This window comes from Bacillus sp. FJAT-26390 (assembly GCF_001682865.1).
Taxonomy (GTDB): domain Bacteria; phylum Bacillota; class Bacilli; order Paenibacillales; family Paenibacillaceae; genus Pristimantibacillus.
Genome location: NZ_MAQX01000032.1, coordinates 601901 through 659571 on the forward strand (window position 1 = coordinate 601901; position 57671 = coordinate 659571).

The 57671-nt window shown below is 50.6% G+C and carries 50 protein-coding genes (2 of these 50 running past the window's edge); 16 read left to right on the forward strand and 34 right to left on the reverse strand.

Annotation, left to right across the window (positions count from 1 at the left end):
* From A7975_RS23495 to A7975_RS23535, 9 genes are all read right to left on the reverse strand, one after another.
* Nucleotides 1-336: the beginning of a FadR/GntR family transcriptional regulator gene (locus A7975_RS23495; protein ID WP_053373040.1), read on the reverse strand. Its footprint begins 342 nt before the window's first position; only the first 336 of its 678 coding nucleotides appear in the window; it begins with the start codon at nucleotides 334-336; the stop codon falls past the left edge of the window.
* Nucleotides 337-524: 188 nt separating this feature from the next.
* Nucleotides 525-2531, reverse strand: a complete 2007-nt coding sequence (locus tag A7975_RS23500; RefSeq protein WP_065386712.1) for a copper amine oxidase — start codon at nucleotides 2529-2531, stop codon at nucleotides 525-527.
* A 308-nt stretch (nucleotides 2532-2839) separates the two neighbouring features.
* Nucleotides 2840-3712, reverse strand: coding sequence for a hypothetical protein (locus tag A7975_RS23505; protein ID WP_065386713.1), 873 nt, complete (start codon nucleotides 3710-3712; stop codon nucleotides 2840-2842).
* Between the two features lie 108 nt (nucleotides 3713-3820).
* Nucleotides 3821-5047 (reverse strand): pyridoxal-phosphate-dependent aminotransferase family protein, encoded by a 1227-nt coding sequence (locus A7975_RS23510; RefSeq protein ID WP_053373043.1) that lies wholly within the window; start codon nucleotides 5045-5047, stop codon nucleotides 3821-3823.
* The gene (gene allC, locus A7975_RS23515) at nucleotides 5044-6330 is read right to left on the reverse strand and encodes an allantoate deiminase (RefSeq protein WP_065386714.1); all 1287 of its coding nucleotides are present in this window, start codon (nucleotides 6328-6330) and stop codon (nucleotides 5044-5046) included. The genes A7975_RS23510 and allC overlap by 4 nt, the downstream gene beginning before the upstream one ends.
* A 29-nt stretch (nucleotides 6331-6359) precedes the next feature.
* Nucleotides 6360-7730, reverse strand: a complete 1371-nt coding sequence (locus tag A7975_RS23520; protein ID WP_065386715.1) for an allantoinase — start codon at nucleotides 7728-7730, stop codon at nucleotides 6360-6362.
* A gap of 192 nt (nucleotides 7731-7922) precedes the next feature.
* A complete protein-coding gene (locus A7975_RS23525; protein WP_053373046.1) occupies nucleotides 7923-9020 on the reverse strand; it encodes an ABC transporter substrate-binding protein in 1098 nt (365 codons plus the stop codon).
* Between the two features lie 87 nt (nucleotides 9021-9107).
* On the reverse strand, nucleotides 9108-10004 hold the full coding sequence (locus A7975_RS23530; RefSeq protein WP_082198407.1) for an ABC transporter permease: 897 nt from the start codon (nucleotides 10002-10004) through the stop codon (nucleotides 9108-9110).
* The gene (locus A7975_RS23535) at nucleotides 10004-10765 is read right to left on the reverse strand and encodes an ABC transporter ATP-binding protein (protein ID WP_053373047.1); all 762 of its coding nucleotides are present in this window, start codon (nucleotides 10763-10765) and stop codon (nucleotides 10004-10006) included. Before A7975_RS23535 ends, A7975_RS23530 begins: the two co-directional genes overlap by 1 nt.
* A 218-nt stretch (nucleotides 10766-10983) precedes the next feature.
* On the opposite strand from A7975_RS23535, the gene A7975_RS23540 reads away from it, so the two are divergent.
* Nucleotides 10984-12654 (forward strand): PucR family transcriptional regulator, encoded by a 1671-nt coding sequence (locus tag A7975_RS23540; RefSeq protein WP_065386716.1) that lies wholly within the window; start codon nucleotides 10984-10986, stop codon nucleotides 12652-12654.
* A 318-nt stretch (nucleotides 12655-12972) separates the two neighbouring features.
* Here the strand turns inward: A7975_RS23540 and A7975_RS23545 are convergent, their stop codons facing one another.
* The gene (locus A7975_RS23545; RefSeq protein WP_255314481.1) at nucleotides 12973-13812 is read right to left on the reverse strand and encodes a YheC/YheD family protein; all 840 of its coding nucleotides are present in this window, start codon (nucleotides 13810-13812) and stop codon (nucleotides 12973-12975) included.
* A 162-nt stretch (nucleotides 13813-13974) separates the two neighbouring features.
* Between A7975_RS23545 and A7975_RS23550 the strand changes: the two genes are divergently transcribed.
* Genes A7975_RS23550 through A7975_RS23560 form a run of 3 tightly spaced genes read left to right on the forward strand, consistent with a single transcriptional unit; the run spans nucleotide 13975 to nucleotide 17216 of the window.
* On the forward strand, nucleotides 13975-15213 hold the full coding sequence (locus tag A7975_RS23550) for a phenylacetate--CoA ligase family protein (RefSeq protein ID WP_065386717.1): 1239 nt from the start codon (nucleotides 13975-13977) through the stop codon (nucleotides 15211-15213).
* Between the two features lie 14 nt (nucleotides 15214-15227).
* Nucleotides 15228-16199, forward strand: coding sequence for a 2,3-diaminopropionate biosynthesis protein SbnA (sbnA, locus tag A7975_RS23555; RefSeq protein ID WP_065386718.1), 972 nt, complete (start codon nucleotides 15228-15230; stop codon nucleotides 16197-16199).
* Between the two features lie 33 nt (nucleotides 16200-16232).
* The gene (locus A7975_RS23560; protein WP_065386719.1) at nucleotides 16233-17216 is read left to right on the forward strand and encodes a 2,3-diaminopropionate biosynthesis protein SbnB; all 984 of its coding nucleotides are present in this window, start codon (nucleotides 16233-16235) and stop codon (nucleotides 17214-17216) included.
* Between the two features lie 47 nt (nucleotides 17217-17263).
* Here A7975_RS23560 and A7975_RS23565 read toward each other — a convergent pair whose 3' ends face one another.
* The 7 genes from A7975_RS23565 to A7975_RS23595 form a co-directional block, all read right to left on the reverse strand.
* Nucleotides 17264-18433, reverse strand: coding sequence for a response regulator (locus A7975_RS23565; RefSeq protein WP_065386720.1), 1170 nt, complete (start codon nucleotides 18431-18433; stop codon nucleotides 17264-17266).
* 27 nt (nucleotides 18434-18460) lie between these two features.
* Nucleotides 18461-20284, reverse strand: coding sequence for a sensor histidine kinase (locus tag A7975_RS23570; protein WP_053373053.1), 1824 nt, complete (start codon nucleotides 20282-20284; stop codon nucleotides 18461-18463).
* Between the two features lie 72 nt (nucleotides 20285-20356).
* The gene (locus A7975_RS23575) at nucleotides 20357-21145 is read right to left on the reverse strand and encodes a carbohydrate ABC transporter permease (protein ID WP_053377508.1); all 789 of its coding nucleotides are present in this window, start codon (nucleotides 21143-21145) and stop codon (nucleotides 20357-20359) included.
* Nucleotides 21146-21265: 120 nt separating this feature from the next.
* The gene (locus tag A7975_RS23580; protein WP_231637330.1) at nucleotides 21266-22159 is read right to left on the reverse strand and encodes a carbohydrate ABC transporter permease; all 894 of its coding nucleotides are present in this window, start codon (nucleotides 22157-22159) and stop codon (nucleotides 21266-21268) included.
* Between the two features lie 72 nt (nucleotides 22160-22231).
* Nucleotides 22232-23575, reverse strand: a complete 1344-nt coding sequence (locus A7975_RS23585) for an extracellular solute-binding protein (protein WP_065386721.1) — start codon at nucleotides 23573-23575, stop codon at nucleotides 22232-22234.
* Between the two features lie 252 nt (nucleotides 23576-23827).
* Entirely contained in the window at nucleotides 23828-24193 is a 366-nt protein-coding gene (locus A7975_RS23590) for a hypothetical protein (RefSeq protein ID WP_053373055.1), read from the reverse strand.
* Between the two features lie 307 nt (nucleotides 24194-24500).
* Nucleotides 24501-24737, reverse strand: a complete 237-nt coding sequence (locus A7975_RS23595; protein ID WP_053373056.1) for a DUF6953 family protein — start codon at nucleotides 24735-24737, stop codon at nucleotides 24501-24503.
* A gap of 201 nt (nucleotides 24738-24938) precedes the next feature.
* On the opposite strand from A7975_RS23595, the gene A7975_RS23600 reads away from it, so the two are divergent.
* The 5 genes from A7975_RS23600 to A7975_RS23620 all read left to right on the forward strand — a co-directional run bounded on the left by A7975_RS23600 (nucleotide 24939) and on the right by A7975_RS23620 (nucleotide 28615).
* On the forward strand, nucleotides 24939-25388 hold the full coding sequence (locus tag A7975_RS23600) for a MarR family winged helix-turn-helix transcriptional regulator (protein ID WP_065386722.1): 450 nt from the start codon (nucleotides 24939-24941) through the stop codon (nucleotides 25386-25388).
* A gap of 47 nt (nucleotides 25389-25435) precedes the next feature.
* Entirely contained in the window at nucleotides 25436-26413 is a 978-nt protein-coding gene (locus tag A7975_RS23605; protein ID WP_053373058.1) for an aldo/keto reductase, read from the forward strand.
* A gap of 106 nt (nucleotides 26414-26519) precedes the next feature.
* Complete coding sequence (locus A7975_RS23610; protein ID WP_053373059.1) at nucleotides 26520-27008, forward strand: hypothetical protein; 489 nt, start codon at nucleotides 26520-26522, stop codon at nucleotides 27006-27008.
* A gap of 148 nt (nucleotides 27009-27156) precedes the next feature.
* Nucleotides 27157-27651 (forward strand): glutathione peroxidase, encoded by a 495-nt coding sequence (locus tag A7975_RS23615; RefSeq protein ID WP_053373060.1) that lies wholly within the window; start codon nucleotides 27157-27159, stop codon nucleotides 27649-27651.
* Between the two features lie 157 nt (nucleotides 27652-27808).
* Nucleotides 27809-28615 carry a stalk domain-containing protein gene (locus A7975_RS23620; protein WP_065386723.1) on the forward strand — a complete coding sequence of 269 codons (807 nt, stop codon included), beginning with the start codon at nucleotides 27809-27811 and terminating at the stop codon, nucleotides 28613-28615.
* Nucleotides 28616-28913: 298 nt separating this feature from the next.
* Here A7975_RS23620 and A7975_RS23625 read toward each other — a convergent pair whose 3' ends face one another.
* From A7975_RS23625 to A7975_RS23645, 5 genes are all read right to left on the reverse strand, one after another.
* Nucleotides 28914-29435 carry a tubby C-terminal domain-like protein gene (locus A7975_RS23625; protein WP_065386724.1) on the reverse strand — a complete coding sequence of 174 codons (522 nt, stop codon included), beginning with the start codon at nucleotides 29433-29435 and terminating at the stop codon, nucleotides 28914-28916.
* 340 nt (nucleotides 29436-29775) lie between these two features.
* Entirely contained in the window at nucleotides 29776-31683 is a 1908-nt protein-coding gene (locus A7975_RS23630) for an alpha/beta hydrolase family protein (RefSeq protein WP_065386725.1), read from the reverse strand.
* 248 nt (nucleotides 31684-31931) lie between these two features.
* Nucleotides 31932-33233 (reverse strand): histidine--tRNA ligase, encoded by a 1302-nt coding sequence (locus tag A7975_RS23635; RefSeq protein ID WP_065386726.1) that lies wholly within the window; start codon nucleotides 33231-33233, stop codon nucleotides 31932-31934.
* 297 nt (nucleotides 33234-33530) lie between these two features.
* Nucleotides 33531-34313 carry a CPBP family intramembrane glutamic endopeptidase gene (locus tag A7975_RS23640; RefSeq protein WP_065386727.1) on the reverse strand — a complete coding sequence of 261 codons (783 nt, stop codon included), beginning with the start codon at nucleotides 34311-34313 and terminating at the stop codon, nucleotides 33531-33533.
* Nucleotides 34314-34547: 234 nt separating this feature from the next.
* Nucleotides 34548-38705, reverse strand: coding sequence for a glycosyl hydrolase (locus A7975_RS23645; RefSeq protein ID WP_065386728.1), 4158 nt, complete (start codon nucleotides 38703-38705; stop codon nucleotides 34548-34550).
* 356 nt (nucleotides 38706-39061) lie between these two features.
* Between A7975_RS23645 and A7975_RS23650 the strand changes: the two genes are divergently transcribed.
* The 3 genes from A7975_RS23650 to A7975_RS23660 all read left to right on the forward strand — a co-directional run bounded on the left by A7975_RS23650 (nucleotide 39062) and on the right by A7975_RS23660 (nucleotide 42066).
* A complete protein-coding gene (locus tag A7975_RS23650) occupies nucleotides 39062-39781 on the forward strand; it encodes a peptidylprolyl isomerase (protein WP_065386729.1) in 720 nt (239 codons plus the stop codon).
* 160 nt (nucleotides 39782-39941) lie between these two features.
* A complete protein-coding gene (gene abnB, locus A7975_RS23655) occupies nucleotides 39942-41429 on the forward strand; it encodes an arabinan endo-1,5-alpha-L-arabinosidase AbnB (protein ID WP_082198435.1) in 1488 nt (495 codons plus the stop codon).
* Between the two features lie 64 nt (nucleotides 41430-41493).
* Nucleotides 41494-42066: a DUF6143 family protein gene (locus A7975_RS23660; RefSeq protein ID WP_053373068.1), complete on the forward strand. Its 573-nt coding sequence runs from the start codon at nucleotides 41494-41496 to the stop codon at nucleotides 42064-42066.
* Between the two features lie 49 nt (nucleotides 42067-42115).
* Here A7975_RS23660 and A7975_RS23665 read toward each other — a convergent pair whose 3' ends face one another.
* From A7975_RS23665 to A7975_RS23690, 7 genes are all read right to left on the reverse strand, one after another.
* Nucleotides 42116-43468 (reverse strand): LLM class flavin-dependent oxidoreductase, encoded by a 1353-nt coding sequence (locus A7975_RS23665; RefSeq protein ID WP_053373069.1) that lies wholly within the window; start codon nucleotides 43466-43468, stop codon nucleotides 42116-42118.
* Between the two features lie 29 nt (nucleotides 43469-43497).
* Complete coding sequence (locus A7975_RS23670; protein WP_065386730.1) at nucleotides 43498-44325, reverse strand: ABC transporter permease; 828 nt, start codon at nucleotides 44323-44325, stop codon at nucleotides 43498-43500.
* On the reverse strand, nucleotides 44322-45173 hold the full coding sequence (locus tag A7975_RS23675; protein WP_082198410.1) for an ABC transporter permease: 852 nt from the start codon (nucleotides 45171-45173) through the stop codon (nucleotides 44322-44324). Before A7975_RS23675 ends, A7975_RS23670 begins: the two co-directional genes overlap by 4 nt.
* Before the next feature lie 35 nt (nucleotides 45174-45208).
* The gene (locus A7975_RS23680; protein ID WP_255314530.1) at nucleotides 45209-46207 is read right to left on the reverse strand and encodes an aliphatic sulfonate ABC transporter substrate-binding protein; all 999 of its coding nucleotides are present in this window, start codon (nucleotides 46205-46207) and stop codon (nucleotides 45209-45211) included.
* Nucleotides 46143-46292, reverse strand: coding sequence for a hypothetical protein (locus tag A7975_RS34315; RefSeq protein ID WP_176707794.1), 150 nt, complete (start codon nucleotides 46290-46292; stop codon nucleotides 46143-46145). Before A7975_RS34315 ends, A7975_RS23680 begins: the two co-directional genes overlap by 65 nt.
* Nucleotides 46279-47055, reverse strand: coding sequence for an ABC transporter ATP-binding protein (locus A7975_RS23685; protein WP_065386732.1), 777 nt, complete (start codon nucleotides 47053-47055; stop codon nucleotides 46279-46281). The genes A7975_RS34315 and A7975_RS23685 overlap by 14 nt, the downstream gene beginning before the upstream one ends.
* A 183-nt stretch (nucleotides 47056-47238) precedes the next feature.
* Complete coding sequence (locus A7975_RS23690; protein ID WP_053373072.1) at nucleotides 47239-47877, reverse strand: TetR/AcrR family transcriptional regulator; 639 nt, start codon at nucleotides 47875-47877, stop codon at nucleotides 47239-47241.
* Between the two features lie 147 nt (nucleotides 47878-48024).
* On the opposite strand from A7975_RS23690, the gene A7975_RS23695 reads away from it, so the two are divergent.
* Together A7975_RS23695 and A7975_RS23700 are read left to right on the forward strand one after the other, a co-directional pair.
* Nucleotides 48025-48606: a TetR/AcrR family transcriptional regulator gene (locus tag A7975_RS23695; protein WP_065386733.1), complete on the forward strand. Its 582-nt coding sequence runs from the start codon at nucleotides 48025-48027 to the stop codon at nucleotides 48604-48606.
* Between the two features lie 61 nt (nucleotides 48607-48667).
* A complete protein-coding gene (locus A7975_RS23700; RefSeq protein WP_065386734.1) occupies nucleotides 48668-50497 on the forward strand; it encodes an alpha/beta fold hydrolase in 1830 nt (609 codons plus the stop codon).
* A 73-nt stretch (nucleotides 50498-50570) separates the two neighbouring features.
* On the opposite strand, the gene A7975_RS23705 is transcribed toward A7975_RS23700, so the two are convergent.
* Together A7975_RS23705 and A7975_RS23710 are read right to left on the reverse strand one after the other, a co-directional pair.
* On the reverse strand, nucleotides 50571-52763 hold the full coding sequence (locus tag A7975_RS23705) for an asparaginase domain-containing protein (protein WP_065386735.1): 2193 nt from the start codon (nucleotides 52761-52763) through the stop codon (nucleotides 50571-50573).
* Nucleotides 52764-52783: 20 nt separating this feature from the next.
* Nucleotides 52784-54172, reverse strand: a complete 1389-nt coding sequence (locus A7975_RS23710) for an asparaginase (RefSeq protein ID WP_082198411.1) — start codon at nucleotides 54170-54172, stop codon at nucleotides 52784-52786.
* A 446-nt stretch (nucleotides 54173-54618) separates the two neighbouring features.
* On the opposite strand from A7975_RS23710, the gene A7975_RS23720 reads away from it, so the two are divergent.
* Together A7975_RS23720 and A7975_RS23725 are read left to right on the forward strand one after the other, a co-directional pair.
* Nucleotides 54619-54813: a sporulation protein Cse60 gene (locus tag A7975_RS23720; RefSeq protein ID WP_065386737.1), complete on the forward strand. Its 195-nt coding sequence runs from the start codon at nucleotides 54619-54621 to the stop codon at nucleotides 54811-54813.
* Complete coding sequence (locus A7975_RS23725) at nucleotides 54813-55016, forward strand: hypothetical protein (protein ID WP_053373078.1); 204 nt, start codon at nucleotides 54813-54815, stop codon at nucleotides 55014-55016. Before A7975_RS23720 ends, A7975_RS23725 begins: the two co-directional genes overlap by 1 nt.
* A gap of 221 nt (nucleotides 55017-55237) precedes the next feature.
* On the opposite strand, the gene A7975_RS23730 is transcribed toward A7975_RS23725, so the two are convergent.
* The 3 genes in view from A7975_RS23730 to A7975_RS23740 are tightly spaced (at most 36 nt apart) and all read right to left on the reverse strand, a layout consistent with a single transcriptional unit that may run on beyond the window.
* On the reverse strand, nucleotides 55238-56059 hold the full coding sequence (locus tag A7975_RS23730) for a class I SAM-dependent methyltransferase (protein ID WP_065386738.1): 822 nt from the start codon (nucleotides 56057-56059) through the stop codon (nucleotides 55238-55240).
* A gap of 36 nt (nucleotides 56060-56095) precedes the next feature.
* Nucleotides 56096-57565 carry an NHL domain-containing protein gene (locus A7975_RS23735; RefSeq protein WP_065386739.1) on the reverse strand — a complete coding sequence of 490 codons (1470 nt, stop codon included), beginning with the start codon at nucleotides 57563-57565 and terminating at the stop codon, nucleotides 56096-56098.
* Nucleotides 57566-57598: 33 nt separating this feature from the next.
* Nucleotides 57599-57671, reverse strand: the 3' end of a protein-coding gene (locus A7975_RS23740) for a FecR family protein (RefSeq protein WP_065386740.1). Its footprint extends 2429 nt past the window's final position; only the last 73 of its 2502 coding nucleotides appear in the window; its start codon lies off the right edge, out of view; its stop codon occupies nucleotides 57599-57601.

Sequence of the window (57671 nt, forward strand, 5' to 3'; positions counted from 1 at the left end):
CGACGCCAGCTCAACCGCCTTCCCTTCCAACGCTCTGCGGATGTCGAGTGTATTTAATAGATAATTGCGTTCCCGCTCAATCTTAACCTTTCCCGAAAAACGAAACGTATGGACGTCTCTCACAAAAATGCCCTTGCCATTCTCCACGCGAACGATGTCTACCGCTTCCAAATATCGCAAAGCCTCTCGCAAGGAGGAACGGCCGACGCCGAACATTTGTGTCATTTCCTCAACGGATGGGAGCTTATCCCCCTCTTGAAGATCTTTCTCCTGAATATAGTTTTGAATTTCCTGAGATACCAATTCATGTACTAGTATTTTTTGAATTTTCCTCATAGACTGCTTCTCGCTCCTCACCTTACTACCTATCGGATAGGTAAATCTTAAGGTACAGTTCTAGGATTGTCAATGAGGGTGATACTCAAGTCAGTCATTATCGCCAGCTTCGTTTTTTCAAAAAAACACGGCGTATAAACCTGCCGGGCTTATGATCGCCCGGCAGCTTGTTTTATACAGCGAAGCTCTTACTCTGTCTTATTCAAATCCAGCGTTGGCGTTTCGTTGAAGAAGTTGAACGGCTTAATCATAGCGGTTACCCACTCAGTCGGCATGATTGGGAACTCCTCCGCCCGCATTACATGCGTCGTTCCCGTCGTCAGCCATACGACTGTATCCTTATCCTCAATGTTGCGGTTTTGCTGCGTCCATAGGCCAAGTCCCGTGTCTTTGTTATGCGTCGTATATTTGCCTTCGGAATATTGCTCATCCTTCTTGTAAGGCGTTACCCAAATATGGTTATTAATAAATTCCGCACGCTTCAGTACATAGTCCGTTTTCGTGAATAGAGGTTCTTCCATAAAGGGATGAGTGCCGCCTGCATAAGGCATAACCTGATAGCCCGTTGCATAACCAAGCTTATTTTCCTTGCTCGTGTTCGTCACGAGGACGATTTTGTCCGGATCAAACTTTTGAATCGCGTCCTGCTCGAGCTTGTAGGTCTTCTCCACCGTAATCATCTCGCTGCGCGCGAATTCCGGATTTTTGACCGTAACCGCCTTCGGCAAAATCTCGCCAACGGAGTTCGATTCCCCGTCCACATCCAAATCAAGCCTGTAGCTAAAAATATGCTGATGCGTCGGCGCGACGATGTTCGCATCAACAAGCTTGCCGTTACGCGTATCGCTCACCGCTGTCTTGTCAGCCATCGTCTTGGAATCGACCGCTTTGACCTGAGCCAGGCCGGTTGCTCCTGCCATCAGCTTGATCGAACCGTTTTGCAGGAACACCCAGTCAAGCACATAATCGTAGTTGCCGATCGTAGCAATCGCCCGCAGCACAAGCTCGCGGCGCTCTCTCGCATCGCCGTTATGCGACCATTCCGGGTCCGCGTAGCGCTCGAACAAAGCAAATGAGTTTTTAATAACTTGCGCTTTTCCTTGCGTGTCATTTACGGCTGCGTCGAACAAGGTCGCATTCTTCGGCACATCGGAACCGATGTTGAGCGTCCGAGTCGATAAGCCTACGCCGTATTCGCCTGCATCCATAAATATTTTGTACAGCCAAGCCGCGTCAGGGTCGCCATAAGGAACCATCATGCCGCCAAGACCGCCCTCGTACATGATTTTGCGCTTATTGCCATTCTCCGTATAGGATACAGTCGACACCATCGGCCCTACTCGCGGATCTAGACGGAAGTGGAACTTCCAGTTCTGCCAATCGACCGACGTCCCTTTAACGGAGAAGCTTGCGCCTTGCGGCTGGCTGATGATGAGCGGTTTAATTTCGTCCGTCCGCTTCGTCTTGATCACCTTCGTGTAATCGTTCGGATCGGTGGAGACCGGAGGGTTGCCCGACTCGTAAATTTTAATTACTTTTTTGGCGTTCAAATCAACTAGGAAGGCGAGGCCATCCATCGGATGCGCAAAGTTGTTGACGGCACCCTCGATCTTCGGACGAGGCACCGACATGGCAAGTCGCGAGCCCGGTGGTGTCAGCTCTGGACCATAGTCGCCCAGCGGACCGTCTGCGAAGGAGACTTTGCTCAGATCGGTAATGCCATGCCTTGCAAGTGCGGCAACTGCTTCCTTATCCTTTTCGACGATGGCCTCCGATTGTCCCCACTCCGTGTAGAATGGCCAGCCTTCCTTCACTTCTTTCCAGTACACGACCTTATCCGTATCTAAATTCACCGTACCTTCGTACGGCTTGTTTTCCTTAATGAGGGTGAACGTCGCCTCCCTAGGCAGCTTCGCTCCTCCGGCATCATCCCAAGCCCATACCTTTTGCTTCTCCGGCTCCTCCAGCTTAATTTCAGAGAAATACATATCCTTGCTGCCATATTGCGACTTGCGAATGATGTCGGCCGCTTCTTCAATCTCCTGCGGACTCAGCGGATTAAGCGGATGATAGACGATCTTGTCGATCTCCGCCGCACTGAGCCGACCAAGCCCAAGCGCCCCCGGAAAAATATTAATAGATGCAATAACGACGGATGCCGCAATAACGGATACGACTAGCTTCTTCTTTCTCATAGTTTCCCTCCCATTATTATTTCTCTATTAACCGGTGATGCTCTCGCTAACTGACGCTCGTTATTCACGCTTCCATCGCATTCCCCTTTTCCGTTTGTTGATGTTACATACTCTAACATGCGAAGGTAATAGAATACGGATATAAAGGTAAAGGAAACTTAATATGTTTATCCGTTTTTGGTAAAGCTTTGCCTTGCCGTGCAGCACAAAAAAAGCCTACCTGCGATAGCAACGCTCTCCCGCTCCAAATAGGAAACCGAAGTTTGCTCTCGTAGATAGGCTCATCTCATTAACACCGGCTCTAGCAGCTACACTTGTATGACAAAAGGCACAATCAAAGTCTGTCCATTACGCTGGAACTGGCCCCATATTTTATAGAGGCCGCCCGCCGGAAAGCTGACGCCGAATACCGCCTGCGGTCCAGATGATGCCCAGTTCAGCGGATGGATATGAATAAACTGCTCGGTCTTCTGGTCAATTGCGACAACATGACCCACCGCGCCAAGGTAAAGCTCCAAATCCTCAATCGGCTCGCCCGTCTGCTCGTCAGTAAACGTGTAGGTCATATTCATCGCGGTTTGCGGCACCGGCTTCTCAGCGAACGCAAGCTCAACCTTCATGCCGTCCACATGGGCAACCAAGCTCTCGCTTGGCTTCAAAATAGACGGCGCAGCCGCCGCGCCCTGGACCTCTACCTCGCCCATTCGCGTCAGCTCATTCATCCCTTTTGGCAAAAAATCCGCATACAGCTTATATCCGCCGCCCGATGGGAACGCAATCGGAAGCTCGAACAGCCCGTCACCTTTATACGCCGGATGAACATGCTGGAACTGCTGCAAATCCTTGCTTACGACGATGAGATGAAGCAGCTTCTCATTCGAAATGTCGAAGTCATTGACTGTGGCTCCGCGACCATTCACAACGGTTAATGCAAGCAGGGATGACTCACCTGCTGCCGGCTCGCCCTGCGGCCAAGACAGCTGCATTCGCACCCCCTTCTCCGCCGCCGACTCCATCGCCGGCCCTGCATGCCGATGCGCAAGGGATAAGGCATAAGGGTCGAGAAACGGATCCGACAAATCGCCCGAAGCCGTTGAGCGATCCATCCCTTGCAGCAGAAATGCCGCCGTCAAAGCGATTAGCAGCATCGTCATCATAAGCGTCCACTTGTACTTAACCATCCCCATGCCCCCATTCCGATTCATTCACCATGAGGTCATTGTATAGGTCGCGGGTAAAAGGAAGGCCGCAGCAAAGTAAATTTAAAGTAAAATTTTTATAAAATGTCGCTACATCGCATAGGCATCCATCGCAGCTTGCAGCGCTTTGCCCGCTTCCAGCGTGTGACCATGGCGGAGCAGCACCGCTTCGAGCGCCCCAAGCGTAAGCAGCACGTTCCGCTTGCTGCAGCTATAGCCCATTGTGCCGACGCGCCATATTTTGCCCTTCAGCGGACCGAAGGAGCTGGCGATTTCGATGCCATAATGGTCAAGCAGCATCGACCTGACCGATTCCCCGTCTATTCCTGCGGGGATTTCGATGCAGGTAACGACGGTCATTTTGCAGGACGGGTCCCCGTAAAGCCGCAGCCCCATCGCCTCCAAGCCGGCAATCAGCGCGCCTTCATGCTCGCGGTGCCGGGCGAAGCGCGCTTCGAGCCCTTCCTCCAACACTAGGCGCAATCCCTCGCGCAGCGCATAAAGCATCGAGGTTGCCTCCGTGTGATGGTTAAGCCGCGCCGGACTCCAGTAGTCCTGAAGCTGGCTCAAATCCAAATAGTTGCTCTGAATCGGGCGCAGCAGCGGATCATCCTCGCCATCGGCGAGCAGCAGCCCCCTTTCAATTCTTTTGCGGCTTTGCAGCTTTGCTTCCGCCCGTTTGTTGTAGGTGATAGGCGCCATTCCGGCCGGTACGGATAAGCATTTCTGCGTACCGCCGATAACGGCATCAATAAGCAGCCGATCCGTCGCCACCTCGATACCGCCGATCGTCGCAACGGCATCCACTACGAATAGCGCATCAGCTTCCCTGCACGCTTGCCCTATTCCTTCGAGCGATTGCATTCTCCCTGTCGACGTCTCGCCATGGACAATGGCTACGAGCTTAGGCTGATGCTCCCGAATCGCGCTAACGATTTCCTCCGTGCCGAAGGTATAGCCCCATTCCTTCTCCAGCGTCACAACCTCAGCGCCGCAGCGCCTTGCAATCTCCGTAAGCAGATGGCCAAATCGCCCATAGATAGGCACAAGCACCTTATCTCCCGGCTCAATCAAACCAACGAGCACCGCTTCTATGCCCGACCTTGATGTCCCGTCCACCGGAAACGCCCACTCGTTATCGGTCTTGAACAGCTGCCGCAGCATCTCCATCGTCTCGTTCATAAGCGCCGTAAATTCGGGATCAAACTGCCCCAGTATCGGAAAGGACATCGCCCGCAGCACCCGCGGGTCAACCTCAACCGGACCAGGCGTCATAATGGTGCGCGGCGACGGCGATAAATCCCTATAAGCCTTCATAGCTCTTCCCCCTCATAGCCTAATCGGTAAAGCAGCTCCGTTAATACGAGTACGCCAACCGCAAGATCGCGCGGCTCCGTATACTCCTCGGGCGAATGCGAAATGCCGCGCCTGCTCGGAACGAACAGCATTGCAGTCGGGCAAATATGCTCAAACATTTGGGCATCATGCCCCGCTCCGCTAACCATTCGTTTCGAGGAAATCGCCATTTTGCCGCATACGTCATCCATATGCGCTTTGAGCTTGTCATTCATAGGCACCGGCTCTTCCCGAAACCATTCCGTCCCATGAATAGCAAGCCCGCGCTCGTCAGCAAGGGAAGCAAATTCCCGCATTACCCACTGGCAAAAGCTGTCCAGCGCCGGCTCATCGGCATGGCGGGCATCAACCGTAAAGATAACCTTGCCCGGCACGACATTCGGCACATTCGGCTGCACCTGAAGCCTGCCAACGGTCGCTACGAGCGGCTCGCCCAGCCGAATCGCCTCTTGGCGGAGCGTCTGAATCATCATGCTCACACCTTCAAGCGCATCCCTTCGCATATGCATCGGCGTCGTTCCCGCATGATTCGATTCGCCGACGACCTCGAATTTCATTCTGCGCTGGCCCGCAATCGTCTCGACCACTCCGATTGCAATGCCCTCCTTCTCCAGTACCGCGCCCTGCTCAATATGAACTTCAATAAAGGCGCCAATATCGCTGCGGCGGCTATCCCTGCCCATTCCCTCGCCAAAGCCGCATCGCAGCATCGCATCCGCAAAAAACACCTCTTGCGTATCCTGCAAATGTACGATTTGCTCAAAATTCCGTTTCCCCACGATGCTGCCCGAGCCCCAGTAAGCCATCGGAAACCGACTGCCTTCCTCCTCGCAGAGGGACACGATCTCAAGCGTACGCTTCGGCTTGCCGAACTGCCGCTGCAAATAATCCAGCGCCAGCAGCCCTGCCGCAATGCCATAGGCTCCGTCATACATACCGCCTTGAACTACCGTATCAATATGGGAGCCCGTTATAATCGAAGGCGCATCCAAATCCTCGCCTAGTAATTTTCCAAATAAGTTGCCTACACTATCATATTCCGTCTTAAGTCCGTATCCTGCCATTTTCTCCGCTAGCGCCTGCTGTGTTTCTAGCCAGCCGTCGGTGTAAAGCAGCCGCGTAATGCCGCCTTCTTCATCCGGGCTGAATGCGGCCAGCCAGTTCAATATCTGCATAACCTGCGTCTCGAAATACGATAATAGCCGGTCCTTCTCCTGCGGGGAGACACGTGCACTTCGCTCCATAACTGCTCCTCCTATCCCGTTAGCCAAATCTATTTAACCCACTTGCCATGCTTACTCTCGCTAAGTCCCGCAGCTTCCTCATATACTAAGCGTCCCCGTAAATAGGTGGACTTTATTTGGCAATGAAGCTGTCTGCCGATATACGGGCTGTGCTTATGCTTTTGATACAAATGCTCCTCTTTCAATTGGTAGGATTTGTTCAAGTCAAGCAGAACCAGATCGGCGTCCGCGCCGATTCGTATTTCGCCCTTGGCAGCCTGCAAGCCAAAGCGCCGAGCCGGGCCGCCTGCAAGCAAATCGCTGAGCAGCGTGAGCGGCAAGCCCCGCTTGATATGACCCTCCCCGACTATAAGCTCCACCGAGCTTTGCGCGCCTGCAATGCCGCCCCATGCATCAAAGAAGTTATCCGCCTCCTTCATAGAGGCCGGACAAGGCGAGTGGTCCGATGAGATCATATCGACACGCCCATCGGCAATGGCGCTCCACAGCTTTTCTTGTTCTTCTGCATCTCTCAGCGGCGGCGAGCATTTGGCAACCGCGCCGCTCACATTTAGATCCGCTGCCGTTAAAGCCAAATAGTGCGGACAGGTTTCCACCGTCACATTCATCCCGCGCTCGCGCGCCGCCGTAATCGATTGAACGCCTGCCTCGCTGCTAATATGGACAAAATGAAGCGCACAGCCCGTCTGCTCCGCATAAAAGAGCGCCCGGTTAATCGCCTCAAGCTCCGCGATGATAGGCCGCGAGGCAACATAATCAGCTGGCGTTAACCGCCCTTCCGCCCGCATAGCTTGGCCGAGCTTAGCGACAATCGGCTCACTCTCGGCATGCAGCGCAAGCACCTTATTCACGCTCGCAATGATTTTCATTCCTTCAAGCAGCGTATAATCGTCCACCTCGCGGAACGCATCCTCGCTCGGATCGCCCGGCGAGGACATAAACGCCTTAAAGCCCACCACGCCTGCCTCGTGCAGCGGAATCAGCTCATGCAGCTTGCCCGGCACTAATCCGCCCCATAAGGCATAATCCACATAGGACCGATCGTTTGCGGCAGCCAGCTTCTGCTGCATCGCGCTCACGGTAACGGTAGGCGGAATCCCGTTCAGTGGCATATCGACATAAGTCGTGCAGCCGCCAGCTGCAAGTGCTGCCGACCCCGTCTCAAAGCCCTCCCAGTCGCCAAGGCCAGGCTCGTTCAAATGCACGTGTACATCAATCATGCCGGGCATGACCGTCAGTCCGGACGCATCCACAATCTCGGCCGCTTGCTCTTCGCCCAATCCCTCGCCAAGCTGAACGATTTTCCCCGCTTTAATGCCTATATCAAGCACACGAACCTCATTTTTTAATACGACGGTACCATTTTTTATAATGACATCCAGCTTATCTCGTCCGACCATCTAATTCCCCGCCTTTCTCGGCTTAAACGCTCTGCTTGCAGTTTATGAGGCCATACAGCCAAATAGTTAAGCTTCATTTATGAAATTTTTGTCCTTTGCAGCAGCTTTGTAAAAAAATCAGGCCGCGGACTATGAGGTCAGCGGCCCAATTTTTTTTCTTAATTGGCGTGTAGCGCCATGCTCTTCCGTTTGCTATTTCAGCTCGGTTACGATCAAGCTTGCATCTACTTCTTTCAACAGGCTTAGGTCATGGTAGGAAGCTGCCGCCGGAATCGACTTGATGTTGCCAACCGACTTCAGGTATTCGCCAACAGCGGGGCCGTTGCTTCCGTTCACGTAGGTGTCGCCAACCTCCATCGCGTACACGTTGCGGCTCATAATTTGCGTAAGCTCTTCTACGCTTAAGTGCAGCTCAGGAGCCAGCGTCTTGATCGCTTCCTCACGGTTGTCGTTGATGTAGTCTGTCGCTTTCTTCAAAGCGCGCAGCACTGCTTTCAGCGTGTTCGGGTTCTTCGCAAGGAAATCATCCGTTACTTGAATCGTCGTATGCACGCTCATCCAGTTCACGTCTCCTTGCTTGTCAGGCAGCTCGCTCTTCGTTCCGCTGAACAGGAATTTGCCGCCGCCTTGAATCGCCTTCGTAATGAACGGCTCCCATGCAGCCAGCGCATCGATATCGCCCTTCTCGAGTGCGACAACCGCATCGCTTGGCGCAAGGTTTACGTATTTGATTTTGCTGGCGTCTACGCCAAGCTCTTTGGCCATGTTGTTAATCGCGATCGTAACGTCGGCGCCGCTCGGGATACCGATCGTTTTGCCTTCCAGATCCTTCGCGCTCTTCAGCTCAAGCTTGCTTGAACCAACTACCGCTTGCGTGCCGGCGATTTGAGCGAGCGGCGCAATGATTTTGACCGGAATATCCGTTGATTTCAAAATAATATCCATAAAGTTCGTTTGAATGCTCACCGGTGCGCTTCCTCCGGCAACCATCGGACCGATATCCGGGCCGCTCTCAATCAGTTGGCTAGTTACGTTAAGCCCTTCTTCCTTGAAATAACCAAGCTTGTCGGCAATAATTTGCTGCGAGGAGATTTGAGCGTCACGAACGCCAACGAGCGTTAGATCCACTGTCTCAAGCGCCGTGGAAGCCTCCGTAGAAGCTGGCGTATTCGATGCTGCTCCTCCATTCGTTGCCGCTGGCGCATTATTGTTGCCGCCGCAGGCAGCAAGCACAAATGTTAACGACGTAAGTACAATTGCAGATTTGAACCAATTTCCCGATTTCTTCATAGGTAATCCCTCCACTTTTCTCTTTGTAGTTACTTGGTTTTGCGCCTTGCGGGTTTCGCTTGTTACTCCAAGGCTTGATAGGCGGCTCTACTTCTCGATGGCATCTCGAAGCCCGCCTTTACGCCAAACCATGACCCTCTTCTCAACCAGCTTCAGCAGATAAGAGAACAAGCTATATTCCAAGCCAATCAAAATGATGGCAATGAACATATTAGAGATTTTGAAATAATTTCTTGCGTCAACGATGATGTAGCCGAGCCCCGATTTTGCGCCCATCATCTCAGAGACAATGAGAGCGGAGAAGGAGAGTCCGAGACTTACCTGCGCGCCAACGAGGAAATTCGGTATAGCCGAAGGCAGCATCACTCTTGTGAAAATTTGCCGCTCCGACGCCCCCAGGCTGAGCGCCGAACGAATCAGCGTCGAAGGAACGGATTTGAAGCCGTCAAGCGTATACACCAGCACCGGAATAAAGGTAGTCCACGCAATCAGCAGCACCTTCGGAAACTCGCCGATTCCGAACCAGATAATGAACAAGGGCAGAAGCGCCAGCGTCGGAATCGGCCCGACTAGATTTAGAATCGGCGAGAACCAGCGCTCCACCGTTTTGAACTTGCTCATAATGACGCCGAGCCCCACGGCTGCCGCGCTGCCGATGACAAACCCGAGTGCGATGCGGATCGTGCTGGAGATCAGACTGTCCGTAATAATGCCGGTCTTGGCAAGATCCCAGCCTTCCGACAGCAGCACCGTCGGCGCCGGAAGGAAGTTTGGATTAAAGAACTTGGCGGTTTCATTCACTCTAGAGAACAGCTCCCAGAACACAAAGAACAAGATCGAAGGGAGAATGTTATATTTTTGAAAAAACGTATTGATTGCGGACGGGTGTTTGCTGCGGGCTTGCTTCTTAATGGACGTCGCTCCGCCCAGTGCGGTCGAACCCGCTCCCGCTTCCTTCATCGCAGATAATTTGGCTCCATTCATTACGACCCCACCTTTGCAGGAGCAAGCTCCAAATGCTCCTCATCCATTAGGACCCGTTCAATCCGGCTCATCATCTCCCCAAAGCCTGCGGAATGCGACGAACGCGGATGCTTGATGCCTACCTCGAAAATTTCCGCAATCTCGCCATGCTTCATGACGACCACGCGATCCGCCAAGTACACCGCTTCACTGATGCTGTGCGTTACGAATAGGATCGTTGGCTTCAATTGGCTGCATATCTTTTGCAGCTCGACGCGCATCGTCTCCCTCGTCAATACGTCCAGTGCGCCAAAGGGCTCATCCATGAGCAAAATATCCGGCTTGCTCGCAAGCGCCCTCGCTATGCCAACGCGCTGCTTCATGCCGCCAGAGAGCTCGCCAGGATAGTGCGAAGCGTATTGCTCCAGTCCCACCAGCTTCAGAAACTCCATCGCCGTTTCCTTCGCTTGCGCTTTCGGCATCCTCTGTACCTCCGGGCCAAAAGCGATGTTGTCCCTGATCGTCATCCACGGAAAAAGCGCATGGTCTTGAAACACCATTCCCCTTGATTTCGAGGGTCCCTTAATTTCTTCTCCGTCTACCGTTATGGCGCCGTCGTCAGGCAGTAGATAACCTGCAATCATATTTAAGAGCGTCGATTTGCCGCATCCGCTATGGCCAAGTATGCATATAAACTCGTGTGAGTTAACTGTGAGATCTACATTTTTCAAAATCGTCCTGCTTCCGAAGCTCTTCCCAACTTGGCTGACTACTAATTTCATTTCTCCAACCCCAATCCATTTTGTTGTCAGTTTACATTACATGTATCGGTGATGTATAGCTACATCATAATCGGAATCGAGTGCATTGTCATTGTGCACATTAGCTAAAAATAACCGTAATCCATTGAATATCTTATACAAACATACATTTACACCCACAAGCATAAGTGATATATTTATGTCATAAAATATAACATTAACTCACTGGTGGTGCTGTCATGCTGCTCAAAGAGCTCATATCTCTCCCTATTTACGCGAACGCAAAAGTGGTTGCCGGACACGACGGCATGACAAATAGCGTCCAATCGGTCAACATCATGGACGCACCGGATATAATTCATTATTTAAAGCCGCAGGAGCTGCTCCTGACGACCGGATATGCGATGAAGGATAACCCGGAGGCGCTGCTTTCACTGGTAACTAACATGGCTAAGGTCGGATGCGCGGGTCTAGCGATTAAGACAAAACGTTTTCTGCTCGAGGTGCCTAAGGATGTTATCGAGCGTGCAGAACAGCTGCAATTCCCGATTATCGAGCTTTCCCTAGAGCAATCGCTTGGCGACATTTCCAACTACTCGCTTAGCCACATTTTGGAGAAGCGGACGGATGAGCTGCATTATGCGTTAACGACGCACAAACAATTTTCTCAAATGATCATGCAGGGCAAAAGCACGGAGGATGTCATCGAAGCGCTGGCGATTCTGATTGATTCGCCGGTCATGCTCATGAACCAGCAAGCCGATCTGCTCTTTCGATCCAGCTCTATGACTGAGGAGCTGTATCAGAAGCTGATGAATGAGCTTCATGCAGAGCTTGTCACGCCTACGCTGCAAAGCTCCATGACGATCCCTCTTCCCTCGCAACCGTTCGCTGGCACGCCATATTCGGCAGCCGAGCTGCATCCTATCGTAACCTTTCAGCTGGAAGGCTGCTTAATCGCTTTAACGAGTGATATAAGCAAGCAGTACGGCAACCTCACGAAACATGCGATGGAGCAAGCCGCCAACGTAATCGGGCTGGAGCTGATGAAGAAGCAGGCCGTCAAGGAACGGTCGCGGCGATACAAAAACGAGTTTTTTTCCGACTTTGTCGACGGCTTGATTACCTCCGAGCAAGAGCTTCTGCACCGCAGCAAAAACTATGATCTGCTCAACCATCCCGTCTATATCAGCGTTGTTGCCAAGCGGGATACTTCCTTTGACTTGCTTCGCCCGTCCAGCGCGCTGGAGTCGGATGGCCGGTTCATATCCGAGCGCGACCGCCATTATAATTTGCTGAAGAGCGAGTTCTCGAAGCTGGATCTTCGTTTTGTCTTATTTACGAAGAACGAATATTTCTGCTTTCTCATCGCCATGCAAACAAGCCAAGACTTGACGGAAGGCAAAGGGAGCAGGTTTCTTGAGCAGCTGAAGCAGATGGTCAGCGGCTTAAGCGAGGCTCACGGCATTCCTATCTCCGTCGGTATCGGCAATCCGGTATCCAAGCTGCCCGATATCCCCTTGTCCTACAAGGAAGCGGTCGAAGCGCTGCAAACCGGCTATGATGCGCGCAAGAAGCAGTTCGTTCAGCCATACCGCGCCAAAAACTTCAACAATCTGCTGCGGATGATTCCGAAGGAGGAGCTGCGGGAGTATTACGAGGAAACGTTCAAGGATATGCTCAGCATTGAAGGGAAAGAGCGAAGCGACCTGCTCAAGACGCTCAGCACCTTCTATGAGACACATTGCCAGCTGGCGGAGACTGCCAAGCAGCTGTTTGTCCACCGCAACACCGTCACCTATCGCCTTGAAAAATGCGAGCGGCTCACCGGCCGCGATCTCCGTGATCCCGTCGAAAGCCTTCGCTTCCGCACCGCATTTTCTATGGAATCGCTGTTTCTGGCCGATTAACTGCTGCCGCTCCCATCCCGGCAGCAGTTCCGCGATTCATCTTACGCCAATATCGCTTCGCAAACATTCATGTGTGTTTACGGACATTTTTTGAACCGAATCATAATCTGAATAGACTCGATAATTACGTATTATTGCTTAAAAACAAGTAAATCCGTTTGCTTTTCCGCTGAAGGAGCACATGTGTGCTTACGTACATTTTTCAGACGCCTCACATACGCCGTTTTCGCTCAATAAGCACGTATACGTGCTTACACACCAATAACTCAGATTACCTTGCTGCTATAAGAGCACATATGCGTCATTGCAGAGCTGCTTTCACAGCCCGCGCTTCGCTTTTTTGCAGCGAAGCCGGTAGGTTTTACCGTATGCTTTGCCGTAGCGCACGATTTTGCGGAGCATCGATTGATCCTCCAGCAGCGCAAACGGACAAGGGTCGGGAACGGTGTTTACCTCAAGAATCCATGGCTTCAACTGGCGATCCAGCGCTAAATCCAGCCCAATCTCGACGATGCCGGGATAGCTGCGATGCAGCCGCTTGGCCGTGCGGACGCCGAGCTGATCCATTTGCTTCAGCATACCGTTTAGCTTCACCCTATCCGCATAGCTCTTCAGCAAGTATGCCGTAGGGTATATCGTCCCTCCTTCGCTGCCGTTCGTTACGATTTTGCGCGGATGCGCTACTCTGCCCACAGTGGCGGTTGCTTCCCATCCACCGCGAGGCGCCTGCTGCACGACAAGCCGAATGTCAAAGGGGCGCCCTTTATGCTTAAGCAGCTGAATCCCCTTTTGCACCAAGTAGGCATTTCCCTTAACCTGGCTTAGAATAGACCGGTACATCGCCTTATAAGTACCGAAGGTTAACCTCATCTCGCCCAGCTGATAGGCATAGCTTCGCGCCGAACGGCCTGCTTCCTTCCCCTCGATTGCCTCTACCTTCATGACACCACGTCCACGCGATCCTCTTGTTGGTTTCACGTAAACCATGCGCCATTTTCCCAGCATCTCCCGCAAACCGCTCTCCGACAAAATTTGCGTCAGCGGCAAATGTTTCTTTATCTCCGCATCATTTTTCAATACTTCCGTCTTCGCCCACTTATCCGGTATATAGCGGCTCAATTTTTTCGCTGACAACATCGTCTCTCGCTTGCCCCTCACCAAATCCCTCCGTTCTTCACTCTATTCCCTATTAGCATACGAACCTTTTGCAAAATGGATGTAGGCCGCTGTCGGCATGCGCAGAACCTGCAAATAAAAGTGACATATGCTTAATTAACGCATTCATCCGAGATGCTCGTCCCATAAGGAGGCTCAACCCGAATGTCGCCATTAACACGAATAGAGCAGCATATTGAACGGATAAGCCAGCTGCACCCGTGGTACACGGATCTTCTTGCGAAGCAGGGGCTTGATCCCCAAACGTGCCAACTCGCCGAGCTGCCGCTCATCACATCAGACATTTTGGAGAAACATTATTTCACCAACAAGGCTAGAACAGAAGCCGATTTGTCCGTTTACCGAACCTCCGGCACATCAACAGGCATCCGCAAGGCCATTTATTATTCGCCAGAAGACGATGAGTGCTATATCGAAGCGAAAACCGCTTGCTTTCGGGAATGGCTGGCAGCCACCCGCACGACGGAGCAGCAGCCAGCTGCAATACACAAAGCATTAGCGGACATGGGTACCGGACATGCGGCCAATACGGCTATGTTGATCTTTGATCGGCTTGGCTTGCAGGCGGATTCGATCTCCTTTGCCCTGCCCATTGAAGAGCACATCGCTAAGCTTGCATCCACCCGCCCAGAGCTGCTTTATACGATGCCGTCGATTTTGGATGCGATCGCCGCACATTCACGCAACCCCCGGGATTACGGCATCAAAAGAATTATTCTCGTCGGCGAAATCGCGCCGCCGCACTGGCAGTCCAATATGGCGGATCGCTTCGGAATCGAGCCGCATCACATCCTCGATACGTACGGCTCGATTGAGATTGGCGCCATCGCCTCCTATTCACACTCGCACGACTTATATATCATTGCGGACGGCATACATGCCGAGGCGTTGCCTGCGGAGCAGATCGATGAGCGATTTGAGCCTCTTCAGCAAAACGAAGCCGTGCTCGTATTGACCTCCTATGTGCGCACGCTCTTCCCAGCTATTCGCTACGTCACCTACGACGTCGTCCGGGATTTCCAAAGTATCGCCATTGACGGTCGCGAGAGGCAAGGCTTCAGCTGTATTTCGAAGCGAATCGGCACGGATTTGAAGCATGGAGAAAAAATTAGCTTATACGACATCGAAAGCGTTGTTCACGAGTTCGTGAGCGATGCTGCGCTTCGCGTAAGCCTTCGCCACAACAAGCTGGCCATTCATATTCAAAGTAAATCATTGAGCGATGAGATGCTTGTTCATATTCAGCATGCCATCGAGCATAAGGTTGGTGAGATCGGACAAATGATTCAAAATCGGATGCTGGATAGCATTACGGTAACGCGCGCAGCTGATGACGAACAGCTAGAGCGCGGGGCGGTGAAAGCAAAAAAATTGTATTTTTGAGGGGTGCATAGCCTATGGGGAAAAATCTGTTGTCCATTATCGGGAATACGCCGCTCATTCATCTGTCGAAGCTGTTTGCGAATGACCGCGGCATTCAAGTATATGGCAAGCTCGAATTGCTCAACCCGGGAGGCAGCTCAAAGGATCGATCCGCCGCGCGCATCATTAACGAAGCATGGGACGAAGGCTTGATCGGACCCGGCTCCGTCATCATCGAATCCAGCTCCGGCAATATGGCCATTAGCCTCGCTGCCATCTGTTCCTATCTGGGCATGAAGTTCATTAGCGTCATTGATCCGAAAACAACGCAGCAGAACATTCGTATTATGCGCGCCTACGGCGCCCATATTGAGCTGGTTGACAAGGCGGACCCCGAAACGGGAGAATTTTTGCCTGCTAGGCTTAACCGGGTGCAGCAGCTTGTCGCAAGCACGCCGAGCAGCTTTTGGCCGAATCAGTATGCGAATAAAAACAACCATTTGTCCCATTCCGAGGGAACGATGCGCGAAGTGATGGAGGAGCTGGGTCATGTCGATTACATAGTTGGCGGTGTCAGCACCTGCGGCACGATGCTCGGCTGTGCTAATTATGCGCGTGATCGTAAGCTTCCTACCAAAATCGTCGCGGTTGATGCAAAGGGGAGCGTTATTTTCGGAGGAGCGAACGGCACTCGGCGTTTTCCGGGCCTTGGCGCAGGCATTGTCCCTCCTTTTGGCCAAACGAAATTTATGGATCAAGCCCTATTGGTAGCCGATCTCGATATGGTCGCCGGCTGCAGGCTGCTCGCTGCGAAGGAATCGATTTTAGCCGGCCCCTCCTCTGGCGCGGTTATCCATGCCTTGAAGTCGATCGAGAGCGAGCTGCCGAATGACGCGGTCTGTGTCGTTATTTTGCATGATCGCGGAGAGCGTTATATGGATACTGTATTTAGCGATGAATGGGTAGCGCAGCAGTTCGGAGGGTTTAGCTTTACAACAGACGCATAGCTTCAACATTCGATAACCGAAAGGATGATGTCCGTGTTATATCTCGGAGATCGGCATATTCGCACGATCGGCTTGCACTGGGGAGAGCTTGTGGACAGCATAGAGGCTGCGGTGCGAATTATGGATTCCGGCGACTATGCGCAGCCGATCAAGCCTTATTTGCGTTACCGGAATGCCGCGAATCGAATCATTGCCATGCCCGCTTACATCGGCGGCGCCGTGCAGACAGCCGGCATCAAATGGATTGCCAGCTTCCCTGGCAATATCGACGCCGGTTTGCCTCGCGCGCACAGCGTTACGCTGCTGAACGATGCGAATACGGGCATTCCATATGCCATGCTTGGCACACCTCTGCCAAGCGCCGCCCGAACCGCGGCGGTCAGCGGCTTGCTTATCCGCCATTATCTTAAGGCGCATGGAGCAGAGAGACGCTTTAAGCTTGGCATTATCGGCTTCGGACCCGTAGGCAGGCTTCATTACGACATGTGCTGCCAGCTGTTTGGGGAGCACTTGGAGAATGTGCAAATTTACGATATAAGGGGATGTGAGCCGGACAGCCCTGAGCTCGCGAATATAGACGAAGATATGCGCAGCCGCACACGGATCGCGAGCAGCTGGGACACATTATATAACGAGTGTGATCTCATTATTACTTGTACGGTGAGCAAGCAGCGCTATATCGATCTCCCTCCGGCAGCGGGCAGCCTTCTGCTTGATGTATCCCTGAGGGATTATACAACGGCGGCCATAAGCGGTATCCATACGATTGTTGTCGATGATTGGGACGAAGTTTGCCGCGAAAATACCGACATCGAGCTGCTGCATCTTGAACGCGGACTTAGCAAAGCACAGACCATCTCATTAGCCGATGCCGTATGCCGCGGAGCATTGGCGGATTTCGCCGATGCGGAGCCCGTATTATTTTGCCCGATGGGTATGGCGGTGTTCGATATGGCGATCGCGGATTATTTTGTAGGGCGCGCAAAAGCTCTTGGCATAGGCATGCAGCTCAAATAACACGCCAACCTGCAGAAGCAGCTTCTCCGCCGCCATTCCCAACCTGCTTATAAGCTTTTTTTCACCAGCCGATACTGGCTCGGGGTACTTTCGTGATATTTCCGAAACACCTGCGTGAAATGCCGGACATCGGGGTAACCAACAAGCTCGCCAACCCGCGTCACGCTCATATCCGGAGCGGCAAGCAGCTCCTTCGCCCGCTCCATCCGAAGCTGGGTCACATATTCCTTGTAGCCGTTGCCCGTCTTTTGCTTAAACAGCTTGCTAAAATAGACCGGGTTTAAAAACACGACGGAAGCAACGATTTCAAGCGATAAGTTTTCTTTAAAGTTGCTGCGAATATATTGAAGGGCGATGTCGATGACATCATTTTTATTTTCGGACGGAGGGGCGGTCTCAGGCGCGTTACCCGCGGTGTGGAGCTTGCGAATCTCACTTGGAATCGCATAAAAATCCGATAGCAGCGGACTCGTATAGAACTGATAAGCGACCTTCAAATAGCGCGTCAAATGCTCGTTAGCGCCTGCCGTGAATGCGTCGGGAGTAAGGCCTTCGCGCAGCATGACGACACCCGTCAGGAAGTCGCCCTCAAGGCTTAAGATGAACCCTTTGCCGCTCAAGCCCAAATATTCCGACATGACGTTCTCGACGATAAAATTATGAAGCGTCAGCTCTACGCTGCTTGCAAGCCTGACCGTAATCAGATGAAAATGCTCGTATTCATCCTTAATGGCGGTGAGATCGAAGCGCCCAATATCAAGCCCCCAGATCCATCTCCTAAACACAGCCTCCCGCAAATATTTTAAATTCAGCTCAAATAAACCGGCATCCGGTGTCTGTCGTTTCTCGACATCATATTCAGCTTCAAGCGCCGCAATGGCTTCAATGATCTGATCCTTGCCGATCGGCTTTAATATATAATCGCGCGCTCCGAGGCGGAGCGCTTCTTGGGCGTAAGCAAATTCGGAATGGGCCGTCACGACAATCCACTTCGTATAAGCGTGCGAGCCTCGGACATGCTTAAGCAGCTCCAGTCCGTTCATGCCAGGCATCATGATATCGAGAAAAACGACTTGAACCCGGGCCTGCTGCAGCACCTGAAGCGCCTCCGATGCAGAAGCGGCCGTGCTTACTTCCATTTGCGGGAATGCATTTACGACCGTTCGTCTAATCCCTTCCCGAATCGCCCTTTCATCGTCGACCACTAATACATTCACATAAGTCCCTCCGTTTCGCACAGCCGTTTAAGGCTGCGGCTTTAATACGGGAAGCATCACGGTGACCGTCGTTCCGCTATTCTCTTCACTCTGTATTTGAATGCCATAACCAATGCCATATTCCAGCACAAGCCGCCTATGCACGTTTACAAAACCCGTGCCCGAACGCAGCGAATCCCCATAAACCTGCGGCTCGGCGCTATGCGCACGCATCTCTTCCTCCAGCTGGCTCCAGTCCAGCCGCTCCGCATGTCTCAGCGATTGCCGAAGCTCCTCCAGCTTCTCCTTGGTCATCCCTTTGCCGTTATCTCTGATATGGATATACAACACCTGACCCTCTTCGGAGGTCATGATCTGAATGAGCCCCTCCGCCTCGCGCTGCGTCAAGCCGTGAATAACGGCATTTTCAATCAGCGGCTGGAGAGTCATTTTGGGCAAAAGCGTCTGCAGCCATTGCTCGTCTTTATTGATGTCTACCCGTATCCGGCCATCGGAGCGCGCTTGTATGATCGTCAGATAATGATTGATCTGATCAAGCTCCTCCTTCAAGCTGACGAGCGAGCTCCGCCAGTCGCTGCTATATCTGAACATCCGCGATAAAGAAAGAACCAAATTCGCAGGCTTGTCATTGCCCTGTTCATCCAGCAGCCAATAGATCATATCAAGCGTATTGTACAAAAAATGCGGATTCACCTGCGATTGCAGGGCATGAATTTCTGAGTTTTTCTCGCTTGCCGCCGCCAATTTCACACGCTCCACAAGCTGATTAATTTCGGTAATCATCCGGTTGAAATGCTCGTTCAAATAATTGAATTCATCATAGGATCGCATCGAAACCAGATTGGTGCTCAAATTCCCGCGCTCGACTCGCCTCATTTCCTGCACGATCGACTTGATCGGTCTCGAAATCGATCTCGATAGAAAGGCAGCCAGCATAATCGCTAGTAACACGAGCGAAGAGGTCACGATAATAAAATAACGGTTCACTTCTGCCCGCTCGACCATCGTTACAGGCTTAGGCGTAATGCTCAGAAGCTTCCAGCCGAGCTTCTGATCCCGCGCCGTTACGATCAAACGGCTGGAATCACTGCTGTCCGTCGCCTCATCAAGAAACGAATAACGCGCCAAATCCGATAATGTCGGAGCAGCTTCCTTATTGGGACCTGAGGATACGAGCAATCTGTTCGTCTCTGAATAAACGTACGAGCGGCTATCCGGTTTGATCGTCAGATTGTTCATCGAAGAAATGAACGATTTGGGATCGGCTTCAATAAGGAGAACGCCTAACTCTCGCGTTGTAGACAGATTGGTCATGACTCTGCCGAACACAAATACGGCATCATCCCTGACTGTCAGCGTCTCCTCCAGCATGCCGCCCCATACCATCGCTCCGTCCGAGCCTTCTAATTGCCGATACCACTCATTTTTCAAAAAACCACGATTTAACGCATGTGTTGTCGTCTCGTAGCTGTACACATTGCCGTTTCTCGTAATGACGTGAATCCCCTTCACATCGTTATAGCTGTACAGAATGGAGCCTAAAGCGCTCATCATCTCCAGCTCTTTGTTGAACTGCAAATTAGGATCCGTCTCTTCCTTCGACAGCAGGCGCTGAATTTCCACATTGCCGATAATCGACTTCGTGAGGCTGTCGTACCCTTTCGTAAGAAGCGTGAAATTGTCCATCGCCTGCGAGACGTTTCGCTGCGCGGCCTCGCCGACACGCATATCGATTTGCTTCGTCGTGTAATGATAGAACACGCCGGTCACTCCGCTAAGAAGAACGAGAGTAGACAGCAATATCCAGAGCAGCAGCCGCGCGCCGAACGAGTTGAGCCTTAGCCTTTTCAAAAACGTACCCCCTACAAACATTCCAATCTCTCAAACGCAAAAAGGCTGTCACCAGCCTTTCCTTGCATCCGCTTAGCCTTTAACCGCGCCAGCAACCATGCCCTTCGTAATCTTCTCCGATAGTATGAAATAAACGATGATGACGGGCAGCGCGCCCAGTACAAGGAAAGCGCCGATTGCGCCGAAATTCGCCGTATATTGGCCAACGAAGCTATTGAGTCCAAACGGCAGCGTTTTGAGCGAGTCAGAGGATAGGAATGTTGCTGCGATAATATATTCGTTCCAAATGGATATAAACGTCAGAATCGTGACCGTCATGATCGGCGGCACCATAATAGGAAGGATAATGCTAAAAAAAGTTCTATAAATCGATGCTCCATCGATCATAGAGGATTCTTCGATTTCATGCGGAATGCCTTTTAGAAATCCCGATAAAATAAATACGGCAATCGGAATCGAGAAGGCGACATAAGGAATGATGATCGACAAATGCGTGTTGAGCAGATGCATGTTTTTGAAAATAATCATTAACGGCAGCAGCGTCGACTGAATCGGAATCATGATCCCGACCATGAACAGAAGCAAAATAGTGCTTCCGTAACGCCATCTGAACCTCGTGATCGCATACGATACCATTCCGCTGAACACCAGCGTTAAGATGAGCGTCGTTCCCGTTACGATAATGCTATTTCCAACATACTTCATATAATTGCCGGAAGTAAAGGCTTCTGTGTAATTGTTCCACTGCAGCGATTTCGGGAGCGCAAAAAATTGCCCCGACATGATCTCGCTATTGGTCTTAAAGGAATATAACAGGAGCCAGATGAGCGGGTAAAGCTGCGTGACAGCTAGTATCCCCATGAACACCCATGCTCCGGCTCGTCTGAATTTGCGGGTATCGAAGCTCTCTGTTTTTGTAGACGGTGATTTCGTAACCTTTTTGCTTGCTGCTTCTGTAATCATCTCTCGTAGCTCCCTTCCCTAAGAGGCGGCCTCTTCTGCACGCTTGAACAGCAGGTTCAACACAACCGTCATCACTAAGCAGAAAATGACAAGGAACGTTGAGATGGCGCTGCCGTATCCATATTTGAATGAATTGAACGTCATATAGTACATATGCGTCGATATGACTTCTGTCGTATTGGCCGGTCCGCCGCCTGTCATGACGACGATCAGATCAAATGCCTTTAACGATCCGATGACGGCAAGCACGACGGAAATTTTGATCACCGGGGCTAGCAAGGGAAGCGTAATATAGCGATCCGCCTTGAAGCCTTCCGCGCCGTCTATGCTCGCTGCCTCGTAGAGATCCGTCGAAATATTTTGAACCCCCGTAAATTGAATCAGAACGTGATAGCCGATATACTGCCAGAAAATAACGAAGCACAGTGCAAAAATCGCGATGTCGGTATCCGCCAGCCAGGTTCTGGTCCAAGATTGCAGTCCCGCAGCATCAAGCAGTTGATTCAGCATTCCGCCAAGCGAAGCTGGATTATAGATCGCTTTCCAGAGCTGGCCGATGACCACTACCGATAAAATAACCGGCAAAAAGTAGCTGGACACTAAAAAATTCGGTTTTTTGACGTAACGGCTCAGCAGCACAGCTACCAGTATGGCAATCGGGATTTGCGCAAGCGAGAACAACGAGATATAAAGCGTTCTTAGCACAGCCGGCCAAAAAATCGTATCTTTCGTAAACAACACTTGATAGTTATCAAGCCCAACGAACGTTTTCTCTCCCATCCCGGCCCATTCCACAAAGGAATAGTAGACCGATACGAGAATGGGCGCAAAAACAAAAGCCAAATAAAATAATAAACAGGGAAGAACGAAGACGGCTAACGTTCCTTTGCCTACTCTCAACACACCGTTCACATGAATTCCCTCCTATGCTCTGCTAGAACCTGCAAAGGGAACCACCCGGCTCCCTTTGCAGCATCCATTTTTTTATTTTTTGTTCAATTCCCATGTGTTTTGGTGTTCTTTAGCCAAATCTTCCGCTTTAACATCCTTGATCAGCAAGCTTTGCAAGCCAGTCAAATGCGTTTGTGTCGTTGCAGGCTCGATCACGTTGTCAAAGTTCATGTCGCCGCCCTTCACTTCATTGAAACGGCCCATCGCATCAACCGCAAGATCGGAGTAGCCTGCCGCTTTCAGGTCACCTTCTACTTTTTGCGCCAAGCCAACAGCCGCTTTTTTGTCAAAAGCTACTTTCGGGTAGTTCAGAAGGAGGTACTTCAAGAACGCTTTGCTTTCTTCCAAATGCTCGCTGTTTGCGCCGAGCGCATATGCCGTTCCTGGCGCAATAACGTAATCGGTCGCGCTGCCTTTGCCGCCAACAGTCGGGAATGGCAGGAAGCCGATTTTCCCTTTTACCGCGTCGGATGCGTCAATTGATGCAATTTCCCAAGTTCCCATGAAGTACATGGCAGCTTTGCCGTCACGGAATTGTTGCGATGCGGTATTGTAATCATAAGTAGCTGCTCCTTCTTGGAACGCGCCAGCCTTGATCAAATCCTGCGTCTTCTGGATCGCTTCCACGAATACAGGATCCGTAAAGTTTTTCTTGCCGGCTACAACATCATCCAAAAATTTAGGTCCGCCGTTCACGCGCTGCAAAATGTTCGTGAACATGAAGGAAAGCGGCCATTTATCCTTGCCTGCGAGCATAATCGGAGGGATGCCTGCCTCTTTAAATTTTGGAACCGATGCAAGGATGTCCTCGAAAGTCGCTGGCGGCTGTACGCCGGCCTTCTCGAACAGCTCCTTGTTATAATAAATGCCTGCGATATTCATGTTGTAAGGAAGCGCATACACATTTCCGTCGAAGGAGTAGTAATCAAGCACGCCCTCGAGGAACGTTCCTTTTAGCTCATCGTCCAAAATATCATTTAACGGCGCGAGCACTTTGCCATTCGCGAATGGCTGCAGCTGCGCGCCCGGATTAACCATCGTAATGTCGGACACTTCGCCTGATGCGGCTTGCGTCTTCAGCTTAACCTTCTGCTGCTCCGTATCAAGACGATCCCATTCGATCGTTACATTCGGAAACTCTTTCATATAATTGTTGGCGATCTCTTCCTCAACCTGATAAGACGGCGTGCTTTTGTCTGTCTGCAGCGTTTGGAAGGTAAGGGTTACTTTCTTCGCTTCCGGCTTTTCCGACGCTGGAGCATTCCCTGTTGCCGCCCCGCCTTCACTATTGCTCGCTACATTGTTTCCCCCACAGGCTGCTAAAGTGAACGTTAGCGCTGTCGCCAGCACTGCGCCCATCACTCGTTTTTTTATCATACTGTTTCCCCCTATGCTTGATATCGCTTACACGTATAACTGTACAATTTATGACAATTTCCCGTAATGCAAAAAATCAACCACTCATGTTGAAATTTTCAATCACATTTGATGACTCCCTTACCCATTTTAAATTCAAATAGATGGATTTGTCCCTCTTCCCGCGCAAATAAAAAAGGATGACGCCAGCAGCTTGCTTGGCTTCACCCTTCTTATAGGCACTGCTATGGTTTAAAAGCCGAACCCGCTTATTTAAGCGGATTGGCCGAGTCGATTGACAGGGAATGAATATACTTTGGAACGGTCTCCGGATTTGGCTGCTTCCTCGCTTGCCTTCTGGGAATTCGTAAGCTCCATAAACCAAGCCTCATCCCAAGTATCCAATGCCAGGTCGATTGAATTTTGAAAAACCTGGGCATCATCTAATGCAATGTCGGATACGTTTTTGAGCCAAGATGACCGAACGGCAACGATTTTCCCTATGACTTCCTCGTTATCTGATTTCACTACATTTACGGTTACGAAACCTTGCAAAATATCGATCGTTTCGACAAATCCGTGAATAAGCTCGCCATCTTTCGTTTTACCTTGCACCCAGTCGCTTATGTTGAATTTCATCTTCCAACACCACCTATCCCTAATAGTAAGAACACCCTTTTAACTGTAACTTTTTTTAGTACATTTACTTTAAAAAAGTAGACGATACTTTGAGACTCCCGAGGCTCTAGCGCCGTCTAATTCGTGACTTCCATACTGTAAGTTTAATGATTACAGTTACCTTTGTCAAGTTGTTCATCCAAAATGGACGATATGTTAGTGAAGCTGCATCATTGCAGCTCATATTTATAAATGGATGGTACCCCGAGGCGTTGCACCATTCGTGCATCGGCATCAAGCCATGCAGCTGCAACGCCTATTTCAAAAACTAGCTCCAGCCCCAGAAGAAGCCGTCTCTCTCCCATGCCGCTTTCCCTTTGTGCAGCTTACGGAATACTTTCTTCACTTCTTTATCGATCGATTGGTTGCCATGCTCATTCACATATATAAAAGATTCGCCAAACTGGCTTTTAATATGCTCAACGGCAGCGCTTTGGTGCAAAATTCCTTTTTCCTTCAACTCGTTCAGCATCCACTCTGCAACTTCATTAGCCGTATGGGACATCCTGCTCACTCCTTCATCAAATAAACGCTGTAACTATAGCATACTTAAACGTATAACTTCAACAATAGTCGCGGCGCCGCTTTCATTGACAGTTTATTGTCATTTCCTCTATATTATATTTATCACAATTTAATTTTACGAAATAAAGTGATTGGATAGCACGATAAAAAATAAATTCACCTTCCTTTGGAGGACAACAACATGGATAGCAACGATCTGTTAAAACTCGACAACCAAATCTGCTTCGCCTTTTATGCCTGTTCCAGAGAAATAACGAAGCTGTATCGGCCGATGCTGGAGAAAATAGACCTCACTTACACGCAATATGTGACGATGCTCGCCCTATGGGAGCAGGATCACGTCACAGTAACTGCGCTCGGCAACAAGCTTTACCTCGACTCCGGCACCTTGACTCCATTGCTCAAAAAGCTGGAAGCTGCCGGCCATATTACTCGCACGCGCGATCGCAATGATGAGCGCAGCGTCTTGGTCGAGCTGACTGAGCAAGGCAGAGCCTTGAAGGAACAAGCGCTTGATTTCCCTTACCAGCTCGCATGCAAGCTTGACGGAACACCGGAAGAAGGAGCTGCGATGCTGGAGCTTATGCATCAATTCCTTCACCGCATGCAGCAAAGCTCTGCCAAAGAGTAACTGCCAATAAGCAGTGCTCCCACTACTTATCCAGGAGGCAATAAGCAATGACAAAATCCGTACTCCGGCCGTTTGGCCATACGAATTTGCAATTATCTCCACTTGGCCTCGGCTGCTGGCAGTTCAGCAACGGCAAAGGCCTCGTCGGAAAGTTTTGGCCTGTTCTGCAGGGCAGCATCATTAATGACATTGTCAAAACCAGCTATGAAGGCGGGATGAACTGGTTCGATACAGCCGAAATTTACGGCAACGGCCAATCCGAGCAGCTGCTCGCGCGTGCGCTGCGCGAAACGATACCTGCGAATGATCCTGTTTTCATTGCGACCAAATGGTGGCCGTTTATGCGCACAGCCAGCAGTATCGGCAGCACCATCGACGAACGAATAAAGCTGCTTGAAGGCCGCACGATTAACCTGTATCAGGTGCATCAGCCCTTCTCCTTATCATCCGTAAGCAGTGAGATGAAGCAAATGGCTAAGCTTGCGGCTGCCGGCAAAATTGAGCATGTAGGCGTCAGCAACTTCTCCGCCAAGCAAATGCGCGAGGCTGACCGCGTCCTGCGGGAGCATGGCCTGCGGCTCGCATCCAATCAAGTGAAGTACAGCCTGCTTGACCGCCGAATCGAGCAGAACGGCATACTGGAAACCGCACAGGAGCTTGGCGCTGCTATTATCGCATACTCTCCGCTTGAGCAAGGCATATTAAGCGGAAAGTTTCATCATAACCCCGAGTTGGTTAAATCGATAAGCGGTCCGCGCAAATGGAGCCCTGCTTTCCGCAAAGAGGGACTGAGCCGCTCGAAGCCGCTCATAGATTCGCTGGAGCAAATGGCTGTCCATTACGATGCGACCGCAACGCAGGTGGCGCTGAACTGGCTTATCCACGCTCATGGAGAGACGGTGTTCGCCATTCCCGGCGCATCAAAAATCCATCACGCCGAACAAAACGTGAAGGCGATGCGCTTCAAACTGACGGCTGATGAAATTAACGAAATCAGCGAGGTGTCACGGTTCGTCTGTCGCTGAGCTGAGCTTATTCGAATCTTCAATCCGAATCTCGATTCAAAGCTGTGAGGGAAGGGTATTAGTAGCTGTACCTCATTATAGCTATAAGGCGAGAGGAGGGCTCACCATGACGGTGACCATCGGCATTTTCAAGAAAGAAGAAAGCGTATTGGACGCAATCAAAAGGTTTCAAGCAAATGCATGGAATGACTACAACCTTCGAATTGTCGTAAAAAACAAGGAGTCGGCCCCCATACTAGCATCTCAATCAGATGTCCCTGTAGAAGAAGTCTATGAAATACGCGAAGCTCAGGAGCCTCTAATCGAGAGGGCTGTACCTCCGGTAGGAGCCGTACCGCTCGCTGCTGGCGGCTACACGGCCGGATCGATTGGCGCAAGCGGCAGTCCGACTGGCTTTGTTCCAATCGTGAACGATCCAGACCAATACCCGAGTACCCATGATGTGCTGCATGACATCGGCATTCCAGCGGAGCATGCCAAGGAATGCGGCGATGCCGTGGAGCTCGGACGTTATTTACTCATTATCGAAACAGAATCGGCGGCTGAAGCGGAAACTCTGCTTCGTCAAGCCGGGGCTGCGAATGTCGTTATCTAATAATAAAATGGAACGGAGAGGCTGCCGAGCATCGATGCGGGCAGCCTCTCTTTTGCTTTCAGCCTTTAAATATAAATTGACATCGCATGATAAATTGTTTACAATTTAATTATACAAAATATAAAATCGGTTATTGGAGGTTATCCCTATGTCCATTTACAATATTGACGTGAAGACGATTAGAGGTGAATCACAAACGCTTGCCCCCTACAGAGGGAAAGTTATGCTCATCGTAAATACAGCAACCAAATGCGGCTTCGCCACGCAGTTCAAGGGTCTCCAAAAGCTTCACGATACGTACAATAAACAAGGCTTCGCCGTGCTTGGCTTTCCCTCCTCACAGTTCGCCAATCAAGAGCTAAGCGATGACAGCCAAGTGGCTGAAGCTTGCGAAATCAACTTCGGAGTATCTTTCCCGCTATTTGCGAAAATCGATGTGAACGGCAGCACTGCTCATCCGTTGTTCCAGCTCCTAACCAATGAAGCACGCGGCTTCCTAGGTTCCAAATCGATCAAATGGAACTTCACGAAGTTTCTAGTCGATCAGAACGGCAAAATACTGAAGCGCTTCGGATCAAAGGATACGCCTGAGCAAATCGAAAAGCATATCCAGAAGCTGCTGAAAGTGCCTACCCACGCTTAAAGCTGCGAAAAGCTTCTCCTATACGAACGTCTAACAGGCGGTCAAAATTAGCAAAGTTTACTTTGGTGATTTTGACCGCCTGTAACTTTCTGATCAGATTTACGTCTACTTAATATAAGAAAGGACTATATAATCTTTATATTTTCAGGAGGAAAAAATGTTTAAAAAGTTGACGTTAACGTTATTGGCGTCTGCCCTGCTTGCTGTCCCTGCTTTTTCAACTTGCAGCTTTGCAGATAGCCGGCCCGTAGAGATTTATAACGGCCAATTGAAGAACAATCGGGTGCTTATCCCTTTGCGCGACGTATCTCAAAATTTAGACGCTGCCGTGGAGTGGAATCAGAAGCTCAAAACCATCAAAATCAACAAAGACGACACCGAATTGCTGCTAACCGTTAACTCCAAAAAAGTGCTCGTCAACCAGTCTGAAATTGAGCTGGACGTTCCAGCCGTCTTAATCCAGAACACGACCTATGTTCCGCTGCGATTTGTCAGCCAAACGTTAGGAGCGGGTGTAGACTGGAATCCGTACGGCCAACAAGCAACGATTACGTTGAATGGAAAACAGATTATCGTAAATATCGAACGAACTCAGCCTGCTTCCTCTCAAAAAGCAACGGCTGCCCATTTGAAACGGTTATCCGATAAATTGAACGAAGCAACCGATTTGTCTTCCATCAAGCAGATTCGGACTTATTTTAAGCCTTACTTCACAGATCGTCTCATTAATGCGATTATTCAAACTAAAGGGTTTGAATACAAGAATCAGTTTGGCGCTCCTCTAATCTCCCCCAATTATTTGAGCCGGACAACTGCAAGGCTTTCGCAATCATTGGACACCGGGCATGATGGTTATGAAATCTTTTCCGTTATTCGACAAATGAATCTGGTTTATGTGGATAAGACGTGGAAGGTAGATCGTGTGAGCTTCACAAAGATCTCCACACCTATTTCGGGAGCATAGTCCAAAAAAAGAGCAGCTTGCGCCTCTGGTTGAGGCGCTCCCCTCCCCATAGCGCACTGAAAGCAGCAAGATTAGCGGGAAAAATTCCTGTTATTCGAAGCGATTACCGGTGAAAATTAATGTTAGCAGGATTTTCTCCCGTTAATTTTCAAATATATGCCCATTTGGAGTAAGAGTGCTGCTTTTAACGGGAGATTTTCCAGCTAAATGCTCTATTTGCCGCCCCCGCCAGAAAATTAGATGGGTATTTTCCTGTTAATCCTGTAAAGCTGCAATGGATCTAACACACAGGAATCGGCTAGTTTTTCAAGTTAAACACATAGTATAATGACGCAATTTCGTAAATATCAAATCGAGCATCCCATATTTTAAATGTAAGATGGTTGGATTTTGGCGGCAGCAACCCTTCTGGATAAACCTCGGCAACGACGACTTGATCCACGGTAAATCGGATGGTTCTATCTGTGAAATCTTTTTTTATCCATACCTTAACCGTGCCCTTCTCATAATAAAACTGCGGATGCGTTCTAATCTTCGTCCGATTCTCGCATATGAAATGTTGTTCCCGCAAGCGGACATGCCATTTTTCCATAAGCAATGTTTTTATTGTGTTTATCTCTTTAATATCTGCCTGAACTTCACCCTCTAGGTTAAAAGCCTGAACATTATTCACTACATTATCAAAAAGAGTATTCATCAGCCTTTGTATTTTGCTAGAGTGATACCTGTTCATTGTTCCTACGGCTTGGCCTATTTCGTCGTTGATCAATACCGGAGAGGTGCTCATCCGCAGAAGAGGAATTATGGCTTTATAGATCATATTGACTCCTTTTAAAAAGAAATACTCGCGTACGGGATAACACGAACAAGCGCCCATACTCTAGATAGCGCTTCGCTTATTTAAGGAAATAATTTCAATAATACCCTATAGTTTTTATTTTTTATCCACGCAAAGTCAACTCGTCTTTTCCGAAAGAGCATTTGCGCGGTGATTCTCTTTGAATTGGAATAAAAAAAAACGCACAGGACTCAAAGCTCCTTTCAAAAAAACATACGGTCTTTCACCTGCCCAATATCGGGAGGAGAACATAACATAAACAAAGGGCTGCTCCAAAAGGTCTCAGACCTTTTGGAGCAGCCCTTATATGCAGAAATGCTCGTTAAGCAGACGTGCTCTTCCCTTTGCTCACAGCTTTGCCGCCTCTCAAGAACAGCACAGCAGCAACAATAACAGCTGAGATGGCGAATATGACAATCGCTGTCGTGTTGGAGGCTGGCTGGCCTGCGAATTGAATCGCTTGCCCTGCGACGATGTACCAGGTGATCAAGAGCGTATTGGCAAATGCGCCTGCATAGATGGTGCCTGTTTTGCGGAAGAAATAAGTCGACACGAGCGCCATTACGATGTTTACCGGAACGAATTGGAAAGCTACGATGCCAAGCAGCGCCTGCGATTTCCAAAAGAGCTGCTCTGTTGCGAACATCGTCACGTATTGGATGAGAATGAGGACAAGGATGCCGGTCGTATTGATCATCGCGTTAGAGAGAAACCATTTCCATGCTGTTTTTGTTTCAGAGTCGCTCTCTTTAAGCCTGAATTGACCATGCAGCAGCAGACCGTTCACTAAGAAGAAAATAAGGAAAGGAAGCGCATATTTGAGCATCAGGGACAGCTGGTCGACACTCATCACCTTCAGGCCCATCACCCATATCCTAAAATCGATGTGGAAAAGCGCAGCTGCGGCAACCGTCGTTGCATACACGCTTCCAACAGATAGGAGAGCAAGCGCAAGAGCTCTGCCCATTGCTCCAATGTCTAGTCCGAAGAAACCGGCTTGACCGGATACCCCGTAGTGCCGCAAGGAAGCTCCCTGCTTCTGATTAACGAACCTATGCCATAATCCGAACAAGACAACAGCAATAACCGCGTTAAAAAGAATCCAAATGACGAAGCCATTCGTGAGCGATTGCGACCAGAAGCTGCCTGCCGGCATCCATTTGCTTCCCCACTCTTGGAATTTGAAGAAGGTAATCGCCGGAATTGCCGTTGCAACCAAAGCGCCAAGCACCCAGCCTGCTCCCGGACGGACGCCGCGCGGCTCAGGCAATGGCTGGATGACTCTGCGGAAATAGCTCGTTCCAAGCAAATTTCCTGCTACGGAGAACATGAGCATAAAAGCTCCGACTAACGCGAGCAATGTGCCATATTCCTTCAAGCGCCATGTTTGATCGTTATGATCAACGGCGTTTGGAGCAGGCATCGCTTGTTGAAGGAAATCAATTGCATTGCCGACCGCTGCAGTTGACCAATGGTCTGCAGGATGAATGACATTCGGGATATAGAGCAAACGCGCCGATTTATTTTCAAAAGAGCCGTACAGCTTGCCTGGAACTACCGCTTCAGCCGTGCCGAACACTTTCTTGAGCTTATCGGTGCCCACAATTTGGGATGCCTTCGGCACCTCCCACATGAGCGGGGCGAATTCGTCATATTTGCTGAATACAATCGCGTAATTGAAAGGCGTCTCCGCAGTCACTTCACCGGAGCCAAACGTCTCGGTTGAAGAGCCCTCTTGAATTACGGTATGGACCCACTCCGGCTTCGCCGTTGCTGCTGCCAGCACCGACCAGCCGCCCATCGAATGGCCTTCTAACGCGATTTTCTCTTTATCGACGAAGGCTAAATTTCTAAGGTAGCTAAGGCTAGCCAGCGATCCTCTCATTGTAGGATCAAGCGGTGATTGCTCGGAATAACCGTGACCCTCCATATCCATGGAAAGCACCACGTAACCTCTGCGCGCGAATTCGATATTGAATGGGTCTTGCACCTCACGGGAGTTGATGTAGCCGTGCATCGTCAGCACGGCAGGATGCGTCTTGCTCGGGTCCATGTCTGCCGGTGTATAGAGCAGGCCGCTAAGCATATTGCCCCCGTCGCCGGCAAACCTTACGTCCGATACTTTCACGCTGCCGCCGCTTGTTTGCACATTGCTCGCGATCAAACAGCCAGCCAGCACAACCACAAGCGCGACAATAATCGAGATACGCCTAGAGAAGAAAAGTTTCATCCTAATAACGACCTCCCTTTGGTTTGTGAGGAACAAAAAAAGATTCCCATCAAAAGCAAACCCAAAATAGGATAAGCAATTGTTGTGAATCTCCATGTCTCCGTCACATTATTAACTTGTTCCCAGTATATGCTAGTTTGAAAACGCTGTCAATCACTGTTTGGCCGCCTGCTTGTCCTATTTTTCGGAAAGCAGAAACAGCCATTTCAAACAGAAAGCATCTGTTCGAAATGGCCGCTCTCCTTTCATTAATTAGCGAATAATAGGGGACAGCTTTCGTTCTCCAGCACGTATATCGCTTCGTCCAAGCTCACTTCACGCTCGGTCCGCTCAGCCATATCCTTTAGTCTCACCATTCCGGCTTTCCACTCCGTCTCGCCCAGAAGCAGCGCATAACGAATGCCGCTGCCTGCAACCGAGGCAAGAATGTTCTTCAGCTTGCGTCCGCTAGTATCCAGCTTCACTCGAATCCCGCTGGCGCGCAGCTCGGCCGCCGCTTGCAGCATTTCCGCAGCCGTCACGCCAACAGGTATGAGAATGACGGGAGCGGAGGACGGCTCCGACGCACGGTTTTCGAGCAGCGCCATAATCGACTCCATGCCAAACGATAGCCCTACGGCGCTATACTCGGTATCGTCCCTGCCGACCAGTTGTCCGATAATCGCATCATACCGCCCGCCGCCGCCCAAGCTCGAAGCGAAGCCGTTTGACGTTTCGAAAATTTCGTAGACCGTCCCCGTGTAGAATGATAGCCCTCGCGAGAGAAAAGGATCAAATGCGCAATCCTGCGCAAGGCCAAGCTTACGCAAAATATCGGTTACAGCCAGCACTTCCAGCGCCCCGGCGCTGCCTCGCAGGCCATATTTGTCCATAACTTCCTCAAACGTAGGATTTTGCAAGGCAATCAGCTCAATGACAGCTTCCGTCACCTCGTCAGCCAACCCTTTCTCGGCCAGCTCCAGCTTCACGCCGGCTTCTCCCACCTTCGCAAGCTTATCCAGCGTCAGCATGACCGACAGCGATTCGCTTGCGGGAACGCCGATGGCTGCCATAATCTCGCCAAGAAACCGTCTGTTATTCCATTTCAGCTGAACCTTGATGGTAAGCGACCGGAACACGTCGATTGCCAGCTGCATCAACTCGACCTCAGCCTCGGGGCCTTTCACACCAACCACATCCACATCGCATTGCAAAAACTCCCGCAGCCTTCCGCGCTTAACGGGGCCGTCTCGGAACACCTTCCCGATCTCATACCGTTTAATCGGCAATTCCATACCCGGATTTAAAGCGATCACTTTCGCGAATGGAATCGTGAGGTCGTACCGCAAGCCTAATCGTCGCCTGCGCTGATCGGTGAGCTGGTACATTTCTTTTATAATTTCATCGCCGCCTGCGTATTTTGAGGTCAATAAATCAAGTTCGGTCAGCTCGGTCGTCACCATTTCATTAAAATCATAAAGCTCAAACTTATCGCGGAGGGTATCCTGAATCCGTCTCCGCAGCGCCTGTTCTTTGCCAAAATAATCGTAAGTCCCCTTTACATTTTGCATCACGATCATTCCTCTCTACATTTATTGGAATAAAAAAAACGCGCAGGACCTCTTGGTCCTGCGCGCATCGTATGCTGCAGGGAGGCCAACGCGAGAAGCGCTAGCCCACCCTGAATATTGATCAGGGGTGCTAACGCTTGGTGAAATAATGATGCTGATTCAATTGGAGTGTGTACATGATACCCAATCCCTTCGACTTGAATTATAGTGATTATAGCGAATCGAAGCATGCGGCGCAACTTTATTTTTCATCACTCGACTCAACTGCTATAGTATCCTCCCCATCCTTCGCTCTATTTAGTGCCTGTATGTATGAACCGAATTCAGCTTCAACCACGGATAGATAACCAGAATAACTAGAAGCAATACGATAGCCGCAAACGTATGGGCATGCTCAAGCACAAACGAAACGTTATCGCCGGATGCCGTAACCAGCAAGCCTGTCGCAGCTTCGCTTCCCGGAACTCCGTATACGAAACAATACATGACGCTTACGCCCATATGCATGCCGGTGCTCATCCAAATCGAGCCCGTTTTTAGAAGCACATAACCAAGCGATAGTCCTAGTATGAACGAGAATAGAGCATTTGATAGGCTGAAGCCGACTAACCAGATATCATCCAGCGCAAATATAAGAGCCGATACAAGCAACAAATGAGCATTTCGTATTTTACCCTTAAGATGAGCGAAGATATAACCTCTTACGATGAGATTATACATGAGCGAGCCAAGAAACATCACGCCAATGACCTCGATGGCAAAAAGGACCGCTTCCGGCGCCTTTTTTACGCCCACGATCTGAAAGTCCCCGAAGCTCCACAAGAGCACATACATGGCCGCCCAAGTGCCGGCGCCAAGCAGCAGACCGATTCGCAGGTTTCTTTTCCAGCCAAAATGGGCTTTTACGCCTAAGTCCTCTATCCCCCTTAAGCCGGTCAGCTTGGCCACTTGATGAACAAGGATGAAGAATAGGATCGCATAAAGCAGCCAAGAAATAGTTTCCAGCGAAAATAACCTCGGGATTAAATTAAAATATAAATCGATAATGAGAAAACCAATGACTGCGAATAGCTTTTCCATTGTTCAAACCCTTCCTACGAAAGATAATGGATACCCGCTCGTCCAAATCCAATGAGCAAAGTGACTGCCATTGTCGTTGTTCATATCGTTTTATGTATATTCGCGAGATTGCCGTATATCCCTAAGCCCGGCCGACTTTTTCAATCCTTTATTCGTGATCGCCTTGCCATGAGAAAAACCCCGGTCATTGGCGGCTTTCGCCAGCCACTCCCGGGGTTTTGTCTATTATTTATTTTAGTTTAGCGTAATCTCATCCACGTATACGGACGCAGTGCCGCTGCCGCTTGTTGGCTCGATTTTGATACCGATAGACTTCACGGCATCACGGCCTGCTACCCCTGCAAGAGGAATCGCAAGCGTCTGGAACCCGGAGGAATCCACTGCCGTCATCCCGCTATCATACCAGCTCCAATCCGGTCCTGTTTTGATATACAGCCGCGCATTCGCCGAACCGGCTGACAGCTTGACCTTAACGCTTATCGAACTAACTGCGGATAGATCAAGCGCCGATGCCTTCGTCAGCTCGAAGCCTGAACCTGCGAGGCTGAATGAAGAGGTTAGGGCAAAATTGCCACTCGCAGCCGCATCAGCGGCAATGACTGGCGCAGTCGCGCTCGCATTGTTCACTTCAACGATAAAGCCTGAAGCATCGCTTTCAAAATCATACAGTACGCCGGCTTTCTCAGGCATGCTGCCCGGTCCGCTGCCGCCATTTGGCACGCCGCCCGTACCGTCATTGATCGCTTCGATATCGTCGAAGTACAAGCTGCTGCTGAGCGCAGCTCCTGATACCGCATTGACATAAATCGAGAAATCCTGCACATTTTTCAAGCTGACTTTATTTATTTTTTTGCCAGCATTGCCCGTATCCCACGGGGCTACCGCAAATTCACTGAATGGAAGGGTGACCCATTCGCCAGCCGTTCCCGCGAGCGATGGATAAGCCTCATAAGAGACGCCATCCACCTTCAATTGAATGACCAGCTTCTGATTGCTGCCATCTGGAACAAGCCAAAATTTGAGCTTATTAAACGTAGACCAGTCTACGCCGCCAAGCGCTTTGGTAATACCGGCATAACCCGAGCCTGCGAGCGTGTAGTCGAATCTCATCGCATACATGCCGCCGCTCTCGTGCTCGCCATCCAAGCTGACATTAACCGTATCGCCGCCCGCTTTTACAAACTTCGCTTGCAGCGCAGCGTTCACACCTTGATACCCTTCAAAATGGTCGACTAACGAAGGGATAACCGGCGGCTCATAATAGCTGTTTAGGAGTGCAATATTATCGACGTAGATCGGTCCGTCAAGCTGCAGGCCGCTGCCGATAATCGACAAAGCAAGGCTTGTTGCTTCTGCTGATTTGCCCGGATCGTTTAAATCAATGTAAGTGCTGTATTTCGCATAATCCACCCCGTCTACCGTAACGACAGGCAATTCCGCAAGCTTCTTCTCCGTCGTCAGCATGCCGTATTTCCCTGCATCCGTCCAGTCTGGCGGAAGCTGCACGATGCCGCGCAGACTTGCGCTTGCCGACTCCGAGCCCGCCGAAACCGGAATCCAAGCATCAAAGGAAACACGATTCACCGCAACGAGCGGAACCTCGCTTGCCGCTTGGACTAGCGCAAGCTTAAGCTCCTGCCACGTATCTTGATATACCGCATCCGTTACGCTAAGTTTAAGGGCGCCATCGCCGTTAAAGCTCTCATGACTAAGCGTTAAGCCCATCGTTGACGGCCAAGTGCCGTTATTTTGAATACCCGCGATGTCTGTGTCAAATGTGTATGTCTTCAGTGCGATTCGATCCGCTTTGACAAAAACCGTCACGGTTTGCTCAAGCGCCACGCCGTTTTCTTTGTAAACCTTCACCGTAATATCGGCTGTTTTGCCATTTTGCTCTCCGTTAGGCATCCAATTCGCCGAGTAGAAGCCGTTTGAGTCTAAGGCCATCGGCACTTCAACCGAGGAGCCCTGTGCTACATACACGACTTTTGACGGTACCGTATTCAGAACGCGGGCGCGAACAACCGTCCGGTTCTCTCTTACGGTGCTTTGATTAACAGGACTTGCAACATGCAGGAATGGCTGCTCGGCCGCCGCTTTCACCTGATGCCCATAAACGTCCGTTACCTCTTTGGCAAACGCGGTATACGGATCGTTATAGTACGCGACCAAATCCTCTAGCAACTCATGATCGCCAAGCAGCGGAGCATTGCGATAAGGAACAAATAGATTGCCGTTCGTGCTGAAATTCGCCCAAGTCTGCATATAAGAAATCCGTTTGGCGTCTGGGTCGGACTTGATTGCGTTCAGCAGCTTCGTAAACCAAGCTTTATCCGCGTTGCCCTGCTGCAGCATCCCTTGCGGGCTATAACCGAACTCGGAGAAAGTGGCTATTTTGCCCTTGGAATCAGCGAGCTTCGAGATCATCGCCAAGTCCGCAACGAGATTGTTAAGGAAGGACTCGCTGCCCGGGCTTTGCTGATTGTCGTATTGGTCCATGCCGAGCACGTCAACGTAATCATCGCCCGGATAGGTCGTTAAATAATTGGATTCGCTGCCGCCAAAGGTACCGTTGGGCGAGTAGACGTACAACAGGTTATGAACATCCTTGGCGTCGCGCAAATACTCAACGGTGTACCGGTAAATTTCCACATACTCGCTTGTCGTTGTCGTTTTGGCGCCCCACCAGAACCAGCCGCCGTTCTGCTCATGGAAGGGACGGAACAAGATCGGAATAAGCTTCCCGTCGTTATCCTTCAGGTTGCTCGCAAGCGCGGCGATCCGATCGAGAAATGCGTTAAAGTCAGCATGCTTGTCGCCTCCCGGCAAAATATGCTGCACAACCGAGCCGCTTGTATCGTTAAAGCTGCCGCCCGTTACAAAGTTAGGCAGATGCGCGCTGAGCGTAACGATGCCCCCGAGCTCATGCGCTTCCTTCATTTTGGCGGTCAGATTGATTCTGCTTTGTTCCGTATCGTTCGAAACGCCGGGCTTCTCCTTGCCCTCCAAGCTAAGGGTATCCCAGCCGAAGACAGCCGGATAATCGCCTACCGCATTTTTAACATCCGATTGAATGTCTTTCGTATCGGTAAAAGAGATTCCCTCCGTCGTCGCATGCTGATGGCCGAACAATACTTGCTTGCCGCGCACATCATCCAAATAAGCAAACAGCGATTTGGTATAATCGGTTGCATTCGAATCGACGAGGTTCTCTACACGTTCCGTGCCACCGTTGCCGTCACCGCCGCCATTTCCACCACCACTGCCGCTACCGGAGCTGCCAGTGCCGCCGCTTGCGCCAGAAGCATCCGCAGCGCCTTTCGTAATCACGCTAGCTCCTTTGCTGAGCGGCTTGCCGTTCAAGGTAACGCCGTCCGCATCCACATTCGCCTTCTTCACATTGCCTTGGCCTTTGATAGTGGAACCCTTCGCCTGACCATCCAGTGCAAGCTCCCCAATGAAGGTGCCCTCGCCAAGCTCAAGCGTAAACTCGCTGCTGCCCGTTAGATGCTGAGCAGTCGTCGTTCCGCTAAACAGGACGCGTACCGGCCCATCCTGACGATTCACTTGAACTTCGCCAAGTACCGAGTTATTGACAGCAACCGTATGGACCCCGCCGCCCCAAATGTACGTCGTGCCCGTTACCGTTACGTTATCGAGCGTCGCGTCGCCATCGCCAATGCCTGCAGTCAAATAAAGATTGCCGGTTATCGCAACATCCTTTAAGACAACGTTTGCCGCATTCACAACAACATTGCCTGAAATGGACGAGCCTCCGAACGAACCCGCCTTCGGATAATATTGTTGAATAAGCTTGTCTATTACCGTCACAAGCTCCGCGCGCGTCAAATGGCCCTTAGGCCGGAAGGTGCCGTCCTTATAGCCGCTAAGCACGCCTGCCAGCGCATCCACGCCGGCTTTTGCATATTCCGAAACGTTGTCCGCATCCGCAAAGGAAGCGCTGCCATTTCCGTTCAGGTGAAAGGCTCTAGCCACTAGGACCGCTGCATCCTGACGGGTGATCGGCTGTGCCGGATTCGCTTTATTGTTGGAGCCGCCCTCGTAATAACCAGCCGCGCGGGCAGCCGAGATGGACTTTGCGTACCAAGCAGCCGACTCCACGTCCGCAAACGGTTCTTTCGACTCCGCCGTATATCCAAGAATTGCGTTAACGATCGTGACGAACTCCGCTCTAGTCACGTTTTGGTTCGGCCTGAAGGAGCCGTCCGAATATCCGCCCACTACGCCATTTGTTTTCCATCTCTCAATCGCCGCCTGTGCCCAGTGTCCGCGTTCGTCTGCTGCTGCCGCTTGAGCAAATGCAGGCAAGACTACCGAGATGACGAGCATAGGTACGATTAGCGCAGCAATCCACTTACGTATCTTCTTCATGTTAACCCTCCTGTTTGTTATTTTTGTTATTGCTTATGACTGATATATGTAAGCGCTTCACAACAAGTATAAGAGGTTCCTATCGCAAAATAAATGGTCTAAACTAGCTTTTATAGGGCTGAAATGCTGTTTCATTATTTATTTTTGTTATTTTGTTAGGTTAATAATTAAGTGAATAAACGATAATCGCCATGAAAATATCTGTTATTCACCATCTGCAGTTAGACGGCTCCTCGCATTTAAATCAACCAATATGGTATTATACAAAGGGAATCATGAATGGGAATGTGGAAAAATTTGCAGGTCATTCTGCAATCCTTTTTACGCATTCGCACAACTTAAGGAGGATATTTGAAATGCTTTTTAAAAACAAACGCCTTGGTACCATGCTGCTGCTTATGCTCGTTCTGCTCGTTGTAGCATCAGGATGCGGAGCAAACAAAAATACAAGCGGTGACAAAAATACCGGATCCGGCTCCAACAGCGGCAACACTAGCACAACAACTCCCCCTACCGAAGCTCCTACGGAGGAAGGCCCTGAGCTGCTTGGCTCGGACAAGCATCCGGTCGTAACGATTCAACTAAGCAATGACAAAACCATTAAGCTTGAGCTCTACCCAGAGGTTGCTCCTAATACAGTAAACAACTTTATCTCGCTCATTAATAAAGGCTTCTACGACGGCGTTATTTTCCACCGCGTTATCCCGGGCTTTATGATTCAAGGCGGCGATCCTGAAGGCACCGGAACGGGCGGCCCTGGCTACAGCATCCCCGGCGAGTTCAAAGAAAACGGCTTTGAGAACAAGCTGAAGCATACGCGCGGCGTACTCTCGATGGCTCGCACGAACCAACCGGATACAGGAGGCTCGCAGTTTTTCATCATGGTGGCTGACGCTCCTTCGCTCGATAACCTCTATGCTTCCTTCGGTAAAGTAACGGAAGGAATGGAAGCTGTAGATGAAATTGTTAATCAGACCGTTGGTGCGAACGATCGGCCTGAAACTCCGATTTCGATGAAAAAAGTAACGGTAGACACGCTCGGCATGACGTTTGAGGAACCGAAAAAAACGGAATAAGAGAAGAGCTAAGAGGAGGGCTAAGCCCTTCTCTTTTTTTACGGCTTAATATATAATAAAATTATTAATTGATTAATAATAATATAAATAGTTAAACATCCGCCAAAGGAGATTTATCACATTGAGAAAACAAACGATTGTTTTGCTAACTGCATGTTTGATGACCTTTATGAGCGCATGCAGCGGCAGCAGCGCAGGCAGCGTAAGCAGTCCATCGCCTACCGAAAGCGCTGCGCCTGCCTCAACTGCCGTAGCTTCAAGCAGCGCAAATTCGGAAGCGGTTACAACTAATGAGCCTGCGTTCGCCGACGCTTCTGTTCATGATCCATCGATCATTAAAGTCGGCGATACCTTTTATATTTTCGGCTCCCATCTCGCCGCTGCGAAGTCCAAGGACCTGATGTCTTGGGAGCAGCTCAACTCAAGCGTCTATGAGGGGAACCCCATTATCCCGGACGTATTAACTGAAATGAAAGAGGAGCTTGCTTGGGCGGAGACCGATACGTTCTGGGCGGGCGATGTCATTCAGCTGCCGGACGGCAAGTTTTATATGTATTACAGCATGTGCAAGGGGGATTCTCCGCGTTCTGTGCTTGGGTATGCCGTCGCAGATAAAGTAGAAGGGCCTTACCATAACAAGGGAACGATTTTGAAATCCGGCATGTGGAACGACCTGAGCGAGGACGGGACGATTTATGATGCGGCCGTACATCCGAACGTGGTGGACCCGAATGTCTTTTACGATAAAGACGACGTGCTGTGGATGGTGTACGGCTCTTACTCGGGCGGCATTTTTATTATGAAAATGAATCCGGAAACCGGTCTGCCTTATCCAGATCAAGGCTACGGCAAGCGGCTGCTCGGCAATAACCACAGCCGCATCGAGGCGCCGTATATGATGTACAGCAAGGAAACGGACTATTACTATTTATTTCTGTCCTATGGCGGACTAGACTCTAGCGGCGGTTATAACATCCGAGTCGCCCGCTCCAAAAAGCCTGACGGACCGTTCCTCGACTCCGAAGGCAAGGATATGATCGACGCCTTTGGCGCTTACGGCACGCTCTTCGACGATGCGTCTATCGCCCCTTACGGGGTGAAGCTGATGGGCAACTTCCAAATGGATAATATCGAAGGAGAGGTCGCGAATATCGGCACGGGGTACGCTTCGCCCGGCCATAATTCAACCTACGTTGATCCGGATACCGGCAAAATGTTTCTTATCTTCCATACCCGCTTTCCTTCTCGCGGAGAGGGCCATGAGGTGAGAGTGCATCAGATGCTGATGAATACCGAGGGCTGGCCGGTCGTTGCGCCGCATCGCTATTCGGGCGAGACGGCTGAGAGCGTAACCGCCGGTCAAATCGCCGGCGACTATAAATACGTGAATCACGGCAAGGACATTACGGCTGAGGTCAAGCAAGCGACTCTCATAACGCTGGGCAAGGACGGCACCATTTCCGGCGGCGCAAGCGGCACTTGGATAAGCACCGGAGCAGCAACCATTGCTCTTACGATTGATGGCGTGCTGTATAACGGCGCGCTGCTGCGAGAGTGGAACGAAGGAACGCTTAGCCATGTCATGACGTTTAGCGCTTTATCCAAAGAAGGCGTTGCGATTTGGGGCAGTCACGTGTCCAAGGAGTAGCCTTCGCAGCTGGCATACGCTGTCGCCGCTTGGAATCGCAGGCATGTTACGGGAATCCAATCATATGGTGGAGTATAAGCATGTTGCGAAGGATGGTGAAGCGATGAATGGCAATGGGCCAGTCAGCGTGGTCAATTTAACGAATCCGCTCTGCAAGTCGCTGCAAGGGAAATATTTTGTAGGCGAGACCGACCAGCTGAATCCAACCGATTCAAACCGGACTTGGGGCGCACTAATAAATCCTCCCGGCTCGGGCGTTAATCTCTATCTCGATCTTTATGTGCTAAGCAATCTGTCGGATGATAAGCTCGTCTCGCAAATCTGCTTCTGCTCCAGCCTGCCAACGCATGGCAAGCAGTCGCATGAGGTATCCACTGCCAATCTGACGCTCGATCCAAGGCCGATGCCGCGCGGACAAGTTCAGTTCGGAAGCAGCTTGGATACGACCGCGCTTGCTGCAATTCCCGTATCCACGCGCGTCATCCCGGCTTACTCCAGCGTATCAAGCGAGAAAGCAGGCCACTGGATTGTCGGTCCCGGCCAAGCCATTCTCTTCACGCTGACCAGCTCCATGAACCCCCCCGCTCCCGCCGTCATCTCCTTCGGCTGGTGGGAGGAGTCTCCCGGCATGCACTAGCTTTAAGCCCAAATCGCCCCTCAACCCGCAAAGGTTGAGGGGCGATTGTCTACCTCAGTACGGCTGAGGCATGCGCTTTGCGAAAATGGTTTTCGCCCGGACGCTGCAAGCCCAGATGGTCGCGAAGCGTATCGCCCGTGTAATCCTCGCGAAACAGTCCGCGCTGCTGCAAAATCGGAACGACTAAATCGACAAAGTCATCCAGTCCGCCGGGAAGGACAGGCGCCATAATGTTGAAGCCGTCGCAGCCATATTCCTCAAACCATAGCTCAATGAGATCCGCCAATTGCTCAGGCGTACCTACAAATTGCAAATGGCCCCTGGCACCGAGAAAACGCCCGCCTAATTCGCGCATGGACAGCTTCTCCTTGCGCGCCAAGTCCATAATAAGCTGTACGCGGCTCTTCATTCCATTGGATGCGCCAACTGGGTCCGGAATGTCCGGCACCTGCTCGTCAAGCGAATAGCCGCTCACATCAAAGTTAAGAAACCCGGATAGAAATCCGGCGATCGCCGCGTCTGGAATAAGCTTCTGCAGCTCTTGGAAACGCTGCTTCGCCTCCTCCTCGGTCGCTCCGAGAACAGGAGACAGGCCCGGCATTATTTTCAGGCTGCCGCGCTCTCTGCCATAATCGCCAAGCTTGCTGTTTACACGCTCATAGAATGCTTTGGCAGACTCAAGAGATTGCTGCGCCGTAAAAATAACCTCGCCGATACTCGCGGCAAAATCCTGCCCCGGCTCCGACGAGCCAGCTTGAATCAGTACCGGATAGCCTTGCGGCGATCTCGGTACGTTCAAAGGCCCCTTCGCGGAATACCATTCCCCGCTATAATCGACCGGCTTAACCTTCGAGTCATCGGCAAACTTGCCGGACTGCCGGTCAAGAACAAGCGCGTCATCCTCCCAGCTATCCCACAATCTTGTCACGACATCAACGAACTCACGCGCCATCTCGTAACGCAGGCCATGCTCGGGATGCTTCGGCTTGCCGTAATTATGGGCTTCAATATCAAGCTGGGAGGTCACGATATTCCAGCCTGCGCGCCCGCCGCTAATATGGTCGAGCGAGGAAAATTTGCGCGCCACGTTGAACGGCTCGTTATAGGTCGTCGATACCGTCGCCGTCAGGCCAATCTTCTCCGTTACCGCCGACAGGGATGATAGCAGCGTCAGCGGCTCCAGCATGCCGGCTACCGCTTGCCCCACATTCGCCGCGTACAATAAGTCGGCGAAAAAAATCATGTCGAACTTGCCGCGTTCCGCCGTCTGCGCCAGCTTGCGATAAAACTTCACATCAAACATGCCCTCCACGCCTGAATCAGGATGGCGCCAGCCTGCATGATGATGCCCCGCATAATAAATGAATGCCCCAAGGTGGAGCTGCTCGTGCCGTTTCCCCATAATCAATGACCGCCTCTCCGAACTTCAAATTAACCTTTATACGTATCGCGCCAGCGGAGCCATCTCGTCTCCAGCAGGCGAACCGCCGAATCCGACAGCTTGCCGACCACTGCGAAAATAATGATGCCTACAAATACGATTTCCGTCTCAGAATAGGCCCGCGCATCCTGAATCATATAGCCGATCCCTGCGCTCGTGCCCATCATTTCAGCAACAACGAGCAGCAGCCAAGAGACGCCAAGCGACAGCCTAACGCCGAGCAAAATATTAGGAAGCGCAGCAGGAATAATAAGCTTCGTTACTTGCTGCAGCTTCGTGTATTGAAAAATCCGGGATACCTCATACAGCTTTGCATCCGTGCTGCGAATGCCAAGAAACGTGTTCACGTACACGGGAAAAAAAGCGCCTAACCCGATCAGCAGCACCTTGGCGAACTCGCCGATGCCAAACCACAATATAAACAAAGGGATAACCGCAAGCAACGGCACTGTCCGCAGCATTTGCAGCGAAGGATCGAGCGTTTTCTCCGCTACCTTGCCAAGCCCAGTCGACAAACCAAGGAGCAAGCCAAGCGTTCCGCCAAGCAAAAAACCAAGTGCCGCACGGTATACGCTGATCCCTAGATGCTCGAATAGCTCTCCGCTCGCGCATAGCTGGATAAAGCTCTTCGCAATCAGGAGGGGAGCAGGCAGCAACGTTTCGGCTATTAACCCCAAACCGCTGACCGTCTGCCACAAGACAACGATTATAATCGGCACGATCCATCCATGGAGCGGCTTTGGCACATGATCAAGCCACTCTCGCGAAGCGGATTTGTTGTCCCTAACGCTAGCCTTCTTAATGGTCTGTTCGCTCATGATGCTCCATCCCCCTTATAGCTGTCCTGCCAGCTAAGCAATCTTCGCTCCAGCAGCTTCACAAGGGAATCCGTCAGTTTCCCGACAGCAGCAAAAACGATGATGCCAACGAATACAACCGAAGTAATCGAGAAATAACGGGCATCATTAATCAAGAAGCCGATACCTGAGCTGGAGCCCATCATTTCAGCTACAACCAGACCCAGCCACGCTACGCCGATGGATAAGCGGATGCCTAGAAAAATATTCGGAAGCGATGCCGGCAGCACCAGCTTCGTTATCATCTGCCAGCGGCTGAACTCCAGCACGCGGGCCACATCAAACAACTTGCCGTCCACCGAGCGGATGCCGAGAAACGTATTGACGTACAGCGGGAAAAAAGCTCCTTTGGCAATAAGCAGTACTTTCGAGGTCTCATCGAACCCAAACCATAATATAAACAGCGGCGCCACGGCCAAATGCGGCAGCGTGCGAAGCATTTGCAGCGAAGGATCGATCAGCCTCTCTGTCTTATAGGAAAATCCAACCCAAAGCCCCATCGCAAGTCCAAGCCCGCCGCCAAGCAAGAAGCCCAGCAACGCGCGCCAAGTCGAGATTTCAAGATGCCGGAGCAGCTCGCCTGACAACGTCAGGCTCACGAATTCTTGAACGATGACCCCGGGCGTTGGCAGCAGCGTCGGGTTGAGCTTGCCCATCATGCCTGCAATCTGCCAAACGGCAAGCAGGATGACCGGCAGCAAAACACCCAGCAACAGATTTGCCGATTGTATGGAGAGACGGCTCGTTTGCCGCCTCTTCTGCGCCCTTATTTGCTTTGGCAACGCGCTTTCCACTCCTGCTCGCTGCATAACGAACGCCTCATTTCTTCATCATTTCGGAAGGCTTACTTCCGTGCCTCTTCTATAAAGCGGTTATCGAACACTTCGGATACGTTAATTTTTTTGCGAATCGATTTGATTTCGAATTGGAAATCCGCCGTCTTCTGCTGCTCGGCAATGATTTCATCCGTGACGGGGATGCTGATCGATTTGGAGCGAGTAAAGATCGCCTCTATGAGTGCTGCCGGGACGTTGCGCTCTGCGGCATAACGCTCCAGCGCCTCGTCTCGGTTGTCATTTTCCCACTTCAGCGCTTTATCCAGCACCTTCAAATACAAGGTGACCAGCTCCGGATAATCATCGGCGAATTGCTTTCTTGCAATGTAGAACGATGGGGACAATACCCCTAGCTGCTCGCCGTCCGCAAGCACTCTAGCTTTGTCTTGAAGCGTATTAAGCGTTATGTTCGGGTCCCAAGTTGCCCACGCATCGATCTTGCCCGATTCGAATGCCGGCTGAGCCTCGTCTGGCTGAAGCTGAATGATTTCCAAATCCGATGCCTTCAGCCCTGCTCCCTCAATGCCGCGGAATAAGAAGTTGTAGGCATTGCTTCCCTTTGCTACGGATACCTTCTTCCCTTTCAAATCCGCTATCGATTGAATGTCGCTATTTTTCGGGACGATGATTGCAACGTTGTTCTTTCCTTCGAGCGCTTGCGAGATGACCGTAAATTTAATGTCTGCCGCTTGTGCCGCGATGATGGGCATATTGCCAAGTCCGGCAAAATCAAGCCGATTAGAAGCCATCGCTTCTGTCATGGGAGGCCCGCTTTGAAATTCGGCAAACTCCACTTTGACGCCAAGCTTATCAAACTCCTCCTCGAACCATTTCTCTTCAATCGCCTTGCCGAACAAGCCGCCGCTGCCCTGATAGCCGATCGTTACCTTCAGTCCTTCGTATTTATTGGCTCCATTGCCGCCCTTCTCCGATTTTTCCGTGTTAGCAGCCGCGCATCCGCTTATAAATACCGCCAATACTATGATTGCGGCCGTTAGCCATCTCAATTGCTTCATTCGTAATCTCTCCCTTTTGTCCGATGTGACCCTTGTTCGATTTCTCTAAAATAATGCCCGTCTTAAATACCTGCACCCTCATCCAGCTCCGGCTCTTCAACCTTCTCAAACTCGCTTAACACCTTGTGACGAAGCTCTTGGAAGGACTGCCCCGTTCTCTTGCGCGGATACGGAAGATCGATCGTTAAAATATTTCGGATATGTCCAGGGCGCGGATTCATAATAACGACACGCTCGCCCAAAAATACCGCCTCATCCAAATCATGCGTGACGAACAGCATCGTCGTCCGGTTTTTCTGCCAAATATCGAGCAGCACCTCCTGCATATGCGACCTTGTAAAAGCGTCCAGCGCGCCAAACGGCTCGTCGAGCAGCAAAATATCGGGGCTTCGCAACAACGCTCTGGCAATAGCGACGCGCTGCGCCATTCCGCCGGATAGCTCACGCGGATATGCTTGCTCGAACCCTTTTAACCGAACCAGCTCGATTAGCTCATCCACCCGCGCCCGAACCTCAGCCTTGCGAAGCGACAGGTTAGCCGCAATGTTTTTCTCCACCGTTAACCAAGGGAACAAGCGCGGCTCCTGAAAAATAAATCCCTTCTCGATACTCGGCCCGTCAATCGGCTTGCCGTTCAGCAGCACCGTCCCTTCATAACGCGTGTCGAGTCCGGCGACGATTTTGAGCAATGTGCTTTTGCCGCAGCCGCTTGGGCCGATTATGGTAATGAACTCCCCTTGCTTTGCCTGAAGCCCGATTCGGTTTAATGCGATAACATCGCCCGTAGGCGTAGCAAACGTCTTATTAAGCTCTTCCACGACGAGCATTTTTGCCAACATATCGTCCCCCCTTGTCATACATTATTATTCGCACCTATTTACTTGGTATTGTAAGCAAAATAAAAAGACTTAACGCGTAGCGATACGAACGTTAAATCTCCAGCTGTCTGGTCGATTTGGTTTAATGTTGTTACAAACTGAATATTCATTCGGTTTGTTATGTTGCTTATTTTGCGGCACGGGTTACGCTTTGTCAATCTTTTTTTTCGATACGCTTTTTCCTGTGTCCTTAACCTTAAAGAGGCCGATCATCGCATCGACATTCATCTCGATTTGTACCTCGTAATCAGGCGGCCGCTGCAGCGTCAACCCTTGTATGAGACTGACAAAATAAAACGCAAGCTGAAGAGGGTCCTCTTTAACGATTACTCCCCGCTCCATGCCGTCCCGCATAATGGCAGCTACCGGATTCAAGTTAGCCGTAAACCGGTCCGTGATCGCTTTTTTGATATCAGGGGGAGTTGCTTGGGAGAGCCTTGCCGTATTCATCAAAATCGTAAATGCCCAATTGGTGCGAATGGACAGCCACGAGGACATAATCGTTCGCAGCTTCGCTACCGGATCTATATCCATCGCCGCTACCTCAGAAACATATTTGCCGTAATTCGTCTGCCCTGACCGCAATACCTCGCTAAAAATCTCTTCCTTGGATTCAAAATAGTGATACACGCTGCCAACGCTCATATTCGCTTCGCTTGCGATATCCTGAATCGAGGTAAGCTGAAAGCCGTTAATAGCCATAACCTTTAGCGCACAGTCCAAAATGTGCTGAACTCGCTTCTCGCGCATCATTCGATCCTTTTCCACATTTCTCGGCGACATTCGATTATCTCCTCTCGTGATTCTTTTATGCCCGGCATTGCCTATTATCCTGCCATTATACAGAAGGATAATCAATCCAATCTATTATTTTTTTGAATGTCCGCCGCCCATTGACAGCTTTATTATTAGTACTGTATAGTGCTAATTATGACACCAAAAACGAAAATTTCCAATCGCGAGGTTGCACTGCAAACCGCCGCGAGCCTATTTTTGAGCAAAGGCTACCTCGTTACCAGCATGGATGATATTGTTGCCGAGAGCAAAGTATCCAAGACGAATATTTATTATTATTTCAAAAGCAAGGAGGAGCTGTTGTCCGCCATCATCGAGAAGATGACCGACCAATACGAGCAGCTCATTACTTACATTGCAAGCCAAACGGAGCTGCCCGTCACGGACCGGTTAATGAGAGCGATGCAGGTACTTATCGAGCAGGACATTGATTGCCTTGGAGGCTGCCCTTTCCTGACGCTATATACACAGACACCGAGGGAAGCCGTCGCTATTCGAGAGCAGATCAGCCTGTTTTTTGGCAGGCAGCTGCTCGTTCTCGAACAGCTTATTAGCCAAGGCATCGCCAGCAAAGAAATAAACAGCAAGCTGGAGCCGAAGCAGACGGCCGCTTTAATCCTATCCACCATTGAAGGCGGATTGTTCCTGCAGCATGCCAACCGTGACCCAGCAATATTGCAGCATTCGCTTTATGCTTTAGCCGCCGTGCTAAAGTAATTTTTTTGAGTATATTAGTACTGATTAGTACTAATTTTAAATAATGGAGGAGGATGCTAACATGGCACATGTATTCATCACGGGAGGTACCGGTTTTATCGGTTCACATATGGTGAGACGGCTGGCAGCCGAAGGTCACCGCATCACAGCGCTGGTTCGGTCACAGTCGCGGTTTAACGCCATTTTCAAGCTGACAGATGGAGACATGCCCCCTTCCCTATCCGCTATTAACGGTGATTTGACCCAGCAGGCACTTGGCCTCTCTCCAAGCGACCGCGAGCTTCTGCTTACTGCCGACGTAATAATTCATGCCGGAGGGCCAATGGATATCCTGCTGAATAAGCAGCAAGCGAAGCAAGTATTTCTAGATGCCGCCGAGCATTTAACCCTATTAGCCGACCACTTGCATAAGAGCGGCCAGCTCCGCCATTTTATTCATGTCGTTGGCTTCAAGAGCCCTGTTACGGAGCAAAATATAAACGAGCAAGCCGCCATTTTGAAGCTGCTAGAGCATGAGTCTCCTTACGAGCGAATGAAGATCACCGCCGATCTCCATATCCGCCAGCAAGCAAAGCGAAGCGGCTACTCCCTTTCCGTCGTTAACCCTAGCGTCATCATCGGCGATTCCGTTACAGGAAATACCGAGCAAACCGGCGGGCTTGGCATTCTGATCGCCTCCGCTAGACGGAAGCTGATGGGCACAGTGCCCGGCGGGCCGAAGCACTGGCTTCCGCTTGTCCACGTTGACCATACCGCCGCATTTATTGCCGCGCTCGTAAGCGAGCAGCAGCCCGCGAGCGATACCTACTACCTGCTCGATGAACAAAATGCCAGCCCGAATATGACCGAGCTCATAAGACTCATCAATAAGGAGCTCCGCGTTCCGGCTCCGATCGGTTCGATTTCGCTTTCGTTATTAGGAAAGCTGCTGGGCACACGCATCGGCAGCAAGCTAGGCATTCCCGGGCAGTCGCTCAGCTTTATTGCGAGCAAGCCATTTCCTCTCCAATCCACGAGACATATTCAGCAAAAGCATGCTCTTTACGCATCCGTGAATCACTCGATTCTACCGCATGTGATCGCTGATCTGGACTATCGCCTATCGCACGGACTGAACGGTCGTCCGGACTTTGAGCGCAATAGGCGCGGCCCGCTGGCAACGCTAGAGAATGCTGGCAGCGGTCATCCTATTCTTTTGCTGCCTGGCACGTTTAGCGGGGCCGATTGCTTGCTGCCGCTTGCCGCCGAGCTGAAAGGCCGCCAAGTTTGGGTCGCCGATCTGCCCGGCTTCGGACGATCGCCCTATCATCATAGCGCTAGCGTAATCGAGGGGCATGTCCAAGCGATTATGGAGGCAATCGCTTCACAGCAGGAGCCCGTTACCTTAATCGGCCATTCCTATGGCGCATTGCTCGCAGCCAAAGTAATGGAGCGTATGCCATCGCATCATATTGGCGCCGTCCGCCTGCTTCAGCCCGTACTTCATCCGGCTAATTCGCGGTACAAGAGCAGCATGGCAAATCGTTTGCTTTTGCCGCATGTTACGGAGAATAGGCTGCGAAAGGAGCTTTTAGCACGCGGCTGCTTTGAGCATCCAAATGAAATACCAGATAGCTATATCCGATTTGCGCGAGAGGAGCTTAGCTCCCCGCGCGTGAGAGCCACCTTAGCAGATACGCAGGCTGCTTTAACCAGAGCAGAGCACTTCCGTTTGCAGCCCGAGAGCTGGAACACTCGCCAAACAAACATAATTTGGGGCACCAAAGAGCCCGTCTACACGATTCCTGAAGCCTATTCCGGCATACAAACAACGCTACTGCCTTATGGACATCACTTCCCGGTCTCTCATCCAGCCGAAACCGCCAAGCTATTGCTCCAATCGGGAATCTAGTTGAGAAAATAGAAAAAAGGCGGCTCACCGAGGTCTAATCAGACCTCTCGGAACCGCCCTTATTTTAAGTTCATTACTTATTCTTGAGCATATTCATAATAACCGTTATAGCATCCGCTCTCGAAGCGGTAGCCTTTGGCGCGAATAGATTGCCCGTTCTGCCTTGAATAATGCCCTTGTCGCTGACTGCTTTGACAGCGCCCTTCGCCCATGCCGGAATGTCGCCATTATCGGCGAAGCTCGTTGTGGCATTAGGGTCCAGCGTCAGCCCAGCACCGCTTGCGATCATTGATACCATTTCCATTCGCAAAATGTTGGCGCTTGGACGGAAGGTCCCGTCTGGATAACCGCTGATGACCTTTGCTTTGACCGCTTGTGCAACAGCATCCTTTGCCCACGCCTCGATTTTGTCATTGTCGGTAAAGGCAAGCGACGCGCCCGCACCCTCCGCTTTGAGCGCTCCCATCAACATGACAGAGAACTCTGCACGCGTTACCGTGTTGTTCGGTTTGAATGTGCCGTCGACATAACCCTTCACAATGCCGGATGCAACCGCCTCTTTAATGGCTGCTTCTGCCCAGTGTCCGGAAATGTCCGTAAAGGACGCCGCTTCATCCTTCTTATCTACGGCGAATACAGCAAACTTCGTGAAGTGGTCGGATTTCACAGTAATGAGGTTACCGCTAATCGACCCGCCCATCTCAATCCATTGCTTCTTCGTCTCATCGTAATAGAATATGGAGGCTGTCTTGCCCTCCTTGATCAGACTCGTATCAAATTTGAAGGTTAACGTGACCGGAACTAAGAAATTAGCTGAAATATTTTTGAGTATTTCAAAAATCGGCGATACCAGCTGGCTCGTTGATTCCACAATACCGCCCGTACCCGTCAGCTTTTCAATGGAAAGCAGCATTTGCTCCTTCGTCGCTCCTGCCGGTACGGAAACCGTGACGCTATCATCCAAGCCTAGCGTGCCTGCGCTTCCAGCACCGATCGTAACCTCGCCTTTGCCTGGCACATTACCGCCTGAGCCGCTTTCCCCGCCTACTGGAGGAGTAGTCGTTTCCGGCACATCTACCGTAATATCCTGCGTGCCTACCGTCTCAAACCAACCCTTCACCGTATTAAAATCACTAGAGAAAGCAAGCGACAGCATAAGCATAATACGAGCATGCTGCGGATTTAAATTATCTCCGGCAATAATGCCGTTGCTGCTGCCCGTAATCGTACCCGAGCCCGTTCTTGTAGTTGAGACAAACGTGACGCCATGGTCCCGAATAGCTGCTGTTCGTGCCGCGCTCATTTTCGATGAAATGCCCGCCGCTCCAGTGCCAGCCGTAACAATTCCCTTCGCGCCGTCCTCAACTAATGCACGAATCGCTCCGCCGCCGGCTTCCTGATAGCTGTAGGCAATCTCCACGATCGGAAGATTATCCTTCGAAATAAGCTTCAAGTTAAATGGCGTTTTCCAGTCAGCCTGACCGGCCTTCAGCGCTCTTGCGTTAAGGCGGTAAATGCGTACGGCCGGATCATCCACGTAGCCAAGCGCCCCAAACATCGGCGTTTCAAACGTATCCATCCGATGCGAGTTGGATTTCGTCACCTCGCGCGCTGCGTGAATCACATCATTTAGCATAACGACCGTGCCGTACCATTTGGTCTTGCCGCTGCCCGCTACTTTAATCGCTTGATAAAGGTTAGCAGGGCCATCTGTTCCAATTACATCCCAAGGCCTCATCGCCCCTGTCACGACTACCGGCTTCTCGCTTTGCACCGTCAGATCTAGGAAATAAGCAATTTCCTCCATCGTATCGGTTCCCGTAGTCACGACAGCACTATCATAAACTTCAAGCGCCGCGTCTACCGCAAGAGATAGATCGTAGAGCTCCTTCATGGAGTAGCCGCCTGATCCTTTGTTGCCGAATTGGAACGTCGAAACGTCGGCGATTTTATCTTTTCTTGGCAGCTGCGCCACTAGATCTGACATCAGATATGTGCCTGCTGCGTAATTTTGAAAATTGGTCGGATCATTGTCCCTTGCTTTGCCCGCAAGCGTCCCGCCTGTCGCCATTACGATGACATTTGGCAGCGGTGATGCCTTATGCTCCTCAGACAAAGCCGGAATGTTAAAGGTCGGCAGCTGCGGAGCTGCCGTCTCGGCACGAACCGAGCTGGCATAGCCAGTCAGGATCGTGCCAAGAAGAGCCGCTATGAGGAGAGGAATAAATATTTTCTTCGCTGTTTTTGGATGGCTTCTTATGGTCATAACCGTACTCCTCCCCTAAATTATGGCGTCACCGGTGCTGTTTCAGGCGTTGCTGTCGGCACAGTCTCTGTTGGTGCAACGGTTGGTTCAACTGTAGCAGTCGGCAATCCAGCCTCAGGGGTTGGAGCTGGGGTAACAACAGGCTCCGGCACAACTGGCTCAACCAGCGGCTCTTCAACAGAAGTTTTCAACACTGTATTTTCATCCACCGAAATTTCAACGTCCTGTGTACCGAAGGTTGTAAACCAGCCTCTGATCGTGCTTACATCGTTTGTAAAAGCGAGTGAAAGCAACAGCATCATGCGAGCATGCGCCGCATTCAGATTATCGCCGCCAATGACGTTGCCGCTGCCGCTATCATAGATAGAGCCAGAGCCTGTTCTTGTCGTCGAGACGAACACTACGCCTTTATCTTTAATGGCTGCCGCGCGAGCGGTGCTTTGCTTGGACGAAATTCCGCCTGCACCCGTGCCTGCCGTGACGATTCCTTTTGCCCCGTCCTCTACCAATCCGCGAATGCTTCCGCCGCCCGCCTCTTGGTAGCCATAAATAATTTCTACGATTGGAAGGCTGTCCTTGGAGATCGTTTTAAGATCAAATGGCGATGCCCATTTGTCCGTGCCCGCTTTGCTCGCTCTTGCAGGAGCACGGTAAATACGAACGGCAGGATCATCTACATAACCAAGTGCGCCAAACATAGGAGCATCAAACGTATCGTTGCGGTGTGCGTTCGTTTTTGTAACCTCACGCGCCGCATAAATCACATCGTTTAGCATTACAACTGTGCCAAACCATTTTGTTTTGCCGCTGCCAGCTACTTTAATCGCTTGATAAAGATTGGCAGGACCGTCCGTGCCGATTACATCCCAAGGTCTCATTGCGCCAGTTACAACGACCGGCTTCTCGCTGCGGACCGTCAAATCCAGGAAGTAAGCAATTTCCTCCATCGTATCCGTACCTGTCGTTACGACAGCACTGTCATAAATCTCAAGCGCAGCATCAACAGCTAGCGAGAGATCGTATAGCTCTTTAATGCTGTAGCCGCCTGATCCTTTATTTCCGAATTGGAAAGTGGATACATCGGCTATTTTATCTTTTTTAGGAAGCTGCGCGACTAGATCAGCCATCAAATAAGTGCCAGCCGCATAGTTTTGGAAGTTTGTCGGATCATCATTTCTCGCTTTGCCCGCAAGCGTGCCCCCGGTTGCAACAACGATAACATTAGGAAGGCTTGATGCCTTGTGTTCGGATGAAAGAGCTGGTATATCAAATTTTGGAAGCTGTGGCGCTTCTTCCGCTCGAACAAAGTCCGTTCTTGTCAGCACCCCAACCATTGCTGCTAGCAGCGATAGTACTAATAGAGGAATAAGAACCTTTTTCGCCAACTCACTCTTTACCAATTGTGTCATATTAATTCTCCTCCAATGTTATATATTTCTCTCTATCTAATTCAATAGTCTATTTTATGTTATATAAGTTAACAAGCCGAAAAATTGCGAATAAAGCGTATTCATTCGTTACATGCTCGTTATAGCTTCTTTTTTGGTTTAGTTTCTTACTATTATAAAGTATACATATGTTAACTATATTTACATCATTTTCGTTTGGAAGCTGCTTTTGTGATAGATGGTAAATGAGGGATAGGCTGAGAATTAGATAGGAGTTCGGCACGGCCTCATCGCGGCTAAAATCCGCTTCATTAATGGGGTGCTGCTCAGGAATATTGTCATGGTACTCGCCATTTGCCCGACCAAGTTGACACCTGCATAACTCAATGCTATGGTGGACGTCAGAAGGCATTTCGCGACTTTCGCGGAGTGCCTATCTGTCTATTTGGTAAGGGGGTGAGATAAGCATGATACAGGTTAAAGAGTTTATCGATACGGATACCGTATTTGCTGAAAAAAGAGCAAACGAGTTTTTGGCGGAACTAAATGACGACCAAGTTATCAACATTTGTTACGGCTCCATGATCAAGACGGCTACATCCGGCAACACCTATCAGCGCAGCACCATCTTGGTCGTTTATAAGCAAAATAAAGAAAAGTAATGAAGAAAGCGGGTGATCCCATCATTAAACCCCGTCAAGACAATCTGCCGCCAACGGAGAAAAAGGGGAATGAGGCAAAGGACATTCGAGGCACAAAAAGAGATAAGTGGGAGGTTTTCTTCCATATCCTCTCTTACACGGCAACAATCGGTTTAATAGCCGCGGCTATCGGGTATACCGTTTATCTGTTCGTCAAGCAGTAGAAGCAGCTGTCTTGCAACCGTTATCACATATATCGTACGGAGGTTGGCCATGAACGACTTTACTAACGATCGATTGCATAGGTTAAAGAGCGGAATATTCACCAAGCCGTAGTCCTCCTCATCCCATTCCATTAACAAAAAGAAAGAAGCAAGCAGCCTTTGCCTATTTACGGCGTCAGCGACTTGCTTCTTTGAGTTGTCTGCCAAAAGTAAAAATATTTTTATTTCACGCCCAGCCTCATCCTGTAACTGAACATGACCTCTAGTTCCCTGCCTGCAAAATAATTCTCCACGCTGCTGCGAAACGCTTCTATTGGCTTAACCAGCTCTGTCGAGCCCAGCTTAAACACAGCCTGTACACCGCCTTGGCTAAGCGCCAAACCAACATAACGTTCTGCATGGCATCGTTCCATATTATGAAACACAATCTCTTTCGCGAAGCGGAACAAGCCGCTGTTTCTAATTTGCGTTAAATGCTGCTCCTTGTCCCGTTTGCTTGCACGGTCCTTCTCAGGTATGTTCCTTGCGATAATTTCCTCCGTTCGGTCGATCAGCCGCTTATATTCCGCCTCAACGGACCAATGCAGCGTCGGCGGCCAATCGCAGTCATAAGCTGCAAACACGCCCTCCGGCTTAAGAACGCGCGCGAATTCACGAAGCGTGCTGACAGGCTCCATCCAGTGAAACGATTGCGAGCACGTTACGACATCAACGCTTTCCGCTTCCAAAGCGAGCCTATCCGAGTAACCTTTGACAAAGGAAATATGCCCGCCGTCTGCCAGCTCAGGCAAGTGAGAAATCGCCTTGCCCCGCATATCATCATTTGGCTCAAAGCCAATAATCTGTTCGGCATGCCCGTTCCACACAAAGGAGGACAAGCCCGTACCGCAGCCGACATCAGCAACAATGCCTGGTTTTCGGCCCAAATAGCTCGTTAAAATATCAACAATTGCTGCAGGCGCCTTTGGGCGATGCTGGTCATAATCATTTTCGAATCCGGAGAAACGATCTACGTTGTTTTGAGAATGGCTTCCTAAAGTCATATCACAGCCTCCGTTCCTAATATCAAGGAGCTGAGCTTATTGCTGCCCGCTACTAATAATAATAGCATTGTATTCGCTGTCCTGCGCAATCAAGAATGACGCCGCGTCTTCTAAATAGGATACTTCTACGTACATAATGCCTTTTTCGATAACGACCGTACGCTTCGCGTTAGCTTTGAGCGAAAGCTTCCACTCCTGTTTGGCAAGGCTCAATTCCTTTGCAGCAGCATGCCATTTCAGCTCGGCTCCCCATGCCTGAAACAAGGCTCTGACCGGCAAATACGTTTTATCTCCGCTCTTGTAGGGCTTCTGCGAGGCTGAGAACTTTACCTGCTTGCCCTCCAGCCAGACCTGAACGTCCTTGCTTGCCGGAAGCAGCTCGGCGCCAGCAATCAGTTCCTCTTTTGTATGAACGGGCTTAAGCGCCTTTGGATCAACAGCAAGCACCTTTACGCTATTGTTCAAAGTATCGGAAACATAAAGCTTGCCAGCCGCATAGAGCAAAGAGGAGGGCTGATTAAATTGTGCCGCATCGACTGCTCCAACCTTATCGCCCGGGGCGCTCTGGCCTGCAATTGAAACCACCTTCCGATCAGCCTGCACGGCGCGAATCCGGTTATTCAGGCTGTCTGCGACAAACAAAACGCCTTCAGCATAAGCAAGTCCCCGTGGGCGGTTAAAACGCGCTTCGCTGCTTGGGCCATTTGCATAACCGCCAGTCATGTAACCGGTAAGCGAATCGACGGCAGTCGGTTTGCCCGCCACGGTAGTCACTTTCCCCTCATGAATATAGCGAATGAGATGATTGCCGCTGTCCGCTACGTATAAGCCGCCTTTCTCGTCAAATACAAGGCCCATCGGCTCGTTAAACAGCGCTTCAGCTGCGCTTCCGTCCTTATAGCCGCCCTTTTCGTTGACATTGCCTGCAAAAGTAGCGGTCACACCCTCTGGCGAAATAATGCGAATAACGTGATTAAGCGAGTCCGCTACATACACATTGTCTTTGCTGTCTATCGCCAGACCCGTCGGAGCGTTAAACTGCGCCTCTCCGAACTTTCCGTTTTTGCTGCCCGCTTTGCCGTTACCGGCAGCCGTGTACACGCGGTCGTTTACGATTTTGCGAACAACATGGTTCTCTGTATCGCTCACATAGATGACATCTTTGCTGTTCACTGCCGCGTCGTTGGGCTGATTAAAGGCGGAATTCGCCGTCGTCCCGTCAAAATATCCCGCTGCCGTCTGAGTCGTTACAGGCGACAGCTTGCCATTTTGCCACTTGCTAATTTGATTGCTGCCTGAGCCCACGACAACAAAACCGCCATCAAGCGCTGTTGCAAGCCCGGAGGGCTGATTGATCTTCTCGATCGCTTTTTCAACCTTTAAGGCGCCTGCACTCTCGGTTATGGACCCGTTCCCTTCAACTGCCGCATATGCCGTTGCATGAACGGCAACCAATGCGGTCACAATCGCAGCTCCCGCTGCAAGTAATCGAAATGTTTTTCTCACTTTATTGCTCCTTTCTCTTTTTACGATTTAAAGCTAGACAATAACCAAAATTTCTATGATGAGCTCATCTATCTGTTCTTCATTTTTTAAAATTGGAATACTAAGC

What these genes read in the sequence shown, in the direction of transcription:
- A7975_RS23500 (WP_065386712.1), bottom strand. Translation starts at nt 2,531, where the DNA reads ATGAGAAAGAAGAAGCTAGTCGTATCCGTTATTGCGGCATCCGTCGTT.
- A7975_RS23505 (WP_065386713.1), bottom strand. Translation starts at nt 3,712, where the DNA reads ATGGTTAAGTACAAGTGGACGCTTATGATGACGATGCTGCTAATCGCT.
- A7975_RS23510 (WP_053373043.1), bottom strand. Translation starts at nt 5,047, where the DNA reads ATGAAGGCTTATAGGGATTTATCGCCGTCGCCGCGCACCATTATGACG.
- allC (WP_065386714.1), bottom strand. Translation starts at nt 6,330, where the DNA reads ATGGAGCGAAGTGCACGTGTCTCCCCGCAGGAGAAGGACCGGCTATTA.
- A7975_RS23520 (WP_065386715.1), bottom strand. Translation starts at nt 7,730, where the DNA reads ATGGTCGGACGAGATAAGCTGGATGTCATTATAAAAAATGGTACCGTC.
- A7975_RS23525 (WP_053373046.1), bottom strand. Translation starts at nt 9,020, where the DNA reads ATGAAGAAATCGGGAAATTGGTTCAAATCTGCAATTGTACTTACGTCG.
- A7975_RS23530 (WP_082198407.1), bottom strand. Translation starts at nt 10,004, where the DNA reads ATGAATGGAGCCAAATTATCTGCGATGAAGGAAGCGGGAGCGGGTTCG.
- A7975_RS23535 (WP_053373047.1), bottom strand. Translation starts at nt 10,765, where the DNA reads ATGAAATTAGTAGTCAGCCAAGTTGGGAAGAGCTTCGGAAGCAGGACG.
- A7975_RS23540 (WP_065386716.1), top strand. Translation starts at nt 10,984, where the DNA reads ATGCTGCTCAAAGAGCTCATATCTCTCCCTATTTACGCGAACGCAAAA.
- A7975_RS23550 (WP_065386717.1), top strand. Translation starts at nt 13,975, where the DNA reads ATGTCGCCATTAACACGAATAGAGCAGCATATTGAACGGATAAGCCAG.
- sbnA (WP_065386718.1), top strand. Translation starts at nt 15,228, where the DNA reads ATGGGGAAAAATCTGTTGTCCATTATCGGGAATACGCCGCTCATTCAT.
- A7975_RS23575 (WP_053377508.1), bottom strand. Translation starts at nt 21,145, where the DNA reads ATGGGGATACTAGCTGTCACGCAGCTTTACCCGCTCATCTGGCTCCTG.
- A7975_RS23585 (WP_065386721.1), bottom strand. Translation starts at nt 23,575, where the DNA reads ATGATAAAAAAACGAGTGATGGGCGCAGTGCTGGCGACAGCGCTAACG.
- A7975_RS23590 (WP_053373055.1), bottom strand. Translation starts at nt 24,193, where the DNA reads ATGAAATTCAACATAAGCGACTGGGTGCAAGGTAAAACGAAAGATGGC.
- A7975_RS23595 (WP_053373056.1), bottom strand. Translation starts at nt 24,737, where the DNA reads ATGTCCCATACGGCTAATGAAGTTGCAGAGTGGATGCTGAACGAGTTG.
- A7975_RS23600 (WP_065386722.1), top strand. Translation starts at nt 24,939, where the DNA reads ATGGATAGCAACGATCTGTTAAAACTCGACAACCAAATCTGCTTCGCC.
- A7975_RS23605 (WP_053373058.1), top strand. Translation starts at nt 25,436, where the DNA reads ATGACAAAATCCGTACTCCGGCCGTTTGGCCATACGAATTTGCAATTA.
- A7975_RS23610 (WP_053373059.1), top strand. Translation starts at nt 26,520, where the DNA reads ATGACGGTGACCATCGGCATTTTCAAGAAAGAAGAAAGCGTATTGGAC.
- A7975_RS23615 (WP_053373060.1), top strand. Translation starts at nt 27,157, where the DNA reads ATGTCCATTTACAATATTGACGTGAAGACGATTAGAGGTGAATCACAA.
- A7975_RS23620 (WP_065386723.1), top strand. Translation starts at nt 27,809, where the DNA reads ATGTTTAAAAAGTTGACGTTAACGTTATTGGCGTCTGCCCTGCTTGCT.
- A7975_RS23625 (WP_065386724.1), bottom strand. Translation starts at nt 29,435, where the DNA reads ATGATCTATAAAGCCATAATTCCTCTTCTGCGGATGAGCACCTCTCCG.
- A7975_RS23630 (WP_065386725.1), bottom strand. Translation starts at nt 31,683, where the DNA reads ATGAAACTTTTCTTCTCTAGGCGTATCTCGATTATTGTCGCGCTTGTG.
- A7975_RS23635 (WP_065386726.1), bottom strand. Translation starts at nt 33,233, where the DNA reads ATGCAAAATGTAAAGGGGACTTACGATTATTTTGGCAAAGAACAGGCG.
- A7975_RS23640 (WP_065386727.1), bottom strand. Translation starts at nt 34,313, where the DNA reads ATGGAAAAGCTATTCGCAGTCATTGGTTTTCTCATTATCGATTTATAT.
- A7975_RS23645 (WP_065386728.1), bottom strand. Translation starts at nt 38,705, where the DNA reads ATGAAGAAGATACGTAAGTGGATTGCTGCGCTAATCGTACCTATGCTC.
- A7975_RS23650 (WP_065386729.1), top strand. Translation starts at nt 39,062, where the DNA reads ATGCTTTTTAAAAACAAACGCCTTGGTACCATGCTGCTGCTTATGCTC.
- abnB (WP_082198435.1), top strand. Translation starts at nt 39,942, where the DNA reads ATGACCTTTATGAGCGCATGCAGCGGCAGCAGCGCAGGCAGCGTAAGC.
- A7975_RS23660 (WP_053373068.1), top strand. Translation starts at nt 41,494, where the DNA reads ATGGTGGAGTATAAGCATGTTGCGAAGGATGGTGAAGCGATGAATGGC.
- A7975_RS23665 (WP_053373069.1), bottom strand. Translation starts at nt 43,468, where the DNA reads ATGGGGAAACGGCACGAGCAGCTCCACCTTGGGGCATTCATTTATTAT.
- A7975_RS23670 (WP_065386730.1), bottom strand. Translation starts at nt 44,325, where the DNA reads ATGAGCGAACAGACCATTAAGAAGGCTAGCGTTAGGGACAACAAATCC.
- A7975_RS23675 (WP_082198410.1), bottom strand. Translation starts at nt 45,173, where the DNA reads ATGCAGCGAGCAGGAGTGGAAAGCGCGTTGCCAAAGCAAATAAGGGCG.
- A7975_RS23685 (WP_065386732.1), bottom strand. Translation starts at nt 47,055, where the DNA reads ATGTTGGCAAAAATGCTCGTCGTGGAAGAGCTTAATAAGACGTTTGCT.
- A7975_RS23690 (WP_053373072.1), bottom strand. Translation starts at nt 47,877, where the DNA reads ATGTCGCCGAGAAATGTGGAAAAGGATCGAATGATGCGCGAGAAGCGA.
- A7975_RS23695 (WP_065386733.1), top strand. Translation starts at nt 48,025, where the DNA reads ATGACACCAAAAACGAAAATTTCCAATCGCGAGGTTGCACTGCAAACC.
- A7975_RS23700 (WP_065386734.1), top strand. Translation starts at nt 48,668, where the DNA reads ATGGCACATGTATTCATCACGGGAGGTACCGGTTTTATCGGTTCACAT.
- A7975_RS23705 (WP_065386735.1), bottom strand. Translation starts at nt 52,763, where the DNA reads ATGACCATAAGAAGCCATCCAAAAACAGCGAAGAAAATATTTATTCCT.
- A7975_RS23710 (WP_082198411.1), bottom strand. Translation starts at nt 54,172, where the DNA reads ATGACACAATTGGTAAAGAGTGAGTTGGCGAAAAAGGTTCTTATTCCT.
- A7975_RS23720 (WP_065386737.1), top strand. Translation starts at nt 54,619, where the DNA reads ATGATACAGGTTAAAGAGTTTATCGATACGGATACCGTATTTGCTGAA.
- A7975_RS23725 (WP_053373078.1), top strand. Translation starts at nt 54,813, where the DNA reads ATGAAGAAAGCGGGTGATCCCATCATTAAACCCCGTCAAGACAATCTG.
- A7975_RS23730 (WP_065386738.1), bottom strand. Translation starts at nt 56,059, where the DNA reads ATGACTTTAGGAAGCCATTCTCAAAACAACGTAGATCGTTTCTCCGGA.